40 protein-coding genes (2 of these 40 cut by a window edge) are annotated in these 57,671 nt (G+C 65.5%); 21 read left to right on the top strand and 19 right to left on the bottom strand.

Annotated features, from left to right (window positions below; genetic code table 11):
- Together ACQP2U_RS25710 and ACQP2U_RS25705 are read left to right on the top strand one after the other, a co-directional pair.
- Positions 1 to 1,114, top strand: the 3' portion of a protein-coding gene (locus ACQP2U_RS25710) for a YhgE/Pip domain-containing protein (RefSeq protein WP_433709844.1). 194 nt of this gene lie to the left of the window's left edge; 1,114 of the gene's 1,308 nt are visible here — the last part of the coding sequence; its start codon lies off the left edge, out of view; the stop codon is at positions 1,112 to 1,114.
- A gap of 69 nt (positions 1,115 to 1,183) precedes the next feature.
- Positions 1,184 to 1,987, top strand: coding sequence for an LLM class flavin-dependent oxidoreductase (locus ACQP2U_RS25705; RefSeq protein ID WP_433709843.1), 804 nt, complete (start codon positions 1,184 to 1,186; stop codon positions 1,985 to 1,987).
- On the opposite strand, the gene ACQP2U_RS25700 is transcribed toward ACQP2U_RS25705, so the two are convergent.
- Genes ACQP2U_RS25700 through ACQP2U_RS25690 form a run of 3 tightly spaced genes read right to left on the bottom strand, consistent with a single transcriptional unit; the run spans position 1,988 to position 3,691 of the window.
- Positions 1,988 to 2,827: a helix-turn-helix domain-containing protein gene (locus ACQP2U_RS25700; RefSeq protein WP_397028983.1), complete on the bottom strand. Its 840-nt coding sequence runs from the start codon at positions 2,825 to 2,827 to the stop codon at positions 1,988 to 1,990.
- On the bottom strand, positions 2,824 to 3,369 hold the full coding sequence (locus ACQP2U_RS25695) for a DUF6879 family protein (RefSeq protein ID WP_397028985.1): 546 nt from the start codon (positions 3,367 to 3,369) through the stop codon (positions 2,824 to 2,826). Before ACQP2U_RS25695 ends, ACQP2U_RS25700 begins: the two co-directional genes overlap by 4 nt.
- Positions 3,370 to 3,373: 4 nt before the next feature.
- Positions 3,374 to 3,691, bottom strand: coding sequence for a hypothetical protein (locus tag ACQP2U_RS25690; protein WP_433709842.1), 318 nt, complete (start codon positions 3,689 to 3,691; stop codon positions 3,374 to 3,376).
- 164 nt (positions 3,692 to 3,855) lie between these two features.
- Between ACQP2U_RS25690 and ACQP2U_RS25685 the strand changes: the two genes are divergently transcribed.
- From ACQP2U_RS25685 to ACQP2U_RS25675, 3 genes are all read left to right on the top strand, one after another.
- Entirely contained in the window at positions 3,856 to 4,248 is a 393-nt protein-coding gene (locus tag ACQP2U_RS25685) for a hypothetical protein (protein WP_433709841.1), read from the top strand.
- A gap of 111 nt (positions 4,249 to 4,359) precedes the next feature.
- Positions 4,360 to 4,725, top strand: coding sequence for a nuclear transport factor 2 family protein (locus tag ACQP2U_RS25680; protein ID WP_433709840.1), 366 nt, complete (start codon positions 4,360 to 4,362; stop codon positions 4,723 to 4,725).
- A 447-nt stretch (positions 4,726 to 5,172) separates the two neighbouring features.
- On the top strand, positions 5,173 to 6,075 hold the full coding sequence (locus ACQP2U_RS25675; RefSeq protein WP_433716580.1) for a S1C family serine protease: 903 nt from the start codon (positions 5,173 to 5,175) through the stop codon (positions 6,073 to 6,075).
- A 228-nt stretch (positions 6,076 to 6,303) separates the two neighbouring features.
- Here the strand turns inward: ACQP2U_RS25675 and ACQP2U_RS25670 are convergent, their stop codons facing one another.
- Positions 6,304 to 6,987, bottom strand: a complete 684-nt coding sequence (locus ACQP2U_RS25670; RefSeq protein ID WP_397028992.1) for a TVP38/TMEM64 family protein — start codon at positions 6,985 to 6,987, stop codon at positions 6,304 to 6,306.
- A gap of 174 nt (positions 6,988 to 7,161) precedes the next feature.
- On the opposite strand from ACQP2U_RS25670, the gene ACQP2U_RS25665 reads away from it, so the two are divergent.
- From ACQP2U_RS25665 to meaB, 3 genes are read left to right on the top strand one after another with little or no spacing between them, the layout of a single operon-like run.
- Entirely contained in the window at positions 7,162 to 9,009 is a 1,848-nt protein-coding gene (locus ACQP2U_RS25665) for a methylmalonyl-CoA mutase family protein (RefSeq protein WP_433709839.1), read from the top strand.
- Positions 9,009 to 11,291, top strand: coding sequence for a methylmalonyl-CoA mutase (gene scpA, locus ACQP2U_RS25660; RefSeq protein WP_433709838.1), 2,283 nt, complete (start codon positions 9,009 to 9,011; stop codon positions 11,289 to 11,291). Before ACQP2U_RS25665 ends, scpA begins: the two co-directional genes overlap by 1 nt.
- Positions 11,288 to 12,331: a methylmalonyl Co-A mutase-associated GTPase MeaB gene (meaB, locus tag ACQP2U_RS25655; protein ID WP_433709837.1), complete on the top strand. Its 1,044-nt coding sequence runs from the start codon at positions 11,288 to 11,290 to the stop codon at positions 12,329 to 12,331. Before scpA ends, meaB begins: the two co-directional genes overlap by 4 nt.
- Before the next feature lie 245 nt (positions 12,332 to 12,576).
- On the opposite strand, the gene ACQP2U_RS25650 is transcribed toward meaB, so the two are convergent.
- The 3 genes from ACQP2U_RS25650 to ACQP2U_RS25640 are packed head-to-tail and all read right to left on the bottom strand — an operon-like array spanning position 12,577 to position 15,744.
- A complete protein-coding gene (locus tag ACQP2U_RS25650; RefSeq protein WP_433709836.1) occupies positions 12,577 to 13,464 on the bottom strand; it encodes an amidohydrolase family protein in 888 nt (295 codons plus the stop codon).
- Complete coding sequence (locus ACQP2U_RS25645; protein ID WP_433716579.1) at positions 13,461 to 14,489, bottom strand: nucleoside hydrolase; 1,029 nt, start codon at positions 14,487 to 14,489, stop codon at positions 13,461 to 13,463. Before ACQP2U_RS25645 ends, ACQP2U_RS25650 begins: the two co-directional genes overlap by 4 nt.
- 49 nt (positions 14,490 to 14,538) lie before the next feature.
- Positions 14,539 to 15,744, bottom strand: coding sequence for an FAD-dependent monooxygenase (locus ACQP2U_RS25640; RefSeq protein WP_433709835.1), 1,206 nt, complete (start codon positions 15,742 to 15,744; stop codon positions 14,539 to 14,541).
- 101 nt (positions 15,745 to 15,845) lie between these two features.
- Between ACQP2U_RS25640 and ACQP2U_RS25635 the strand changes: the two genes are divergently transcribed.
- The gene (locus ACQP2U_RS25635; RefSeq protein ID WP_433709834.1) at positions 15,846 to 16,418 is read left to right on the top strand and encodes a TetR family transcriptional regulator; all 573 of its coding nucleotides are present in this window, start codon (positions 15,846 to 15,848) and stop codon (positions 16,416 to 16,418) included.
- A 21-nt stretch (positions 16,419 to 16,439) separates the two neighbouring features.
- Here the strand turns inward: ACQP2U_RS25635 and ACQP2U_RS25630 are convergent, their stop codons facing one another.
- Positions 16,440 to 17,786, bottom strand: a complete 1,347-nt coding sequence (locus tag ACQP2U_RS25630) for a CoA transferase (protein WP_433709833.1) — start codon at positions 17,784 to 17,786, stop codon at positions 16,440 to 16,442.
- A 44-nt stretch (positions 17,787 to 17,830) separates the two neighbouring features.
- Between ACQP2U_RS25630 and ACQP2U_RS25625 the strand changes: the two genes are divergently transcribed.
- On the top strand, positions 17,831 to 18,736 hold the full coding sequence (locus ACQP2U_RS25625) for a dienelactone hydrolase family protein (RefSeq protein ID WP_433709832.1): 906 nt from the start codon (positions 17,831 to 17,833) through the stop codon (positions 18,734 to 18,736).
- Positions 18,737 to 18,746: 10 nt separating this feature from the next.
- A complete protein-coding gene (locus ACQP2U_RS25620; protein ID WP_433709831.1) occupies positions 18,747 to 19,520 on the top strand; it encodes a thioesterase II family protein in 774 nt (257 codons plus the stop codon).
- Here ACQP2U_RS25620 and ACQP2U_RS25615 read toward each other — a convergent pair.
- The 4 genes from ACQP2U_RS25615 to ACQP2U_RS25600 all read right to left on the bottom strand — a co-directional run bounded on the left by ACQP2U_RS25615 (position 19,460) and on the right by ACQP2U_RS25600 (position 23,760).
- On the bottom strand, positions 19,460 to 19,849 hold the full coding sequence (locus ACQP2U_RS25615) for a DUF2784 domain-containing protein (protein ID WP_433709830.1): 390 nt from the start codon (positions 19,847 to 19,849) through the stop codon (positions 19,460 to 19,462). The genes ACQP2U_RS25620 and ACQP2U_RS25615 overlap by 61 nt on opposite strands.
- Before the next feature lie 31 nt (positions 19,850 to 19,880).
- Positions 19,881 to 21,350: an SDR family NAD(P)-dependent oxidoreductase gene (locus tag ACQP2U_RS25610; RefSeq protein WP_433709829.1), complete on the bottom strand. Its 1,470-nt coding sequence runs from the start codon at positions 21,348 to 21,350 to the stop codon at positions 19,881 to 19,883.
- 105 nt (positions 21,351 to 21,455) lie between these two features.
- The gene (locus ACQP2U_RS25605) at positions 21,456 to 22,763 is read right to left on the bottom strand and encodes a hypothetical protein (RefSeq protein WP_433709828.1); all 1,308 of its coding nucleotides are present in this window, start codon (positions 22,761 to 22,763) and stop codon (positions 21,456 to 21,458) included.
- A gap of 61 nt (positions 22,764 to 22,824) precedes the next feature.
- Positions 22,825 to 23,760: an alpha/beta fold hydrolase gene (locus ACQP2U_RS25600; RefSeq protein WP_433709827.1), complete on the bottom strand. Its 936-nt coding sequence runs from the start codon at positions 23,758 to 23,760 to the stop codon at positions 22,825 to 22,827.
- A 176-nt stretch (positions 23,761 to 23,936) separates the two neighbouring features.
- On the opposite strand from ACQP2U_RS25600, the gene ACQP2U_RS25595 reads away from it, so the two are divergent.
- Positions 23,937 to 24,641: a TetR/AcrR family transcriptional regulator gene (locus ACQP2U_RS25595; RefSeq protein ID WP_433709826.1), complete on the top strand. Its 705-nt coding sequence runs from the start codon at positions 23,937 to 23,939 to the stop codon at positions 24,639 to 24,641.
- A 173-nt stretch (positions 24,642 to 24,814) separates the two neighbouring features.
- On the opposite strand, the gene ACQP2U_RS25590 is transcribed toward ACQP2U_RS25595, so the two are convergent.
- Entirely contained in the window at positions 24,815 to 25,141 is a 327-nt protein-coding gene (locus tag ACQP2U_RS25590) for a hypothetical protein (RefSeq protein WP_433709825.1), read from the bottom strand.
- Between the two features lie 578 nt (positions 25,142 to 25,719).
- On the bottom strand, positions 25,720 to 28,278 hold the full coding sequence (locus tag ACQP2U_RS25585) for a helix-turn-helix transcriptional regulator (RefSeq protein WP_433709824.1): 2,559 nt from the start codon (positions 28,276 to 28,278) through the stop codon (positions 25,720 to 25,722).
- 199 nt (positions 28,279 to 28,477) lie between these two features.
- Here ACQP2U_RS25585 and ACQP2U_RS25580 point away from each other — a divergent pair, with 199 nt between their 5' ends.
- Positions 28,478 to 31,402, top strand: a complete 2,925-nt coding sequence (locus ACQP2U_RS25580; protein ID WP_433709823.1) for a helix-turn-helix transcriptional regulator — start codon at positions 28,478 to 28,480, stop codon at positions 31,400 to 31,402.
- A 92-nt stretch (positions 31,403 to 31,494) separates the two neighbouring features.
- On the opposite strand, the gene ACQP2U_RS25575 is transcribed toward ACQP2U_RS25580, so the two are convergent.
- Positions 31,495 to 32,145, bottom strand: a complete 651-nt coding sequence (locus ACQP2U_RS25575) for an FAD-dependent monooxygenase (RefSeq protein WP_433709822.1) — start codon at positions 32,143 to 32,145, stop codon at positions 31,495 to 31,497.
- A 130-nt stretch (positions 32,146 to 32,275) separates the two neighbouring features.
- Between ACQP2U_RS25575 and ACQP2U_RS25570 the strand changes: the two genes are divergently transcribed.
- A complete protein-coding gene (locus ACQP2U_RS25570; RefSeq protein ID WP_433709821.1) occupies positions 32,276 to 32,773 on the top strand; it encodes a pyridoxamine 5'-phosphate oxidase family protein in 498 nt (165 codons plus the stop codon).
- Between the two features lie 460 nt (positions 32,774 to 33,233).
- Here ACQP2U_RS25570 and ACQP2U_RS25565 read toward each other — a convergent pair whose 3' ends face one another.
- The 3 genes from ACQP2U_RS25565 to ACQP2U_RS25555 are packed head-to-tail and all read right to left on the bottom strand — an operon-like array spanning position 33,234 to position 35,130.
- On the bottom strand, positions 33,234 to 34,397 hold the full coding sequence (locus tag ACQP2U_RS25565) for an MAB_1171c family putative transporter (protein WP_433709820.1): 1,164 nt from the start codon (positions 34,395 to 34,397) through the stop codon (positions 33,234 to 33,236).
- A complete protein-coding gene (locus tag ACQP2U_RS25560) occupies positions 34,394 to 34,897 on the bottom strand; it encodes a hypothetical protein (protein WP_433709819.1) in 504 nt (167 codons plus the stop codon). Before ACQP2U_RS25560 ends, ACQP2U_RS25565 begins: the two co-directional genes overlap by 4 nt.
- 14 nt (positions 34,898 to 34,911) lie before the next feature.
- Positions 34,912 to 35,130 (bottom strand): hypothetical protein, encoded by a 219-nt coding sequence (locus ACQP2U_RS25555; protein ID WP_433709818.1) that lies wholly within the window; start codon positions 35,128 to 35,130, stop codon positions 34,912 to 34,914.
- Positions 35,131 to 35,638: 508 nt separating this feature from the next.
- Between ACQP2U_RS25555 and ACQP2U_RS25550 the strand changes: the two genes are divergently transcribed.
- The 4 genes from ACQP2U_RS25550 (at position 35,639) to ACQP2U_RS25535 (ending at position 38,774) form a co-directional block, all read left to right on the top strand.
- Positions 35,639 to 35,881: a hypothetical protein gene (locus ACQP2U_RS25550; protein ID WP_433709817.1), complete on the top strand. Its 243-nt coding sequence runs from the start codon at positions 35,639 to 35,641 to the stop codon at positions 35,879 to 35,881.
- Positions 35,882 to 35,898: 17 nt separating this feature from the next.
- The gene (locus ACQP2U_RS25545; RefSeq protein WP_433709816.1) at positions 35,899 to 36,372 is read left to right on the top strand and encodes a tryptophan 2,3-dioxygenase family protein; all 474 of its coding nucleotides are present in this window, start codon (positions 35,899 to 35,901) and stop codon (positions 36,370 to 36,372) included.
- Between the two features lie 91 nt (positions 36,373 to 36,463).
- Complete coding sequence (locus tag ACQP2U_RS25540; RefSeq protein WP_433709815.1) at positions 36,464 to 37,507, top strand: aminotransferase class V-fold PLP-dependent enzyme; 1,044 nt, start codon at positions 36,464 to 36,466, stop codon at positions 37,505 to 37,507.
- 10 nt (positions 37,508 to 37,517) lie between these two features.
- Positions 37,518 to 38,774 carry a tryptophan 2,3-dioxygenase gene (locus ACQP2U_RS25535; RefSeq protein ID WP_433709814.1) on the top strand — a complete coding sequence of 419 codons (1,257 nt, stop codon included), beginning with the start codon at positions 37,518 to 37,520 and terminating at the stop codon, positions 38,772 to 38,774.
- A 30-nt stretch (positions 38,775 to 38,804) separates the two neighbouring features.
- Here ACQP2U_RS25535 and ACQP2U_RS25530 read toward each other — a convergent pair whose 3' ends face one another.
- On the bottom strand, positions 38,805 to 39,233 hold the full coding sequence (locus ACQP2U_RS25530) for a helix-turn-helix domain-containing protein (protein ID WP_433709813.1): 429 nt from the start codon (positions 39,231 to 39,233) through the stop codon (positions 38,805 to 38,807).
- A 327-nt stretch (positions 39,234 to 39,560) separates the two neighbouring features.
- Between ACQP2U_RS25530 and ACQP2U_RS25525 the strand changes: the two genes are divergently transcribed.
- The 3 genes in view from ACQP2U_RS25525 to ACQP2U_RS25515 are tightly spaced (at most 15 nt apart) and all read left to right on the top strand, a layout consistent with a single transcriptional unit that may run on beyond the window.
- Positions 39,561 to 40,958, top strand: coding sequence for a hypothetical protein (locus ACQP2U_RS25525; protein WP_433709812.1), 1,398 nt, complete (start codon positions 39,561 to 39,563; stop codon positions 40,956 to 40,958).
- Between the two features lie 15 nt (positions 40,959 to 40,973).
- Positions 40,974 to 42,569 carry a hypothetical protein gene (locus ACQP2U_RS25520; protein WP_433709811.1) on the top strand — a complete coding sequence of 532 codons (1,596 nt, stop codon included), beginning with the start codon at positions 40,974 to 40,976 and terminating at the stop codon, positions 42,567 to 42,569.
- Between the two features lie 9 nt (positions 42,570 to 42,578).
- Positions 42,579 to 57,671: the 5' portion of a helix-turn-helix domain-containing protein gene (locus ACQP2U_RS25515; RefSeq protein ID WP_433709810.1), read on the top strand. Its footprint extends 9,963 nt past the window's final position; the window shows 15,093 of its 25,056 coding nt (coding positions 1-15,093); its start codon is at positions 42,579 to 42,581; its stop codon lies off the right edge, out of view.

The raw sequence follows: 57,671 nt of genomic DNA, 5'->3' as shown, positions 1-57,671 counted from the left end.
CAGCAATGTCGGCGATCAGATCACCGACGCACTCGTCGCGAGCGTGCCCGCCGATAAGATCGACCTGCGGGTCGTCGGATTCGGCGAGGCGCAACGGCAACTGCACCAGGGCACGGTATACGGCGCGATCGTCATTCCCAGTGACTTCACCAAGCGGCTGGCCATTCTCGGCGCGGCCGGGGTGGTGCCTGGCAAGGTCGAACAGCCGATCATCACGGTGCATACGAATCCGCGGGCGGGCAGTTTCGCCACGGGGGTCATGCAGCGCGTTGCCGATCAAGCGCTGACTCGCGTCGACGAGACCGTCGGCAAACAACTCACCGACACTGTGCAGACCCAGCTGCAACCTGCCGCGGGCGGCCAAGTGCCACAGCTTGCCGGTGCCAGTCAATTGATGCTCGCCCATCCGATCCAGGTGGTGGTCGCTCCGTATCGGCCGCTGCCCGATGGCACCGGACAGGGTTTGTCCGCGTTCTTCTACACGATCATGGTGCTGCTCGCCGGATTCACCGGTGCGATGATCATCCACTCGATGACTGATTCCGCCCTTGGATTCGCCCCCACCGAGTACGGGCCGTGGTACGTGCACTATCCGACCGCGCCGATCTCCCGCTTTCGCACCCTGCTGTTGAAGTGGGCGATCCTGATCGTCACCGCGCCGATCGTCTCCGCGGTATTCCTCGGTGTCGCAGCGGCATTGGATGTGCCGCTCGATCATCCGCTCGCACTGTTCCTGTATTGCGTGCTCGCGATCATCGCGGTCGGGGTGACCGCGCTGTCGGTGCTGGCCGCGCTCGGCACTGCGGGTCTGCTGGTCAATTTGATCCTGTTCATCGTGCTCGGCCTGCCCTCCTCGGGAGGTAGCGTGCCCATCGAGGCGACGCCGACGTATTTCGAGTGGCTGGCCACCTTCGAACCGATGCACCAGGTCTTTCTCGGGGTGCGCGCCATCCTCTACTTCAATGCCAGCGGTGCCGCCGGGCTCGCGCGCGGCAGTTGGATGGCGGTGCTCGGTCTAGGTATCGGCCTCGTCGTGGGCGCGGTGGTGACTCTGTACTACGACCGAAAGGGCTTGCATCGCAAACCCGCTGAGCAGGCGGCAGCGACGGGGTGAGCGTTGCGGGCATGGGGCTGAGCGATCGAGCCATTGGAACGCTCACGATTTGTTCCTAACGTTGTATTCATGACCTTTGACATCGGTGTGATCCTTCCGACCTCCACCCCCGATCCGGCCCACCCGATCCTCGGCGATGTGCGGGCTGCTGCCCGCCTCGCCGAACGACTCGACCTCGAATCGGTATGGTCCACCGACCATCTCGTGGCGAGCGCGCCCATGCTGGACAGCACCGTGACGCTCGCGACCGCGGCCGCCGCCACCGACCGGATTCGGGTCGGCTACAACGTCATGTTGCTCGCACTGCGCCCGGTGGCTTGGGCAGCCAAGCAGATCAGCACACTGCAGTACGTATCGGGCAATCGGCTGCTGCTGGGGGTCGGCACCGGCAATCCGGCGCACGGCGATATCGGGTGGCGCGCGGCCGGTACGACATTCGGCAACCGCGGTCGGCGCACCGACGAGGCACTGCGGGTGCTGCCCGATCTCGTCACCGGTGCGACGGCCACGGTCAACGGCGTCGATGTGGTGCTGGCTCCCGGATCGGCCATGCCACCGGTCCTGGTGGCGGGCAATGGGACTCGGGCACGACGGCGCGCGGCCGAATACGCCGATGGGTGGATCACCCTGCAGCCCGGCCTGGACCAGCTGGCCGCCGATTTCGACGAATTGCGCTTACTGGCAGCAGAATTCGATCGACCCGTACCGGCGGTGACAGTGGTCGCGCCGGTACTGCCCACCGATCATTCGGCCGCCGTCGAACTGCTCGCCGCGCACCGGGACGCCGGTGTCGAACGTGTCATTCTCGCCCCGACCGGGCCCGAATGGCAGGGCGATTACGAGAATGCCGCGAAACTCCGTGCGGCACTATGATTACAGCTGCGTCAGCCGCAGCTTCAGCGCATCGGTGATGATGGCTCGGGCGGCTTCGCCGTACCGAGCCTGCCGGTGCAGCGCCGCCCAGGTCTTCTCGTAGTACGCGAGTTCCCGCGGCTGGGTGATGGTGAGACCCGCCGAAATGGTCTCGACCTCCGCGATGCGTTTGTCGAGCAAAACGAAACAGGTTGTGGTGTACAGGAAATCGGCTGTCCGCGGAATGATGCCGAGCCCGAGTCTCGGTAGCGGCATCAGATCGATGAGCCGTTCGAGCTGACCGGCCATCACCTCGTTGTCACCGACAGTGGTGTAGAGCGCTTGCTCGGCAAGCAGGATGCTGATCCGATGGGTGCCGTGGTGCAGAATCCGCTGGCGCGCAATCCGTGCCGTCACCGCACGGTCGATATCGTCGATACCGCCGACGAAGTCGATACAGGACTGGAGTACCGCCCTGGCATAGGGTTCGGTCTGCAACAGGCCGGGAACGACCGCGTTCTCGTAATTGCGGATGGTGGTGGCGCGTGCCTCCAACTCGATGCGGCGGCGCTGCTGCTGGGCATGTCCGGTCGCGGCGATACGCCGCCACTCCTGCCAGAGCGCCTCGATATTCGCCAGTGCCGCACGCAGATCCGGCAGCAGCAATTCGGCGCCGCACAGTCGGCACCACTGGACCAGATCGTTATCGCTCGGCGTTTGTTTACCGTGTTCGATGCGCGACACCTTGGCCGAATGCCAGCCCGCTTCGGCGGCGAGCTGCACACCGGTCAGATGTGCGGCCTTGCGCAGTTCACGTAAGCGTGCCCCGAAGGCTTGCCGGGACTGCTCGACACCGGTCATCCACTCCGCCCGCCGGGCATGTAGTCGTGGTGCGGAATTGCTTTGTTCCACAGTGTATCTCGTACAGTCGTGCAGCGTGCGACCAGAACGGGGTCGGTAGTCACCGCCGCACCCGCCAGATCGCCGGTCTTGGTGAAGATCGTAAACGCGACCGTCTCGTCGAGCAGCCACCATTCGTCATCGGTGTATTCCGCCGGATCGGCGAGATGCCTCGGCAGCCAGCGGATATCCTCGCCGTACCGCTGGTTGCGATCGGTGAGCGCGTGCAGGAATCGAACGTAGTCGGTGAGCGGTTCCGAGACCACCCGCACGCGCCGGATCGGCACGCCGCGCCCGGCGACCTCGCTGGTGAGCTTCTCCCAGGCCCGCCACGACGGTGGATAGGACTCCTCCTCGAACGGCGGTAGGCCCGCGAGGACGCGGCGCATCGGTTCGGTCTCGTCGGAGACCTGGGAGTGATCGTCGGACACCTCGAGATGGAAAGCGTCGCCGCGGGTTTCGCGGATGAGATCGTTGGTTTCCTCGATGGTGTAGAAGAGCATTGCATTACCATTCCCACGGGCTCTGTCCGACCGGGACCGCGACCGCGGTTTCGTGCTCGGGAATCCGCATATGTGCCAAGGCATCCGGATCGGTGATCGGCTGTCCGGCGAGGGTGAAGGAACCATGCCCGGAATCGACAAGCGGCGCGCCGATATAGGTACCGGGCTGCAGCCAGCCGAGCAGCATATGCGGTATTTCGACTCGGTTCGCGTCATGGGCCACCCGGTAGCCCTGCACGAGATATAGATGTCGATCCTCATCGATCCACAGCCGGGGCGAGCCGGTGTTGTTGGTGGGTCCGCCGAGCAGTTGTATACGCATCAGAGTGGCCTCGTCTCGCGTGGGCATTGCGCTGGCTGCACACAATCGTCACCGGTCAACGCCATATGGGTCAACAACTTCCGCAAATCCCCGCAAAACCATGGTGGCGCGCCCGGCCGGTTTTCTACTGTTCTGGCTGGGTGCTGGCAGACAGGGTGAGTGACATGAGCGGGTCGGAACCATGGGAGGTTGTCGGGCGGTTGGCAAGCGAAAGGGGGTCACTTGGCAACGGGGCGGCGATCAAACCGTGGGCGATCGGGTTCGTGCGGTGGGATATTTCGGGGTCCATGGTGGATCACGATGTGCGGGCCACCCGCACCTGCGCGGCTCGAAGGGGATATGAGCTGGTCTCGATGAAAGTGGGTCCGCAGGGCGATCCGGTCGCACGGCTGCTCGCGGCCATCGCGCGCTGTGGTGCGCATGCGGTCATCGTGCCGAGCCGAGAGCACATCTGGGCGTCGCGACGTGCGGTCACCGAGATCTGCGATCTGGTCGTAGTCGCAGGGGACACCGTGTGGGAGCGTGGCTATCAGTGGCCGCGCTGGTTCGCACGCTGATCCTTACCTCGCGCGTAATCGACTGCGTGATCGGTAGCGGGCAAGGTTGAGGTATCCGCCGGAGCTTTCCGGTGGAGGACCGGAATACCTTCCAGCAGAGGATGATTCGCTATGTCTCAGTACGAGGATGCGGTTCGGCGTTACTTCGTGGCATGGAATGCCACCGATGACGAGGTGCGCGCGAAGGCGGTGGCCGCGGCTTGGCGCGAGGACGGTTTCTACACCGATCCGATGGCCGATGTCGCCGGGCACGAGCAACTCAGCGCCGCCATCGGGGGCGTGCACCAGCAGTTCCCCGGCTTCGAATTCCGCCAGCTCGGTGCGGTTGACGGACATCACCACACCGCCAGGTTTTCCTGGGAGCTGGTTGCGGCCGACGGGAGCGCGCCGGTCGCCGGGACGGATGTGATCACTCTCGCCGAGGACGGCCGGATCATCGGTGTGCACGGTTTCCTGGATCGCTTGCCGGGGGCGTAGTCGAATCCCTGACCGGGGACCTGCGGGCACGTGGACATGTGCTCGGGGGCAGATCGCGATCGGGTGTGCCTGTTGGAATCGCCAGCGATCGCGCGCATTGGCTCGGCCGGGCGATGGCTGGGCAGGTGCAGCACGACGGTGAGCTGCTGTCGACGCTCTGAGCGATATCAGTACGTCTCAGACAGTTGGGTTCGAGGTCGTGCGCGGAATTGAACAGAACGCGCCGTTTACGCCGGATCGGCGGCTGTTGGTGAACGTCGGATGAATCCGGTTGCGCCTGTGGCGAACACGCTACATCGGGCGGTGCGACGGAGGATGCTGGAAAGGGCGGCCTGGATATCGAATGCGCGCCTGATGAGCAGGATGGTGGTCAGCGTGGACGACGAATCGAGCCCGTTCTCGGGTCCGGAAGACGCCACGCGGCAACACGATCTCGACGAATCGGCGATGGACGCCTATTCACGTTCGGTCATCGCGGTCGCGGCGTCGGTCACCCCGCATGTGGCGAGCGTGCGAACCCGGCGGGGGAGCGGATCTGCGGTGGTCTTTACCGATGACGGCTTCCTGCTGACCAACGCGCATGTGGTGGGCTCGGTGAGCAGCGGTGATGTGGTGTTCGCCGACGGTGTGGAATCGCGCATCGACGTCGTCGGCATCGATCCGCTCTCCGATCTCGCGGTGCTGCGCGCCCGCGACGGTGCGCCGGGTGCGGTGGTACTCGGCGATGCCGACAAGCTCGTGGTCGGCCAATTGGTGGTGGCTGTCGGGAGCCCACTGGGGTTGGCGGGTTCGGTGACCGCGGGTGTGGTGAGCGCGCTGGGTCGAGCTGTCCCAGTCGCTTCCCGCCGGGCCGGTCGGGTGATCGAGGATGTGATCCAAACCGATGCCGCCCTGAATCCGGGCAATTCCGGTGGAGCACTCGCGGATTCATCAGGGCGGGTAGTCGGTATCAATACGGCGGTCGCGGGCGTCGGACTCGGTCTCGCGATTCCGATCAATACCACTACCCGCCGCATTATCACCACCCTGCTGAAAGATGGCCGCGTGCGCCGCGCCTACCTCGGCCTGGTCGGCGTTCCGGCGCCACTACCCGCAGCCGTCGCCGCTCGCACCGGCCAACATGCCGGTGTCCGCATTGTCGAAGTCGTCCGCGGCGGCCCCGCCGATCATGCGGGGCTGCGCCGCGGCGACCTCGTACTCAGCGTCGCCCGCTCGGAAGTGGCCGATGCCCAAGGCATCCAGCGCCAACTCTTCGGCGACGCTATCGGGATCTCGATGCCGGTGACGGTATTGCGCAATGGCGCGATGGTCGATGTCTTCGCCATCCCGATCGAGTTGACCGTGGATTAGCTGGTCAGCGGCCCCACGGTCGGATGACGTCGTCGGCTAGATCTTCGCGGGGGTCTTGATTCCAGTTGTCGTGGTTATTGCCATTCGGCCCTGGTTCGACTGCGTGTACCACCATCGTTCGTCACCTCCCTTCGAGCGGTCATTGCTGTTGCGGGGTAGCCGTCGGCGAGCAACCGCAAACCGGAATCGACGCAAGGCGCGCATATACCGCCCTGGCACGCCGGTGCGTCAGTCGGTCACGGTGACCGGGGCGGTCTCCAGATGCGGTTCGTGGGTTCGCGACCAGCGCGCGTCGATGATCAAACCGACGACGCCGATGGCGATGAGCACTCCGGAGACTACGAGCATGCCGGGGTGGGTACGTCCGGTGAGGGCATCGCCCAGGATGACGGTGCCGATGGTCCCCGGGAGGATGCCGATGATGGTGGCGATCAGATAGGGCCAGAAGCGGATCGAGGAGAGGGCGCAGCAGTAATTGATCACCGAGAACGGGGCGAAGGCGATCAGGCGCAGCGATCCGACCGCGAGCCAGCCGCGGCGTTCGAGGCGTTCATCGATGGAGCGGACCGCGGGATGGGTGAGATGGGCGGCCACTCGATCTCGGTCCAGCGCGCGGACGAGCAGGATCGCCAGCGCGGCGCTGACCGTGGTCGCGGAGGCAGCGAGCGCGATGCCGAGAGCGGGTCCGAATAGGACGCCCGCGCTGACCGTCAGCACGGTCCGTGGGATCGGAGCCACCGTGACCAGCGCGTGCACCACAAAGAACAACAGCGGGAAGATCGGGCCGACCGAGGTGGCCCAGTCCTGCATCTGCTGTGGTGTCGGTAGTGGGACCAGCATGGCGGCGATGAACAGCGCCGCGCCACCGACGAGCAGGGCGAGGATGCGTGGGTCCCGGATGAGCCTGAGCACCGCGCCAGGTTACCCGTTGGTAGCGGCGGCCACGGTCAACCGCCTGCGTTGGTGCCGCTAGCATCGAAGGAAACGGGACGAATGCTCGTTAACCGATGTGCTCGCTGAGCTGGGCGAATGCGACGGTTTCGGGCGCACACGCGATGTGCGTCGAGGAGAAGAGGAACAGCAGCTATGCCGATTGCTTCAGAGCCGGTGCCCGATTACGCCGCATGGCGCAAGGGCGTGGCGGGGGTACTGGCGAAGGCCCGCAGGGTCGATGTCGCCGAACTTCCGGAGGAGCCAGAAAAGCTGCTCGAGGAACAGACCTACGACGGTCTGACCATCGCCCCGCTGTACACCCGCGGGGATGAGCGGCCCGAACTGCCGCTGCCGGGCGAATATCCGTTCGTCCGTGGCCGGGACGCCACTAGGGATGTGCATCGCGGCTGGTATGTCAGTGCTTTCATCGCCGCCTCCGATGGCGCGGCGGCGAATCGCGAGGTCTTGGCCGCGCTGGAGAATGGGATCAGTGCACTGTGGCTCGGCGTGGGCGAGCGCGGAGTGCCGGTGGCCGAACTGCCCGCGGCGCTGTCGGGCCTGCTGTTCGAACTGGCACCGCTGACACTCGCCGCCGGTGATGCGGTTTCCGAGGCGGCGCATCAGGTCTTCGCGCAGCTCGACGATTATCAGGTGGCGGACCGGACCGAAATTCGAGTCGCGCTTGGCGCGGCCCCGCTCACCAGTCGCTTCGCCGGAACCGCCGATATCGAACTGGCGGAGGCCATCGCGCTGGCTGGTCGGGCGGTGCAGCGACCGGAGACCGTGCGCGCTATCACCGTGGATGGCACCGTCTTTCACGATGCGGGCGCCTCGGACGCGCAGGAGCTCGGTGCGGCGGTGGCGGCAGGTCTGGCCTACCTGCGCGCACTCACCGAGGACGGCCAGGACATCGCGGATGCCTTCGAGCAGTTGGAGTTCCGCTTCGCCGCGACCGACGACCAGTTCGCCACCATCGCGAAATTCCGTGCGGCCCGTCAGCTCTGGGCCCGCGTCGCACATGTGTGCGGCGCACCCGCATTCGGTGACGCGCCGCAGCATGCGGTGACCTCCGCGGCGATGATGACCCAACGCGACCCGTGGGTGAATATGCTGCGCACCACCCTCGCGGCCTTCGGCGCGGGAGTCGGTGGGGCGGATATGGTTACGGTGCTGCCCTTCGATTCCGCGCTGCCGCCCGGCGAGCTCGGCGTGTCGAAGTCGTTCGCGGACCGCATGGCTCGTAATACCCAGCTGCTGCTGCTCGAGGAGTCGCATCTGGGTCATGTGCGGGATCCGGGTGCCGGTTCCTGGTATGTCGAGGACCTCACCGCCACGCTCGCCGCAAAGGCGTGGGAGTTCATGCAGGAACTCGAGGCCGCGAGCGGTTATTCGGCCGCGTTGGACTCCGGCCTGCTCGCCGAACGGATCGCCGCGACCCGATCGGCACGGGATGCCGATGTGGCACACCGGAAGACGGCGGTGACCGGTGTCAACGAATTCCCGAATCTGGCCGAACAGCCGCTGTCCGAGGCGGCGCGTCAGCCCGGACGGGTAGTTCGCTACGGCGCCGCCTTCGAGGCGCTGCGCGACCGCTCGGATGCCTACCTCGCGGCCAATGGCGTGCGACCGCGTGCCCTGCTGGTGCCGCTCGGCACGGTGGCCGAACACAATGTTCGAGTCACCTTCATCGCGAACCTGTTGGCTTCGGGCGGTATCGAGTCGATCAACCCCGGTCCACTGGAAGTAGCCGGAATCAGCACGGCGGCAACCGAATCCGGTGCTGGCATCGCCGTATTATGTGGTTCGGACAAGCGGTACGCCGAGCAGGCGGGCCCGGCGGTCGAGCAGTTGCGCGGTGCCGGAATCGAGACGGTGCTGCTGGCCGGTGCGGAAAAGGCCGTTGCCGACCTGAGCGACGTGCAGCGCCCCGACGGTTATCTCGCAGCCCGCATCGATGCGGTGGCCGCACTGTCGGACCTGCTGGAGAAGGTGGGAGCCTGATGACACTGAGTCATATCGACAAGCCCGGCGGCATCGAACACCGGATCGGCAGTTTCGCCGAGGTGCCGCTGTCCGAACGTCCGGCCGAACCCGCCGACGCCGACTCCGCACAGGTCGACGCCTTCGTGCGTGCCGCCGCCGAGGCGAACAATTACACCCCCGAACGGTTGGTGTGGGCGACCCCCGAAGGTATCGAGGTGCCACCGGTATTCACCAAGGCCGATCGCGATGCCATTGCGGCCGAGGGGTATCCACTCGACAGCGTGCCGGGTATCGCGCCGTTCCTGCGTGGTCCGTACCCGACGATGTATGTGAACCAACCGTGGACCATTCGCCAGTACGCGGGCTTCTCCACCGCTGCGGATTCGAACGCCTTCTACCGGCGCAATCTGCAGGCGGGGCAGAAGGGTCTTTCGGTCGCCTTCGACTTGGCCACGCACCGCGGCTACGACTCCGATCACCCACGCGTGCAGGGTGATGTGGGGATGGCCGGTGTCGCCATCGATTCCATCCTCGACATGCGTCAGCTCTTCGACCACATTCCGCTGGATCAGGTCTCGGTGTCGATGACCATGAACGGCGCGGTGCTGCCGATCCTGGCGCTGTATGTGGTCGCGGCCGAGGAACAGGGCGTCGCACCGGAACAGCTGGCCGGAACCATTCAGAACGACATTCTGAAAGAGTTCATGGTCCGCAACACCTACATCTACCCACCGAAGCCCTCGATGCGGATCATCTCCGATATCTTCGCCTACACCAGCGCGAAGATGCCGAAGTTCAACTCGATCTCCATCTCCGGCTACCACATCCAGGAGGCCGGAGCCACGGCCGATCTGGAATTGGCCTACACCCTCGCCGATGGTGTCGAGTACATCCGCGCGGGTATCGCCGCGGGTATGGAGGTCGACAAGTTCGCACCGCGCCTGTCGTTCTTCTGGGCCATCGGCATGAACTTCTTCATGGAGGTCGCCAAACTCCGTGCGGGACGGTTGCTCTGGAGTGAGCTGGTCGCCGAGTTCGAGCCCAAGAGCGCGAAATCGTTATCGCTGCGGACGCATTCGCAGACCTCGGGCTGGTCGCTGACCGCGCAGGACGCCTACAACAATGTGGCACGCACCTGTATCGAGGCGATGGCGGCGACCCAGGGACACACCCAGTCGCTGCACACCAACGCCCTCGACGAGGCGCTGGCCTTGCCGACGGACTTCTCCGCCCGCATTGCCCGCAATACCCAGCTGCTGATCCAGCAGGAGTCCAACACCACGCGGCCGATCGACCCATGGGGCGGTTCATATTACGTGGAATGGCTCACCCACCAGCTCGCCAATCGCGCTCGCGCGCATATCGCCGAGGTGGAGGCACACGGCGGTATGGCCCAGGCGATCGGCGAGGGTATCCCGAAGCTGCGCATCGAGGAGGCCGCCGCACGCACGCAGGCGCGCATCGACACCGGTCAGCAGCCGGTGATCGGCGTGAACAAGTACCTGGTCGAAGAGGATCAGCAGGTCGAGGTCCTCAAGGTCGAGAACTCGCGAGTGCGCGCCGAGCAGATCGAGAAGCTGAACCGGCTTCGCGCCGAACGTGATTCGGGCGTGGTCGAGCGAGCACTCGCCGAATTGACCCGTGCCGCCGCCTCTTCCGACGGCGGCATGGAGAACAACCTGCTCGCATTGGCCATCAACGCCGCCCGCGCCAAGGCCACCGTCGGGGAGATTTCCGACGCACTGGAAAAGGTGTACGGGCGCCACCAGGCCGAGATCCGTACGCTCTCCGGTGTGTACCGCGACGAGGCCGGAAAGGTGACCAATATCAGCAAGGCGATCGAACTCGTCGAGGAATTCGCCGACGCGGAGGGGCGGCGCCCCCGCATTTTGGTCGCCAAAATGGGTCAGGACGGGCATGACCGAGGTCAGAAGGTGATCGCCACGGCCTTCGCCGACCTCGGCTTCGACGTCGATGTGGGCCCGCTGTTCCAGACCCCGGAGGAGGTGGCGCAGCAGGCAGCCGATAACGACGTGCATGTCGTCGGTGTGTCCTCGCTGGCGGCCGGCCACCTCACGCTGGTGCCCGCCCTGCGGCAGGCACTGGCCGATGTCGGGCGACCCGACATCATGGTCATCGTCGGCGGCGTCATCCCGCCCGGTGACTTCGAGGAGCTGTACGCGGCGGGTGCGGCGGCGATCTTCCCGCCCGGCACCGTGATCGCCGATGCCGCGATCGACCTGCTGAAGAAGTTGGCTGGCGAACTCGGTCACGAGATCGGTGGCGGCAGCGGCCAATGACTTCAGCATCGCGCAGCGATCCCACCGCAGGTGGTGGTCGGGCGACGGGGCGTCAGCGCGTCATCGATGTGGACGCACTCGCGCGGGCGGTTCGCTCCCGGGAGCGGGCCGCCTTGGCGCGGGCCATCACACTGGTCGAGTCGACCAGGGCCGACCATCGGGAGCTGGCGCAGCAACTGCTGCTCGAACTGACCCCGCCCACCGATACGGTCACCTCGAATCGGGTCGGCATCACCGGCGTTCCCGGCGTCGGCAAGTCGACGTTCATCGATGCGCTCGGCATGGATCTGATCGGCAAGGGGCATCGGGTCGCGGTGCTGGCCGTCGACCCGTCCTCCACTCGAACCGGCGGCTCCATCCTCGGTGACAAGACCCGCATGGCGCGATTGTCATTGGAGCGCAACGCCTATATCCGGCCATCGCCGACCGCGGGCACCCTCGGTGGTGTCGCCAAGGCGACCCGCGAGACCATCGTGCTGTTGGAGGCCGCGGGCTACGACGTGATCCTGGTGGAGACCGTCGGCGTCGGCCAGTCCGAAGTGACGGTCGCCAATATGGTCGACGTTTTCTGCTTCCTGACCCTGGCGCGCACCGGAGATCAGTTGCAGGGCATCAAAAAAGGTGTCCTGGAACTCGCCGACCTGGTCGCGGTGAACAAAGCCGACGGCAAGCACGAGATAGAGGCCAAGTCCGCGGCCCGCGAACTGGCCGGGGCGCTGCGCCTCATCCATCCGCACGACGCGCTCTGGCGCCCACCGGTGCTCACCATGAGCGGTCTCGAAGGCCATGGCCTGGAGAAGTTCTGGGATACAGTCCTCGCACACCGCCGGGTGCTCACCGAGGCCGGTGAATTCGCCGAAAAGCGTCGCCGCCAACAGGTCGACTGGACCTGGACCATGGTGCACGACCAATTGCTGCGCCGCCTCGCGGAGAACCCGAACGTCAAAGCCATTCGCGCGCAAGTGGAAAAGCAGGTACGCGACGGTACATTGACCGCCGCACTGGCCGCCGAGCAGCTTCTCGACGCCTTCGACAGTTGACGTCACCGGCTAACTCCGTGGGCGAAATTCGGGACCTGTCGCGCGCCTTCGGCTGGACAGTGGCGAGTTCGGCGGCCAGCGCCCCGGCGAAGTCGGCGGCACCTTCGGTGTTATGACCTTGGGCTGGAACAAGATTCGGTACCACTAGCAGACCGAAGGATCGCGGCCGCGCCGGGGTTGCCGAGGTGGGTCGCCGCGGCGCCCGAAAATCGCGCAGCAGATTCACCGTCGCGTCGGTGCGAGCGTTACGCGATTCCGAAGAGCCGCGCCGCATTTCGATAGCAGACCTGCCGGAGCCAGGAATCGCCCAGCTCCAGACGTTCCAGCGCATGGATCGAATGTCCGTAGGAATACGGGATGTTCGGAAAGTCGCTACCGAACAAAATGCGCTCGCTCAAAGAATGCAGCCTGCCGTGTTCTGCGGTGGGAAAGGGCGCGGTGGTCTCGGTGAAATCGGTCCACACCATGGTCGTATCCAGGTGCACGCCCGGGTATTGCTGTGCCAGGTCAAGGAATTCGGAGTACTCGGGTGTGCCCATATGCGCGATGATCAGCTTCAACCGCGGATAGCGTTGCAGCAGAACACCAATCGGCTCTGGTCCGGTGTACCCGCCGGGTACGGGTCCGGAGCCGCAGTGGATCAGCACCGGTATTCCGGCATCCTCGATCATGCCCCACACCGGATTCAGCAGCGGGTCACCGGGATGGAAGTCGCCGACCTGCACATGCACCTTGAACACCCGGGCACCGCGCTCGATCGCCGCCTCCACATAACTGTCGGCGTAATGTTCGGGATAGAACGTCGCTGTGTGTAGACAATCCGGGGTGCGTTCGGCGAAGTCGGCGCTCCATTCGTTGAGCCACGCCGCCATATCCGCTTTGTGCGGATACACCAGCGAGGTGAATGCGCGAACACCGAAGTCGCGCAGAATCTTCAGCCGGACGTGCTCATCGTCGCGATAGGCGATCGGCCACTCCCGACCGACCAGCGGACCGGCCGAATCGAAGTACGCCCATACCTTGGCCATGACCTGCTCGGGCATGAAATGCGTATGGACGTCGATGATCCCTGGCAGTTCGAGCCGGATGCGGAAATCGGCCAGGTAGGTATTGTCATCGCTGTCGCCGATCATCGAGCAGCCTCCTGCGGGTAGATCGACCGGGCGAAGTCGCCGACCCTGGAGATCAGTCGCTCGAAGAACACCTCCGGGTCGGTGCCCACCACGATGTCGGCGTTGGGCTCTCGCCCCCACATGCCCACCCAGTCCGCCACCGTGGTGGCCCGGGTGATGGCGCCGACGAGTTCGACATCGACGGTGGCCGGTCGAATGACGGCGAGTGTCGGATCCAGCGCCACCGCCGCCGCGAACGGATCGTGCATATGTGCGAGATAGCCCTGGTCGTAGAGCTTGTGGAAGTCGAAGTAGAACCGGACCGCATCGGTGAAGTACCGCACGATCGGATTGCTCGTCGCCGACCTGGCTTCCGGCGGATCGCTCTCTGAAACCAGCTCCACGGGCACACTGCCCGCGCGTTCGGCGAGCTGCGCCACATGTTTGGGCCGCATCTCGATGGTCTCGGTGATATCGAGCGCACACACGATCGGCCGCCGATCGGCGGGTGCGGCGGAGAAGGCGTCGAATACCTCCTTGGCCGCCTCCGGATCGACGTGCACATTCCATTCATTGGTGGGGGTGGTGTTGCCGGGGTGATTGAAGGCTCCGCCCATGATCACCAGCCGCCGCAGCAGCAGCGGCAGCCGGGGTTCGAGGCGGAGTGCGAGCGCCAGATTCGTCAGCGGTCCGGTGCAGATTCCGATGATCTCGCCGGGAGCCCCGCGTACCAGATCGACCCACATCTCGGCCGCCGACCGGGCCGAGATCGGCCGGGCGGATTGCGGCAGTTCCGCATAACCGACACCCTGTGGCCCATGGGTGTCCTCGGTGGTGCGCAGCGGGATCGCGAGCGGGTCCGCGGCACCCAGCGCCACCTCGATATCGGGTGCTCGGCACGCATCCAGCCAGGCGAGGTTGTTCGCCGCCACCTGTGGTGCGGGCACATTGCCCGCGGTGGCGGCGATTCCCACGATCTCGGCTTCCGGGGAGGCGAGCAGGTAGAGCAGCGCGAGTGAGTCATCGATCCCGGTATCGACGTCCATGACGATCTTCTGCCGCACGAGTCGAGCGTAGCGAGCGGAACCCGGCGGCTCAGTAGGTGGGCAGCACGTAGTCGTCGGTATTCGACATCATCCGCAGCATTACCGGACGCATTACTCGCGACGTCATGACTTTCATACTCGTGCGGGCGATCCGTGCGCCGAGGCGAGATGTAGGCAACATCATCTTGATGCCGCCACCGGGCAGTTCCTTGGCCTTGTCCAGAAAAGGTTTGACGATCTGCTCGTAGCGGGTCAATGCTGTGGCGAGATCATCTGGTGCGGCGGCGATTTCACCGGCCAGGACGTATGCGCCGACAATGGCCATGGCGGTGCCCATACCGGTCATCGGGGAGCCGCAGAAGCCGGAGTCGCCGAGCAGCGTGACCCGGCCGGTGGATAGCGAAGGCATATCGACACGGGCCAGCATGTCGAAATAGAAGTCCGGGGTCGCGGTCATCGCGGCGAGTACCGCCGGTGTCTGCCATCCCGCCTCGGCCAGCATGTCGTGGATGAGCCGTTGCTGTGCGGCGACGTCGCGGCGCAGCGCCGGATCGGCCTCGGTGCGCAGGGTGATGATCGCCTTCGAGGTGGCCGGGTCGGCATCCGGTCGAATCGCCACCGCGGCGCTGGGCACCGAATGCATCTTGAACCAGCCCGGCTCGGTTCCGGCCGGGGTCGGGATGGTGAAGAACGACATGTAGCCACCGAGATAGGTGACGAACTGCTCCTCCGGTCCGAATGCCAGCTGCCGGGTCGCCGAGTGCACACCATCGGCACCGACGACCAGATCGAAACGCTCGGTGCGCCCGGATGCGAAGTCGACTTCGACACCGGTGTCGTCCTGGCGCAGAGCGGTGACCCATTCGCCGTAGCGGTAATCGAGTTCGGACACCGTGCTGGCGAGTTCGGTGAGCAGTACCTGATTCAAATCGCCTCGGGTGATTTCGATTTCGGCCACCGGACCCTTGCCATCGAACATCTCCGCGGGCATCCGGGCGAACTCTCGGCCGTTCTCGTCGACGTAGGCCATGCCGCGCTCGTCGAGTTGGTACTTGCGAATGCCCGGCATGAGTCCCATCCGCTCAGCGATTTCGCGGCTCGGGCCGCGCAGGTCGACGGCCTGTCCGCCGGGGCGCGACTCGGGGGCGCGCTCGACGATGGTGGTTCGGATGCCTGCCCGCAGCAATTGCAGTGCGAGCGCGTTGCCCGCGATGCCGCCGCCGCTGATCAGGATGTGCAGGGAGTTGGTACTCATAACCGGGCCAATCTCTCGAACGAACGTGTGAGACATATGTCTAACACGTTGCTGGCACAGATGTCTAGTACAAATGTCTTAGTAGTGTGTAAGCTGAGGTCATGGGAAACCGAGAAGACCTATTGGCGGGAGCACGTAAGGCCATCATCGAACGTGGCGTGGCGAAGACGACCGCGCGCGATATCGCGGCGGCCGCGGGTGTGAGCTTGGCCGCGATCGGCTACCACTTCGGTTCGAAGGATCGGCTGATCACCGAGGCGCTCGCGGAGGCGCTCGGCAACGATATCGGCGACCGGATGGAGGCGCTGGTCCGCGCGGGCAGCGGGCAGCCACCGCTCGAGGCGTTCACACGGATGTGGAACGCGATGCCGCAGGTCTTCGAGGACAACCGCGACGGCATGCTGGCCAGTCTGGAGAATCTGGTCCGCGTCGCGCGGACGCCGGAATCGCGGACGTATATGGACGAAAGTCTCAACGGTGCGTACGAGGACATCGCTCGAGCGCTGCAGGAATCCCGTCCGGATCTGGATCCGGACACCGCCAGGGCGATCGCCGAACTGTACTTCGTGCTGACCCAGGGCCTCGGGATCCTGTGGACGATCTCCCACGGCCGGAACCTGCCCGACGGTGCGCGACTGGCCAAGGCAATCGCGGCCCTGGCCGGTGAGTCCTGAGAGCGCCGACCAGCGCGAGTCCTACCGTGTGTGCAGGGGCCACACCGGCCGGTCCGCGCCGTACCGCGGTGCGGGCCACGCGTAATCCGGATATTCGGCGAGCACCGGCGCGGCGGTGGTGACATTGCCGTGGGTGACCGCCGCCATCGGACTCGGCGCCGCGGCCTGCGGATGACGCGGGGCGCGACCGGGCGCGCCGAGGAGCCAGGATGCGGTGCGCGCCAATGCGACTCGGACATCGCGCCCGATGCCGTCATGTGCGCGAGCGACCAGTGCGTCGATCACACCGGCCGCGAGCAGATAGCCGGAGGCGTGGTCCAATGCCTGCGCGGGCAGCGTCCCCGGTACCGCGGGTGCGCCTTCGACGATCGAAATTCCGGCGGCGGCCTGCACGATGCTGTCGAAACCGCGGCGCCGACCCCACGGGCCGGATTCGCCCCACGCCGATATCCGGCCGTGCACGAGGCCGGGGCGACGGGCGGCGGTGAGTCCGGCGTTTTCCAGCGCGCCCGGTCGATATCCGGTGATCAGCACATCGGCGGCGGCGAGCAGCTCGTTGATCAGCGGCAGGTGCCGGTATAGATCGAGCAGTGTGGAGCGCTTGCCCTGGCAGGTGTCGTGGTATTGCCATGGGATTTCGGATAGGTGCGGCGGATCGATCCGCATTACCTCGGCGCCGAGCAGTGCCAACGTTCTGGTCGCGACGGGTCCGGCGATCACGCGCGTGAGATCCAGTACCCGGACCCCGCGCAACGGCTGCAATGGCGATGCACCGATCGGCAGGCCGAGCTCGCCCCGGTCGATCCGGGTATCGATCGCCACCAGCGGGCCCGATGCGGCGGCCTGGCCCTGCGGACTCTGCGCCCACTCCTGCTCGGACCGCACCTGCACCGCGATGGCGCCGTGCGCTGCCGCATTTTCCTCGATATCGCTGGCCCGGCTCATCGCCATCTGCGCGACCGCAAGATCGACGGGGGCGTCGTCCGGCAGTCCGAGCGAGGCGAGCAATCGCGCGCGATGATGCGGATAGTTGGCGTGGGTGCGGACCCAGCCGTCGAAGGTGGGAAAGAAGCCGGACAGATCGGCGAATATCTTGGCCGGCGCACCGCCGACGCGCAGCAGGCGTTCACTGGAGAACGCGGCGGTGATCCGGACCGGATCGAGCCGGTGCAGCACCGGATTGAGATGGTGTGTGTCGCGGATGCGGTTCGCTGCCGCCGTCACCGCGGCCACCGATCCGGCGGCCAGCGCCCAAACCGGCAGCGTCGCGGCCAAACAGCTGCCCGGATCGTCGGCGGGGATGGTGCCGGAGGCCGGTACACCGATTCCGGCCTCATAGTCGCGGACCAGCTGTTCGTGCGCAATCACGAGATCGAGAGTAGTTGTTGTGCCGCAGTAGTAGGGTCGTGGCCATGACGCCGCTGCAGCGTTATATCGCCGAGGAGATAGCCACCGACCATGCCGACGGATTGCTCGGTCGCCGGGAAGCGCTGCGCCGACTAGGAATGCTCGGCGTCGGCGCTACCGCCGCGGCCGCATTGCTCGCCGCCTGCTCCAGTAGCGGCGACCAGGCGAATTCCGCGTCGACGGGTTCGAACCCCGGGGCGTCCTCGGCCCCGCCGGGTACCAGCGGCGCGGTCCCGGCCATTTCGATCACCTTTCCCGGACCGAGCGGTGGCCAGCTACAAGCCGCTTGGGCGGCCGCGCCACAGCCGCGTGGCAGCGTGCTCGTCATCCACGAGAACAAGGGACTCACCGAGCATATCCGTTCGGTGACAGGACGTTTCGCGGGTGCCGGATACTCCGCGCTTGCCGTCGACCTGCTGTCCGAATTCGGCGGTACCGCAGCCTTCACCGATCCGGCGGCGGCCACCGCCGAACTCGGCAAGATCGCGCCGGAGCAGTTCATCGGCGATCTGCAGGCCGGAATCGCCGAGCTGGAACGGCGGGTGCCGGAAAAGAAGGTCGGCGCCACCGGCTTCTGCTTCGGCGGCGGTCTGGTGTGGCTGCTGCTGGCCTCGGGTACGCCGAAACTCGCTGCGGCGACACCGTTTTACGGCCCCTTCCCGGAGAACGGAGAGCTGTCCGGCTCGAAAGCCGCGGTACTCGGGATCTACGCAGCCAAGGACGAGCGGGTGATCGCCTCACGCCCCACCGCGGAGGCGGCTCTGGACCGGGCAGGTCTCGTCCACGAGATCTACGTCGCACCGAATGCGGACCACGCCTTCTTCAACGACACCGGACCTCGCTACAACCCGACCGCCGCCGCTGAAGCGTGGCAGCGAGTCCTGGAGTGGTACGGCACATATCTCGGGTGAACGTCCGACGGTGAAGGAGATCGACGTGGGCACCGCCATTGCCGCGACGGATTGGCTGCGGGTGTTGCGCGCACATCCCGCGCCGAGCCATCAACTGCTGTGTTTCCCGCCAGGTGGGGGCGCGGTCACGGCCTATCGGGCACTGGCCGAACGGTTCGACAATGGCATTGCCGTTGCGGCCGTCCAGTATCCGGGTCGGCAGGATCGCCTCGGTGAGCCCGCGATCGGTGATATGGACACCCTTGTCGATCAGGTCGTGGACGCGGTGCTGAATCAGGGCCCGCTGGAACAACTTTCGCTATTCGGTCACAGCATGGGCGCGACTGTGGCCTTCGAAACCGCACGCCGACTGGAACGCAAGGGGCAACCGCTCACCGCACTGTTCGTATCCGGCCGCCCGGCACCGACTTTCGTCGAGTCGGGCCGCCTGCATCTCGGCTCCGATGACGGTCTGATCGGTGACCTGGAGCGTCTGGCAACCGATCCCGCCTCCGTCCAGATCCTGCGCGACGAACCGAGTCTGGCCGAACTGGTGCTGCCCGCGGTACGCAGCGACTACCAGGCCATCGAGACCTACCACTACCGAGAGGGCGTCCCGCTGTCGTGCGCGGTGTCGGCACTGGTCAGCACCGAGGATCCGACAATGACGCCTGAACAGGCCGAGCAATGGCGAGAGCACACCACCGGTTCCTTCGACTGCACGGTCTTTCCCGGCGGTCATTTCTATCTGGACGACAAGGTCTCCGAGGTCGCCGACCTCATTGCCCGCACCCTCCACGCATAGCCCACCCACGACACCACCACGCACACCGCGACCAGCGCGCGCACCAACCCGAGCGCACTTTCCGGGTAGATCACGCCGGTCAGATAATGATCGATGAACCCACTCGGTGGCAGCCCGGCCACCCCAGCCCGATGTCGCGCCCAATTCTCCGAATATGTAAGCGGACAATCGAATCCGAACAGCACCGTGCTGAATCCCCACCCGAACGCGATCAGATGCAGCCAGATGGTGCGTGGCCACCGCCACGCCAAGAACCCGCCGACCACCACATACGCCACGAATACGAAATGCACCGCCGCGGTGGCATCAGCGAGCAGCCGATACACCATACGCCCAGCCTAACCCTGGGCCCTGCGCCGATTACCAGGGCGCGGGTTGGTAATCCTTGAGGAAGCAGCCGTAGAGGTCGGTGCCGGTTTCGCCTTGGACGATGGGGTCGTAGACGCGGGCGGCGCCGTCCACCAGATCCAGGGGCGCATGGAAGCCCTCTTCGGCGAGGCGGAGCTTGGTGTAGTGCGGGCGTTCGTCGGTGATCCAACCGGTGTCGACGGCGGTCATGAGGATGGCGTCTTGTTCGAACATTTCGCGGGCGCTGGTGCGGGTCAACATATTCAGCGCGGCCTTCGCCATATTCGTGTGGGGATGGCCCGCACCCTTGTACGCGCGGGAGAACTGGCCCTCCATGGCAGAGACGTTCACGACGTACTTGCGGCGAGCCCCGGCGGCGGCCATCGCCGGGCGCAGCCGCGAAACCAGAATGAACGGCGCCACCGAATTGCACAGTTGGACCTCGAGCAGTTCGGTCGGATCCACCTCGGTGACCGTCTGCACCCAACTATTGGTGTGCGCCAGATCCGGCACCAGACCACCGGCATCGATGGCGATACCGCGCGAAATACGTTCCGGCGTGGCCGATCCCGCGACCAAAGCCAGTTCCGCAACATCGGCCGAGGACAGCGTTGGCGTGAGGGATGCGGTGAGTGCGGTGGGATGCGGCTGCATGGTCTTGCCGAAGGTCACCACATCCGGTCGCGCACCCGCGGGTAGCGGATCGGATTCGGCCTCGACCAGCGCGCTGTATGCGCCGGGGGAGCGCCGCACGGTCTGGGCGGCATTGTTGATCAGGATATCCAGCGGTCCCTGCGCCGCGACATCATCGGCGAGCGCGACGACCTGGGCGGGATCCCGCAGATCGATACCGACGATACGCAGTCGGTGCAGCCAGTCGGCGCTGTCGTCCATGGCGGCGAAGCGGCGGATCGCATCGTTCGGGAAGCGGGTGGTGATGGTGGTGTGCGCACCGTCGCGCAGTAGTCGCAGCGCGATGTACATGCCGATCTTGGCGCGACCGCCGGTGAGCAGGGCCCGCCGTCCGGTGAGATCGGTACGGGCGTCCCGTTTTGCGTGGCTGCTGGCCGCGCAGTCCGGACACAGCTGGTGGTAGAACGCGTCGACCCGGGTATAGCGCTGTTTGCAGATATAGCAGGGCCGCGGCCGGATCAGCGTGCCCGCGCTCGCGCCCGCCGCATTCGAAGTCAGCGGGATGCCCGCGGTTTCGTCATCGATCCGATTCGGTGACCCGGTCGCGGTCGCCGCGACCACCGCCCGGTCCGCCTCGGCGACCGCATCCCTGGCCTCGGTTCGCTTGCGCTGCTTCAACTTCTTGAACATATGGCCGACGGCACGCTGCACCGCGACTGACGCCGGATCGTCCTTATCCAACTGTCCGGCCTGCTCCAGCACCCGCAGGCAGATCGCCAGCTCATCGGAGTCGATGGCGGTGCCGCTCGGCGCTGGTGCGGTAGATGTCGACGCGGTGTTCTCGACCATCGGAATGCGGGTTTATCCTTCGTGAACTGGGAGGTTGACCCAGTCATTGTCGCATTCGAAGGCGGACCGGTCGGCGCGGGCGGTCCCGCACCGACCGGATGCCACCTATTTGCGCAGCTTGCTCATGGTCGAGGTGGCCGTCTTTTTCAGCAGATCGGTGACCTCGGACGCGCTGAGGATCTTGCCCGGGGACTTCGACGAACTGGACGAATACTGCGACCAGCTGATGTGGTAGGTGGTCCAGCCGTCGCGCATGGCGAGTGAGACATCGGCCGTCGGATCGTCGGACTTGTGCTCGCCGGTGATCACATACGCCTCGTCGCCCAGCCCGGTGATCTTGTCGACCTTCGCGCCCTTGCCGTATTCGCTCTGGGTCCAGGTCTCATACGACGCGGTGAATTCCGGTCCCGGATTGGTCTGCTTGTGCACCTGCGCGCTGGTGTAGATGGCGGCGTAGTCGTACTTCTCCGTCGAGCCCGACGGAGTGAAGCGAACATCGCAACCCATCGAATCGACCGCGGCGTGCTTGGAGCCCTCGTGCTTCGGATAAGTCTTGCCCGAAGAATCGGTCTTCGACAGCGTGAAGCCCGCGCTGGTGTAGGGCGAGGTGTCGGTGAGGTCGCACAGATTGGCGACATACTTGTAGCCGCGCAGATCGGCATCTTTGCTGATATCGGCCTTGCCCGCATCGAACGCGCCGATCGCGAACATCGCGCCCGCCCATACCGCGGAGGTGACGACGACCGCGCCGAGCGCCCAAAGCCAGCCTTTGCCACCGGATTTGGGCGGCTGTTGATATCCGGGTGCGGGTTGCTGGTATCCGGGCTGTTGGAAACCCGGTGCACCCTGCGGGAATCCGGACGCGGGCTGCTCGAATCCGGGTTGCTGGAACCCGGCTTGCGGGTATCCGGATGCGGCTTGTGGTGATCCGGCTTGCGGGTATCCGGGCGCCGCCTGCGACGTTCCCGGCTGCGGATATCCAGGCGAGGACTGGTGATAAGCCGGTTGCTGATATCCGGATCCCGACGGGTGGCCGGGGGGCGTGACTTGCGGGGCCCCACTCTGCTGGAATCCGGGCGCGCCCTGCGGTGTCCCCGGCTGCGGATATCCGGGTGAGGACTGTTGGTATCCCGGTTGCGGATATCCGGTCCCCGATCCGGCGGGCGCGGTCCCCGGCTGATCGAATGGCTGCCGCACCATCGTCGGATCAGCGGGTTGCTGCTCCGCTGGGCTCTGCGGTCCGGCATCGCCTTGCGGTCCCACGACCGGAACCGCCGGCTGCGACGGCAGCTGATAACCCGGTTGCCCGACCATTGTCGGGTCCGATTGTGAATACTGCGGTCCCTGCTGCGGCTGTTGCTGCGCCCACCATGCGTCGTTGGGCTGATTCTGTTGTTCCCCCGGTCCGGTCATGCGCGCAAAGTACCACCCCGTTCGATTTCCCGACCACCCAGCGTTGGCGGGACCTACGCGATCACTGCTGGATGCTGGCGTTCGCGGCGCGGAGATCCTCGACGAAGTTCGCGATGGCCTCGGCCACGAGCAGCGGCTCGGTCACCGGCAACCAGTGATCGGCCGGAATCGGGCAGCGCCACAACCGATCCACCCACCGTGCGCTGCCGTAGTAAAGGAATGGCGGTACCAGCACATCGGTGGTGTCCACTACCAGCTGCACCGGCACCGCGGTGGTGCGCTCACGCGGCCACAGCAGATGATGCGCGAGATTGGCTACGGCGATCCGTGTACCCGCGGTCAGATCCGCGCGCCAGGTCGAGGCGATCGGCGCATACGCACGGGCCACGCCGCCGAGCCGTTCTATCAACCAGGTGCGTACCCGCGGCGGATATGCGATCCGTCGCGCCGCCGTCTGGGCTGTTCCGACCCCGTGTCGCCAGAATTTCCGGTCGGCGATCAGTTCCAGCGCTCGGCGCGGTTGGCCCGCCAATTCGCGCAGCGTCATGCCGACATGATCGAGATTCGGACCCGCGACGGCGGTGAACGAGGCGATCCGGGTATTGGCACGAGGATCGCAGACCGCCTCCCACACCTGCACCGCACCCCAGCCGTGTCCGCAGACGTGCACCGGCCGCTTCGGGCTGACCGCATCGATCAGCGCGAAGAAATCATCGGCCAATTGCTCGAGGCGATAATCCTGCGGCACAGCGGGTTTCGCCGATGCACCGTGTCCGCGCACGTCATAGGCGATGACTCGGAAGCCGTCGGCCAGCAACGTCGCCACCGCGGACCAGACCAGATGGGTATCGGACAGGCCGTGCACCAAGATGAGCGGTTCGGCCCCGCGCTCGCCCCATTCGAAGACGGCCAGTTCACCATTCGCCCCGGGCACCGTCGACCGCCGGTGTGGACGTTGGACGCCGGTCGGGTCGGGGGAGTCGAGCTGTTCGGTCATCTGCTTGCCTCGATCGATGCTCTGGGCTGTACCGCCGGTACATGATCCGATACTGACAGTACGCATTGCCCGAATCAATGGGACGAAACCGCCACGGACTATGAGGTAGGTCACCCACAATTCGGTGTAATCGGCGCTCAACTGGGCGTACCGCCGGTACGTGTATGCTCCCGACCATGGCCAGTTCGGACAGATCTGCCAGATCAGCGCCGCGGACGCTCACCCGCGAGGAGATCGTCGACGCCGCCATTCGGGTGATCGACCGGGACGGTCCGCGCCCGAGCATGGAAGACATCGCCCGCGAGGCCGGAATCACCAAACCGCGCCTGTATCGCCAGTTCGCCGACAAGGCGGATCTCTACACCGAAATCGGCGACCGGATGGCTGGATCGGTCGCGGCCGGTGCGGGCAATGATCTGACGCTGATGCTGCAACCGCCCCGGGTCGCGCTGCGCCGCGTGCTCACCGGTTATGCCGACAGTATTCTCCAGCATCCCAATGTTTTTCGCTTTCTCGGCCAGGCGTCCGTCACCCAGCAGGCGGACGGTTCGGCAGCGCAATTCGACCTCGGCCGCGCAGCCGCGACCCGCGTCGCCAGGCAGGCGCGTGAGATCGCCGAATCCATCCCGATCGAGACCACCAGCATCGACTATCTGGCCCGCGCGGTCGTCGGCGTCGTCGTGGCGATCACCGACCTGTGGCTGGGTGACGCGGATTCGCGCCGCCTCGACCACACCGCCGAATTCGTCGAGCAGGCAATCGAATTCGTCTGGGGTCTGATCGATGGGTTCCTGCGCCGACAAGGCATCTCGGCCGATCCGGATATCCCGATCTTCACCTCGCTCGCGGCCGCCAACCAGGCCCAGCGGCCGACCGGCTAGTCCGCATTATGCCGGGATGTAGTTCGACCGCTCTTGACCTGATGAGTGGCGATCAGCGTTGGTGCCAGCTGCGATCGACCAGAGTCGATGATCGGACGCGGGGCGCGGCGGCTGCTGTCGACCCTGCAAGGCAGCTCATGGGTAGGACTTCCGCTACCTCGCCGCGGACGCGTTCACAAATCGACTTCGTGCACTGCGGCGCCGGCTCGCACTTCGAGGACCGCCAGCAGAACCATCCGGCTCACCGACATATCCGACATGTGTCCGCGCAGCGTTATCACTGCGTGTGCCTCCGCTCGCCGGCATTCCTGGACGAGATCGACGAATGCCGGGGGCAGTGTCGCGTTCTGCGGTGGGGGCTCGCAGAACACGGCGCCCAGCTCGTAGCCGAGTGACCTGGCAGTGTCGCGCAGTCTGGCTTCGCTCGAATTCCGGTCGCGGTCACGGAGCAGATCGTCGCGCAAGTATCCGTATGCAAGAGGTAGTAGCGCAGTTGTCATGGGATGATTCGGTTTCCGGTCGGTCGGCCACGAGAGTCACACTTCGGTCAGCCGGATGGATTTGTCATCGCAGGGCGGGATACGCGCCTGTTCGCCGTCGACTCGGTAATGAAGTCGAGCTCGGCCGTTCGCAAGATCGTGTGGTTGAAGGTCTTACGACGGCGTCACCGGACCTTCGTCTTCTGCACGGCAACCAGCATGGCGGTAGGTACAGGCCCCCGCATCGGTAATGGACGTGGGCTATACCTATGGAAAGGCATCAGCGGGGCTCGTGAACGCAAGCACCACTGGGTGTGGGCGGGCGGCTGAACTCGAAGAATGCGGATATGTCGGGGGAGCCGGGTCATTCAGAACGCCGTCCGTCCGCCAACTCGACGGCATCGACGTCGAACACACCTTCACCGACATGGCCTCCGGGAACGACACCACACGCCATTAGCCGGACGAGCTGATCGCGTACGTCCGTGACGGGTTCATCGTCCTCGCCGATATGTTGATGGGGCGAGTTCGCTGACCACCAGTATCGGGGTAGCTCGGACCGAGATCAGATCCGCCGGTCTTTCAGACAGTCGCCGCTGTCAGCGCGGCCGTCGGGCGGTTTCGCCTCGGACCTGGTCGGTAAATCTACTGGGGATGTGCTCGGATATGTCCGCACGTGAAGTAATGGCCAGTTTATTGAAAATCGCGGCGATTTGGGCGTCGACAGTTCGGGACGACTTTCCACGGCGGAAGGCAATATCGTTGTTGGTCCACCCGGCCGCGGCCAGGATCGCGACCTGTTGTTCGGTCCGAGTCAATTCGTACCAGTGCGATGTGGCGGCCGTGTCCGCCGGAGTATCGATAGTCAGTGTGCCCAGTGCCAGCCGTTGCACTTCGCTTCGTTCCGGACGCAGAAGCATTCCTCGGGCTTCGGCCGCAGCGTAGGCGTCGGGCCCCAGTACCCGGCGGGCGACAGCGATAGCTTTTTCGGATTCGTCGAGGAGAGGCCCCGACGCCTTGAAGTCGATGCCGAGCTTGGCTCGTAGGGTTGTGGCGCCGCCGGCCAAGTGGGCGATTTCGGTGGCCAGGGCAATCAGTTTCTTGCGGTCGGGTCTTCCGGCGACCATCGAGTCGGTGATGATCTGCGCCAATGACCAGGTCCGGTACTGCACCAACCACACCGCGGCCCATTTCTCGTTGGTGGCGAGGTGATATGCCAGCGAGGATCGTTCGAGGGCCAGTGCTTCGGTGGGGTTGCCGTGTCGGGTCAAGGCTGTTGACCTGGTGAGTTCAGCGCAAGCAATTTCCCATGGAATTCCGGAGATGGTCGCGCGATCGAGGTAACGCCGCGTGATCTCGTGGGCTTGCTGCGCGGTTCCCAGCATGCCCGCGGCCAGAGCAGTGAAAAGCTCGTTCATCGAGGCCGCGCCGCGGTCGCCGTAGGCCTCGAATTTAGCCTGGGCTCGGCTCAGGACGGTAATGGCGCGGGCGTCACGGCGCGCGAATATCAGCTCGGCCCCCCAAGCGAATTCGACTGGAGCGGGCAGCCCGATGTCGGTCTCGGCGGTGTCTCGCCAGTTCCGCCTGATGTCTGGGTCGGGTATGCAGGCGGAAACGCAGTCATCGAGCAGCTGTTCGGCATCCTCATGGGTGCCTTGGAGCGTGGCGAGCCATGCGACGGTGGCCATGGCCCCGATCTGGAGTTCGATGGGTTGCGGGGTTGCTGACCGGGTGGCCTCGAGGCAGCGCAGAGTCCATTGGCGTATTTCTCGTACCGAGCCGCTCGTGAAGCACACCTGCAGGGTGATCAGCCCGAGACAGATCTCCAGACCGTCTCCGGCTCGGCCCGGGGTGGTGATGCTGGTTTCGATCGCGGTGAGGGTGTTGGCCCAGACCGTCCGGGCCCAGTCCACTAGGGCTTGCCCTTCGGGATCGAACCAGTTGGCTGCGGCGTAGGCGATCCTGTCGTGGTAGTAGCGGCAGTGCCGCAGGGCCAAGCGGGTGGGTTCGTCCACCGCGGCGGTGGAGCGCTGGCGCAGTCGCTGCTGGGCGAATACCCGCAGGCTCTCCACTAGTGAATACCGCACCGCGGTCGCCGTCCTGTGCGTCGTGACCAATGATTGATCGACAAGCCGCTCGAGCAGGCCCTCGATTTCCGGCCGGGTCAGGGTCACTTGGGTATCGCTGGATTCGTCGTCGCAGCAGATTGTCTCGATGGCGTCCAGTTCGGCACCCACATCCGGTGCAGCCTCTGCGGTGTCGTCGGGATTGGTGTCGTAGCCGGCGGCGAACACCGACAGGCGGTCGAAGAGCAGACGTTCCTTGTCGCTGCACAGCTCGTAGGACCAGGAGATGACGTCGACGACTCCTCGATGGCGCGGGTCGACGCCCACGCGGGGGCCATGCGACCAACTCAGTCGAGTGTCATCAGCGTGGCCGGTGAGCCCGTGCAGAATGGCGGCCATCGGTTGGCGAAGCAGGCGTGCGGCCGCCAACTGGATGTAGAGGGGATGGTGATGGACGTGGCGGCAGATCTCGGCGGCGGTGGTGGTCTGGTCTTTACCGGTGACGGGATGTTCGGTGAGTTCGGCGCGTTGCCGAAATAGGGCAAGGGCCTCGCGCTGCGATAGCGGCGGAACGGTGACCAGGTGTTCGTCGATCCAGCCGATGGGTTCTCGGCTGGTGGCCACGATGCTCAGCCCCGGTACCGCCTCGATGAGGTCGGCGATCAGGGGCCCGACACCGGAGAGTACGTGCTCGCAGTTGTCGAGCACCAGCACAGAGTGCGGGGCACGTCCGGCGGTGTCGGTCGGGGTGAGGGTGTCGACCAAGGCGTCCCACGCCGATCGCCCGGAGAAATCCGCCTTGATCACCGCATGGGCGACTTCTTCCGCGACCGCGGTCGAATCCGAATCCGGAGTCAATCGAGCCAATCGCACCCAGTACGCTCGTGTTTTCCTGGCTTCGGTGCTACCGCAACGGCGCAACGCTTCGACGGCCAGACGAGTCTTCCCGATGCCACCCGGACCGGTGAGGGTGATCAACCGGGCCGGGCCCAGCAGTAGGGTGCTGATCTTCTCCAGCTCGCGGTCTCGACCGATAAAGCTGTAGGTAACAGCGGGTAGGCTGCCTACACCTTCCCGGCGCCTGACATCCATATCACACGATTATAGGCCCCGCACCCTGGGCTGAATCCCCGTCGTCAGCGCCACCTGTCGGCGCGAAATCGCCGCCGCTTATCGCTGCGAGTCAGTGCTCCGCAGTCGACAAGACACCGATGGTGAAGCTGGCTAGGATGCAGCCCGGAGTTTTCGCTAATACCCCGCGAAACCCGGCTGTCAGTGCCTGGGAGGTGACATGTCAGGGGTCTCGGCGGGTGGAGTGGCCCGGCCGCTGGTCGGCCGGGTCGAGGAGATGCGCGAACTGGCCCGGGTCCTCACTGCCGCGCGGAAAGGACGAACATCCGCGATCGCCGTGACCGGAGAGCCGGGTATCGGCAAGACTCGCCTCCTCCAGGAAATCCGCCAAGAAGCACTCGCCCAGGGTTTCCAGGTGCTGGAGGGCCGAGGCACCGAACTGGAGCGAGAATTTCCCTACGCCGTCGTGATCGACGCATTCGACGAACCGCTCGGCTCACTGTCCCGAACGAGCCTGAAGGCGCTCGGCGAGGAATGCCTGTCGGAACTGAGTCGAATTCTCCCATCCCTGCACCGATGGAGCGGGTCACCGACCCGATCCACCCAAATAGACCGGCACCGCTGTCACCGCAGTGTCCGGATGGCGCTGCAACGGCTCGCGGCTCAGCGTCCACTGTTGTTGGTACTCGACGACATCCACTGGGTCGACCACGCCTCGCTCGAGGTGATCGCACACCTGCTGCGAAACCCCGTGCCGCGATGTGCGTTGATGCTGGCACACCGTTCCCGACAGCTTTCCTCTGCCCACGCGGCAGCGCTGGCTCGAGCCGTGTACGACAACACCATGTCATCACTCGAACTCGGGCCATTGTCGATTGCCGAAGCCGCCGAACTGCTGTCGGACAGTGTCGACACGGCCGACCTGTCCGACTTTTATCGCGAGTGTGGTGGAAATCCATTCTATTTACAGGAAGTTTCGCGTGCGCGAATTCGCCTCGGCGGGCCCCGGACCGGCATCAGTGATTCGTACGGTATTCCCACGATCGTTCATGATGTTCTGGAACAGGAAATACAGGCCCTGTCCCCGCGTGCACGCAACCTGCTGCAGGCCGCGGCGGTAGCGGGCGAGCCATTCGATCTCGAGCTGGCGAGCGATATCGCCGAACTGGTCGAAACCGAAATGCTCCAGACAACGGACGAGCTGGTCGCGAGCGGGTTGATCTACGAAACGGAAACCCCCGGGCGATTGGCCTTCCGCCACCCCTTGATTCGACGTGCGGTCTACGAACGAAGCGGATATGGCTGGCGCAGAAATGCGCACAAGCGGGCAGCGAAGGCGCTCGCGAACCGCGACACCGCCCTGTCGATCCGAGCGCACCACCTCGAACACTGCGGCGAGGCAGGAGACGAAGAGGCCATCACGGTACTCGTCGACGCTGGGAAAGCTGCCTCGCAGCGAGCTCCCGTCGCTGCGGCCCGGTGGTTCCAGGCAGCCTTGCGTCTGCTGCCGAACGAGGAATCCGTCGATCGCCGACTCGCCCTGTCGATGTCGCTGGCCGAGGTGTTGAATGCCTGCGGTCGGCTTCGGGAGAGCCGAGAAGTGCTGAGCCGGACTCTGGAACTGACCGCGCCCGTCGATCCCGGTGAACGCGCCCGCATGATGGCCATGCTCGCCGTGATCGAACAGGGGCTCGGCAACGCCGTCGAGGGGCGGCATCTGTTGACGACAGCGCTCACTCTCGTCCCACCCGACAGTGTGGCGGCCGCCGCGCTCGAACTGGGACTCGCCAAAACCGACCTGCTGATGCGGGACTGGTCCGAGGCTGTGGCCGTCTCGGCGAAGGTGCGGCAATCAGCGCGCAAGCGAGGCGACCGACACCTGGACTTCCTGGGTACCGCGGCAAGCGCGTTCCTGAAGACGACGCAGCTCGGCGACACCCTGCGGGAAGCGGGCTCCGACCTCGACGAAGCCGTGCGCACCCTCGACACCCTCACCGACGCCGAAATACCACTCGCGTTGATCGACGGACTGGCCGATGTGGTGATTGCCGCGATTTCCCTGGAGCGGTTCACGATGACCGTCGAGTACACGACTCGGGGAATCCGGCTCTGCCGCCGAACCGGCCATGGCAGACGTCTGGTCGACTTCCTGCATTTGCAGGGATTGGCTCTGCTGATGCAGGGGCAGCTCGAGCGCGGGCTCACGATAGCCGACGAGGCCGTTGAGGTAGCGCTGATGCTGGATAACCCACCGATGGTGGCGATGGCCGAATCGACACGCTGCTGGATCTTGTCCCTGCTTGGCCACACGGATCAAGCGTTCACCGCCGGTGCGTGCGCGGTCCGCATCACCGAAGAACTGCCCAGAGGCCGCTACTCCTACTACCCACCGCTGATATACGGCATGGTCCTGATCCAGGCCGGTCGGTATCGACGTGGCCGTCGGCTGATCCTGGGCGCCGGGGGCCAATTCGAGATCTACCCGTCATTGATCCCGCAATTCCATCCGTATCTCGTCGAGGCCGAACTGGCACTCGGACGGATCGACGCCGCGGAGCACGCGAGTCGTCAGATCGAGCTCATCGCCGACGCATCGCCGTTTCTGCCTATGCGAATCGGCCACACCCGCAGTACCCGCGCCCGCGTGCTGCTCGCGCGAGGCGAGATCCGTGCTGCCGCACACCATGCCGAGCAAGCGGTCGCCGAGTACCAACGCAGCGGATGCTCGCTCGAAGTCGCCCGGGCGCGTCTGTTGCTCGGTCATGCCCTCGCCGAACTGGGCGGGAAGCCGGCCGCCAGACGCGAATTCGACAGCGCGCTCATGATCTTCGAGAGCCAGAACGCTGCGCGTCTGGCCGAACAGGCGCGCCTGGCGCTGCGCCGAGTGGGCGAGCGACACGCGTCCGGTCGCCGAAGCCGATCCCGTGCGACCAACGTCGGATTCGGCGATCTCACCGAGCGGCAGACCGAGATCGTCAACCGCATCGTCCTGGGCAGAACCAACCGCCAGATCTCCGAAGACCTCTACGTCAGCGAAAAGACCATCGAAGCCCACCTCACCCGCCTGTTCGCCAAGCTGGGCGTCTCCTCCCGAGCCGAACTCGCCGCCCTGGTCGCAGGTCAGCAAGACCACCGCCAAACCTGACCGGCCAGTGGGCCAGACAGCGGATCTCACCAGGTCGAATGACTCGACGGCATCGACGCCACGCGGCGGCGATGATGCGAAGTGATCACTCGTCATCCGTCGCCACCGTGCCGGGAGGTGTGGAACGCGGACAGGTAGGCGGCGCGGTCATGGTAGGAGCGAGCGAGAGCGTCGCCGTACTCCACCAAGTCGTTGTGTACCGAGCGGCGGACCTGGTACTGCTGCTGGAGCAGCGGCTCCAGGTTGCCGCGGCCATCGTAGGCCCGGGCAAGGATCTGCGCCAACACGGTCGCGTCTTCCAGGGTGTAGCTCATTCCCTGGCCGGTCATCGGATGGGGAGAGAACACCACGCTGCCCAGGAGAATGACGTTGTCGCGGTGGTAGGGCTTGCTGGTGAAAACCGCCACTGGTGCGGGCGTGAACCGGTCCTCGTCCAACAGCGCGATGGCGTCGTCGCTCTGGGTGACGAAGGTACTGAGCCGCCCTTTCAGATCGATGCCGTGTTCGTCGAACACCGGCCTCTCCAGTTCCCGGGGAACTCCGACGAACACCCTGGCCCGCTCGGCACTGACTGGGTAGAAGTAGGCGAACCAGCCGCGGGAATCGAAGTAGAGCCGGTTGCGTGCGGCGATACTGTCCGTCATCGGAATCGTGCTCATCCGCAGGACGTGGTGATAGCGGTTGTCGTCGTGTTCAGAGCCGACGAACTCACGCAGCCCTGCGCCGGATCCACTGGAGTCCACCAGCACCCGAGTCCGCAACTCGGGGGCTGGACCGATGAATTTCGGGTGGCTCCCTCGTCGTTTCTACGGAACCGACAGCACCAGCGTCGGGTCCAGCGCCCGCCGCTACTACAACTGAGGAGCTCGAACCATGGACCAGCACGCCATCGATGAGGTACTGAACCGCCCACTCAGTCAGGAACTGCTGGCCCGTGACCTGGCCAGGCTGGCCTTCATCGGGCTGGACGGCACCCCGCGGTCGATCCCGATCGGAATTGTCTGGAACGGCTCGGAAATCGTCATGTGCACCGCGACGAACGCGCGGAAACTCCCGGCGTTGCGCCGCAATCCCGCGGTCGCGCTGACGATCGACACCGAGTCGCACCCGCCGAAGGTTCTGCTCATCCGCGGCCGGGCGGAGCTGGATGTAGTCGATGGCCTCCCGGACGAGTACCTCCAGTGGAACGGCACTTACGAGATGACGCCCGAGCAACGGGCCGAGTGGGAGGAAGGCGTGAAGTCGCTCTACGACGGCATGGTCCGGATCGTGGTGAAGCCGACCTGGGCCAAGCTGATCGACTTCGAGACAACCCTGCCCACCGCCATCGAGGAGCTCATGCAACAACAGAAGAAGCGCCAGCGCGCCTGAACACGCACACGCGCCGCCGAATCCGGCGGCCGGCCCCGGACAACATCGCCATCGTCGTCGACGACCTCGCGGCTGCTACGGCGTTCTTCGTCGCACTCGGACTGGAGCTGGAAGGCGAGGCGACAGTCGAGGGCAGCGCGGTGGATCGCCCCGTCGGGCTCGAGGGAGTCCGATCCGACATCGCGATGATGCGCACCCCGGACGGCCACGGGCGCGACGCGGCAGCCAAGGGTTTAGTGCGAGCGTTCGGCCCGGTTTCGACGTCGACGATGCTCGGGCTATCGAAGCCGGCAGCCAGGCGTTGGGCTGCCGCCCTATCCGCAGATTCGGACAGGCCGGTAACAACGTCTCGACCGGCTCCGCCAGCGGTCCGTTCTGTGTCGTGGATGTGGCCGAATCAAGAAGTGCTTCAATACGATTCGACGCGAAGGTGGGTTGGTCGCGGTCGCTGTCGTGGCAGTTAGACCTCAGCGTTGTGACGTACGATCTCGGAAGATCGCAGGGCCAGGCTGACACGTCCGAGCCATCTGGCTTCGTCGAGCAGCGTGTCAGCGCCACCATGTTCAGCGGACAGGGTCATCGTCGTGTTGTGCCGAGGCGGTATGCCTGCCCGCTTCGCCTGGATCGCGGCGGCGATGACGGCCGCCTCGATCATCGGGCCACGCTCATTGTCCGGCAAGCCGAGCGCGTCGGACCGCTCGGCGGCGCGTTGCCGCGCCCGTGGATCGGCATACCCGCGCAACGCCAGTTGCGCGTCCCGAATGTCGACGATTCGCCGACAGAGCCGAAATTCAGCGTCCCGCATAGGATTCCATTCGCGACCGGCGGGCAGGGGCACAGCGCTCGTCGTGCCGGTGGCCGATGTCAGGTGCCGGCTCAGCGCACTGAGTTGTCGGTCAGCTCGGTGACATCGGTAAGCGTGCAGCAGCGCCTCCAGAAACTCACCTCCCGAGGGCAGTGCCAAACCGGTGATCACGGTGAGTAGGCCGGTCACGGTGAGTAGCCCGTCGACGGTGGCGTATATCGGCCGGGGTGGGTGGCCGAGATCGGCGGCGACGAGCACATAGCCGAGGAAGACCAGGCGCGCGATCACGGCGACGCCGCCCAATGCGATGACCCGGAATCCGATGCGTAGCCACGGCTTCGCGGTGAGCGCGGCATAGCGGAACCCGAACACGACCGCCGCCACGGCGCTGACACCGACGTAGCAGATGAACAGATACCGATACCGGGCATCGTTCGCGGACGACGGCGGGAATGCGGCGAACAGCGCGACGATCGCGACGACGACAATAGCGAATCCCGCGTAGCACAGCGGTGACCTGCGGCGCGCGATCTCGATCGGGGTCGTGAGGTACACGAACCATATCTGGCTCGCGCACACCGCGAGCATAGCCGCGACGTCACTGAGCAGGATGCCCAGTGTCTGGATATGGGTGTGCTGGTCGATGGCATCGGATTCGAGCCAGATCATCATGGTTGCCAGGATCGCGCCCACGAAAAGGGCACTCGCACGGTGCATCCCGTTGTCCGAGTCCCGCATGATGTCGCGAGCCTTGATGGCCAGCACGGCGCCGCAAGCGAATGCCGTGAGCAAGATCAGGAGTATCGGGTCGGGGGTCACAGTGAATTATCCAAGCGGCGGACTATGTCGGCGATCGCCGGATCGGCAGCGACGGTGACCGGTTGGCTCGACCGGTGCGCACGCCGCAGCAGCAGCGTGGCCGTCATCTCCGCCTCGGTCTCCTGCTCGGTCGATCCGCAGGATCTGGCGAGAACCTGTCCTTGGATCTCCTGGGCGATGTGCACGAACATGCAGTACCGTCGATCATCGCCGATCGGCTGACCGGTGTGACCGAAGAGCAGATGCGCGAATTCGTGGAAGATGATCTGCTGGCGGTGAATCGGACTGGCGGACTCCTCGTAGATGACCGAATGCCCGTGCTCGTCGGTGATCAGCAATCCGAGTGGACTGGCGGGCGGCAAGGCCATCGGGATCAGTTCGATCCGTCTGCCCACATGTCTCGCCAGACCCTCGCGCACCTCGTCGATACCGAAACGAACCGGTAGCCCGAGTACATCGATGCGCCTTTCGCAGTGCTTGCGCAAATCTGTAGTCCACATGGCAGTCTCCACGTCTACCGGGCGCTGGACGGACCGCCGGGCAGTCGCTTCCAGCGCTCGAAACAGTTGATCACGTCGGAATACCAGACATACGAGCCCGACAGCGTCACTCCCCGGTTGCGCACGATTGCGGTGGCGATCTCCTCGTTGCCGAACTCGCGACCGTCGGGCCTGCGCACGACGTCGAACAGATGGGTCGATCTCGACGCCAACGTTGAGGCTGCCTCGTCCACCGATGCCCTCCGTCAACTGGAATGGTTGCAATCCATTATCCCTTGACGACCGTTGACAGGACGTGCCAGCCGTGGCAATAATCAGCCTCATCAACTGGTATGAAGAAAATTTAGGTCCATTAGTCACACATGTTGACATGCTGGCAGACCCGTTATGTCGTGGCGAGAAGACCGGCAGTGGGCAGGAGCCGCTGGAGGCCGATCGTCGGCGGGTCCTCGCGAGGAGGCCACGACCCTGGCCGTCCACCGAATACAACACAGTCCCGGCACCGCGGCCGGTGGGGCCGACTGCAGTGCGGTATCGCCGGTGACGGTCGACGTACGTGCGGTTGGCATCACGCGCGGACGGGAGTTCCGAAGGAGATCATGTGGGTCAACCGTTATGGGTCGATATGGCTACCCAGATTTCCGGTGACAACAAGCTAGGCTCGATCGGCTGGAAAACAACAGCTGGAATTCAGCCTTGTCGGCGACGCATCGAGACAGTGTTTCGCATCGAGGTGTTGCGATGAAGGATTACTCCCAGCAGATATTGAGTGGCGAGGGCGATAATGACTATGCCCGTTACATGCGTACCGATCGACTGCTAGATTTGCAGCGCCGCCCCGACGAGAGCGTGCACCGTGACGAGTTACTTTTCCAAATCGTCCATCAGTCGACCGAGTTGTGGCTCAAGCTGGCCTGCGCCGAGTTATGCAAGGCGGCCGAGGATATCGATAATGCCGATCGAACAGCGCAATCGCATTGTTGACCCGAGCATCGCTGGCAATGGGGATTATCACCGACCAGTTGGAGATGATGCGCCATCTGTCCCCGTGGGACTTCCAAATTATCCGTACCATTCTCGGCCACGGTTCGGGATCGGATTCGCCGGGCTGGCTTTCGGTGCGGCGGGATAGTCGGACTATCGGGAAATCTTTCACCACGTTCGTGCAGAATCGGTGCATCGACCTTGTCGAAGTGTATCGGAACGAACAGCATTCCGAGATACATCGCCTGGCCGAGGCGCTGATTGAATGGGACGAGCGGGTATCTTTGTGGCGGGTCCGGCACTTCAAGATCACCGCACGGTTGATCGGACATCAAGCGACCGGCACACAGGGCACGCCGGTCGCAATGCTGACCAAACTGATCTCGCACAGGTTCTTTCCCGAACTGTGGGAAATCAGAAGTCTCCTTACCGAGACCGGGCCGATGGCGCAGCCGAATGCCGAACCTACCCGGGAAGTCGGAGATGAGTAGTCGGCCGATGTCTCCTGAGACATTCCGATCTCACTTTCCGATGTTGCAACGCACAGTACATCTGGCTACGTGCAGCCTTGGGGCTCGTTCCGTGGAACTCGACCGCGCCGTGGCTCGGATGCTGGCGGAGATGACTCGTGGCGGCGCAGCTTGGGAGGCATTCGAGAACCAGATCAGTGTGGCGCGAAATCGGTTTGCGGCACTGATCGGCGCGCGGGTCGACCAAGTGGCGGTAGTTCCCAACGCATCGATCGGCGCCTTCCAAGTCGCCGCTACGCGGAGCTGGCGAACTCGCCCTCGTATCGTCACCACAACAGTCGAATTTCCGTCTATTGCCCATGTCTGGCGGGCCCAGAGGCAGTGCGGCGCCGAGGTTGTCGACGCCGGTCATACCGAAGATAGTTTCACAGCACTCATCGACCGAACAACCCGCTTGGTTTCGGTGCCTTTGATCAGTTATCAGCACGCGATCCGGCTGCCGGTCGTCGAAGTCACCCACGCCGCGCATGCGGCCGGCGCCGAAGTCTTCGTTGATGCCTATCAGGCGGTTGGTGTGGATCCCGTGGACGTCGGAAGCCTCGGCTGCGATTTCCTTGTTGCGGGTACGTCGAAGTATTTACTCGGCTTGCCCGGCCTCGCTTTCCTCTACGCCCGTGCGCCCGAATATGTCGACCACATGCCGACTTTGACAGGCTGGTTCGGGCGAGTCGACCCGCATGCTTTCAACCCCGTGCAATTGGATTACCCGGCATCGGCGACTCGATTCGAAACCGGTACACCGGCCGTGCCTGCATGCTATGCGGCCGTAGCAGGACTGCAACTTATCGGTGAGCTGGATCTCACACTTGTTCGCGATCACGTGCGACACCTGGGCGAACTGGCTCGCGCGCAATTGAGGGCACAAGGTGAGCATGTACGCGCCGTCCCGCTCGAGCATCGTGGCGCGCATATCGGAATTATCGACGCCGACCCCGCCGAACTCGGTCGGCAACTGGCCGGATATGACATCGCGGTCAGCCCACGTCACGACGTGGCACGGGTTTCTTTTCACTACTACAGCAATGTCGAGGACATCATCGCCCTATGCGCAGCGCTGCACGACATCCGACGTACGTCTGAATATTTGCATAGATAGAAAGGCTCTGATGTCCACCGCTGAACTCATGTCGTGGCTACGTGCGCCGGCCGCCGAACAATTTCCCTACGATGCAGTCCTTCGCCGGTATCACAGTGTCGGCAAGCACTTCGTGCCCACCGATACGTTGGAACTGCTCGACCAGGCCCGCGCGATACTGCCGCGGCTCGGTGGTCCTTGGCCACCGGTGCGAGTCCTATCCGCATTTCTGGACAGTGCGCTGGATAAACTGGACAACCGATATGATTATCCGACTTACCTGGCCCTGCGGCTGCTCGAGCTGCCCGTCATCGATGACCCGATAGAGCTGGCGCTTTTCGCGCAGTCTCGGTGTGATCGGCGCACAGTGCAACTTCTCGCGGATGTTCTAGCCTTCGAACTAGCCGCGATGCAGGGGCGGACCACGGTGCTGCCGACAATGCGTCCGCCACGCGATATGGTCGACAAGCGGATTCGGCATGGATTGCGTGCGATCCAGCCAGCGTTAGCGCGATTGGCACTGGACCGCGGATTGACCGATGACAGGGCAGTCAACCGGGCGCAGCAAGTCAGCGCACTCGTGCACGCCGATATGTCCTTCGCGGAGCGGCGTGTGGTGGAGCTGAGCATCCTTCCCGTCTACACCATGCACGACGAGTACCTGTTTATTCGGGTGCTGCAGACCTTCGAAACAACCTTCACCCTGCTGGCCATGCATCTGCGCGGTGCCGTGGCGGCACTGGCGGCCGGCGAAGTGAGCCGAGCGGTCTACTTCATCAGCAACTCGACGACTGCATTGCGCGAGGCGGCACCGCTGTTCTCGATGCTTGCCACGATGCAGGTCGAGTCCTTCAGGACGTTTCGTCAGTTTACCGAGGGCGCCAGCGCGATCCAGTCGCGAAGCTACAAGCTCGTCGAGTCGCTGTGTCGGCGCCCGGACGCCGAGCGTGTCGACTCACCCGCGTACCACTCGGTGCCTGAGGTGCGCGGCCGGGTTCTCGCCGGTCAGGAATGCACGCTCGACGATGCCTACGCCGGTGCGAGGCGCTCGGGCGACATCGCCGGATCCGAACTGGAGCGGTTAGCAGAGGTGATGGCAAGCTTCTCGGCCGCTCTGCTCCGCTGGCGCACTACTCATTATCGACTCGCAGTGCGCATGCTCGGCGGTGCCAGTGGCACTGGATATACCGAGGGCACCCCATACTTGGCGGCCTCGCGCACGACTCCGGTTTTCACTACCGTCGAGCCCGTCAGCAACGTGGCTCCCGACAACCCGATTGTGGTCTGACACCCTGGCTGGGTCGGAGTTCTTCGCGTGTTATTGGTCGTCGGGTGAGCCTGCGGGCAGTCGCTCCAATCGGCGAAAACGGTTGATCACGTCGGTGACCGCTGCCAAACTTTCGGCAGAAAGGCCCGCTGCCCGCAGCGCCACATCACGCACACCTGCGTCCCGCATGGCAGTCAGCAGACCGAGTTCGGCGTCGACTTCGCGACTGGTCTCGTCGTCGAAGAAGTACGCAGGGGGAACACCGAAGAATCGAGCCAGCGCGCTCAAGTGCCGAAAGGTCGGATTGTCTCGCTGACCGGTACGCAGGTACCAGACATACGAGCCCGACAACTTCACCCCCTGGTGGCGCGCGATTGCGGTGGCGACCTCCTCGTTGCTGAACTCGCGACCGTCGGGCCTGCGCACGACGTCGAACAGATGGGTCAATCTCGACGCCAACGTTGAGGCTGTTTCGTCCACCGATCGCCTTCCCGTCAACTGAAATGGTTACGAGCCATTATCGCTTGACGACCGTTGACAGACAACGCCGGGCATGTTGCAATCACGATTATCAACTGATGTGAAGATAATGGGTGCCTCGTCGTCACTCATGTTGACACGACTGGCGCCACGCGCGGGCAGAGGTTCCGAAGGGAGATCAGGTGGGTCCACCGTTGTGGGTCGATCCCGATGAGTTGCGCACGTTGACACCGGAGTCGCACCAGCTCGCCGAGGAGATGGCGCAGTTGAACGCTGACCTCGCCCACGAAGCGGAGTGCCGGGCGAGCAGAACCCGTGGAGGGTGCGGTGACCAGTTCCGGAGGTGAGGATCTCGCGGTGTTGGCTGATCGGATCGCGGACGAGCTGCGCCGGCTTGTCCTGCCCGGGTGGCAACGGCTGGAGGCGTGGTTCGCGATGACCGTGGTCGCCGAATCGGCGCTATTGAGGGTCGACGATGGCAGCCGGTCGATCCGGTACCAGGTGTCGGATGCGGTGTGGGACATGGTGCGTCGGCATCGGCGGCTGTCTGCGGGTTCGGAAGGTGGGCCGTGGTGGCGGTTGCTGGTGCGCATCGACGCGGACGGTGTCGAGGTCGTCGCGGATCAAGGTGCGCAGGAGCCATTCCCTGGCGAGCAGTTGTTTACTCCGGATGCCTATCTGGCTGACCTGGAACGGTATCCGCGCGGTCGGTTGCCAGTGTGGTTGGCGGCTTACATCGGGCGCGGTGAACGCCAGTCGAGGCCGCCCCAGGCTGCCGTGGAGGGGATGCGGGCGGACCGGCGCGCCGGTGTTCGGGCGGTGGCCGTAGCTGGCGAGTTACCGGAGCTGGCGGTGTTGTGGGCCCGGTGGGCGGTGCTGGCCGCGGTCTTCGTGGCGGTCGGATCGAGGCGGGGCCCGCGGATCGGACCATCGGTGGGCATCTTCGAAAGTGCGGGACGCAGCGGCTCGACCTTGGCTCTGCTGCCGGGTGACCGGGCGGTGCTGTCGGGTGGGGTGTGGGATGCGCCTGTCTTGGAGGCCGCGTACAACGGGAGCGGCGCGATGCCGAAATTGTTTGCGGGAGCACCGGACTGGGTGGCGGACCCGGTGCTCAATCCGCGTGCGGTAACCGGATTGCTGTCGTTTTGTTACTGGTGGGAGGACGGTCGATGGTACGGGGGCGAATCGGCTCCGATACCGGAGTGCGCGCCGGCGCTGCCTGCGGCGTGGACGGTCTCGACGGTTGCGGGAGTTATCGGCAGCCTGCTGGGTGAGCGGTCGGGTGCAAGTCCGGAAGCCGCTGAACCGTTGGTTTTGGCGGCGCAGGCGGGCGCGGTGACTCGCGAGGCGTTGGTGCAGGTCGTCGGCGATGGCGAGGGAGTCGACATCGCCGGTGGACTCTTCCAGTTGATGCTCGCGGATCTGGTTGCCGATCGCGTTGCTGGGATCCGCGAAGCGGATGCGCTCGATCTGGTACGGGATCACGTTCGCCAGCGCGGTTACGACACCGCCGGTTACTCGCTGTCGAGGTTGCGGGCCGATCGGATCAGCGTGGGCTGGTTGGTGCGTTCGCCGGTGCCGGACGGTGAAATGGCTTTGGACCGTGCGGTTTTCTATGTCGCTGATGATGGCGTGGTGGAGCGCTCCACCTCTTCGGTGCCGCTGTCGGTGTTCGTCGCCGATTTCGAGCGACGGTTCCGAATGCGCAGCAGCGGCCGAGTCTGACCGACGGGGTGGGACATGAACGATGAAGTTCGGTTGGATCCGGACAGTCTGCGACATCGTGGAGCGAGGCTGGCCGAACTCGGTGACCGGGTGGGGCAGACCTATGCGGGCTTGCGCGATTGCGTGGCGCAGTCCGAAGGCAGCTGGGGCGACGACGATATCGGCCTCGCATTCGCCAAGGAGTTCACACCGCACGCCGATCAGTTGCTGGCCGATGTGCGGGCAATGGAGCAGAGCCTGCACGGCACGGCCGCCGGAATCATCGACGCCGCACGCCAATTCGAGGCGCAAGACGCCTATCTTGCCGACCGGGTAGGCGCCACAGCTGGGGACGTGGACCCGAACACCATGGAGCCGGCGCCGCAGCGGTGGGACGGCCCCGGCGGCATGCCTGCACTGGCTGGCACACACTCACCTGTGACATCCGACCCCGCGGCGACATCTCCGGCAGCGGCAGGTCAGCCGTATTCCACGGACCGGGCGCAGCCCACCGAACGATCCGCGCCCGGTGGTCCGCGGTCGCCGGACGCTTCCTCGGGGCGGTCCACGCCGCAGGATGGTCCGCGGCGCCCGAATCCTGCGGATCGGACAGGCCAGGGGTCGGATCGGGCAGGCCGAGAGGACAGTGCCAAATCCGGCGACCGTGTCGGCGACTCCGGTCGGCGGCCCTCGTCCGTGTTGCCCCCGTCCTCCCCAGTGTTGCCCCCGTCTTCCCGGGCGTTGCCCCCGGCCGCCACGCGGAAGGCAGCCCGGTTCCCGGGCACGGCGTCCGGACCGCGGCCTTCGGCCGATGTGGGGCGGCGAGACACTCCGTGGACCGGGCAACAGCCCCGGACACCCGGCTCGTCCGCGGGTGCCCAGCCGAGTCCCTCGAGCCCCCGGTACGGTTCCCCGCCGCGATCGACCAAGCCCACCGACGAACAGCAGCGCGGGCGTGATCGGCGCGATTCCGGCGGGCGACCGGTTTCCGATCCCATGATCGGATGGCTGGCGCGGACGTTGGCCGATCACCACGACGTGCGTGTGGCCGGATTCGATACGCCCGGCCTGCAGGTGTCGGCGGTGCGGGAGTTCGTTGCCGCGGTGGACCGGGTGCTTACCGACTACCCGGTGATCGCCCTGGATGTCGTCGCGGTGGCGGAACTCGGCGCCGAATCGGGCATGGTGCGGTGGAGTTCCGAACCGCACGACTCCCGGGGCGCGGCTGCCTCGATCACTCTCGACCAGCGGACCGCGCAGCAGCCGATGGAGGGTACCGAAACCGCGGAAACCGGTGCCGAGCTGGGTATCTACGAGGCCACGTTAGGTGAGTTCGGCCGGGCGCTCGATGGCATCGGTGGCGGTCTCGCGCGCAGGCAGGCGCAGCGCGTCCTGCTCGCGGAGTATCTGCGTCGGGAGCCGGGACGACACCGCACACTCGCCGAGGTGGTGCACGGTTACCAGCACTGGCGTGCCGAGTTGACCGGGGATGCCACGGCCCCAGGCGGATTCGACGTGAGTCGAGCCTTCGGCGCCGCGTTCGCCGAGGTAGTGCAGCGCGGTAGCGATGCGGGCGTTCAAGCGAAAATACTGCATGCGGTGCTGGTCGACGCGGCCTCTCGGCCGGGGTAGGCGGTGCCGGTGGACGGTTCGTTGCCGCTGAACCCGGTCGTGGAGCTGCGCAACTCGTTCGAGGATTTGCCCGATCTGGTGCGGCGTCCGATCGAGATGGTGGTGTTCGGGGGAGAGTTGCCGCGTGCCGATATTTCCGGGATGCGCCGGATCGCCGCGGAGTTCCGGGCGAAGGCAGCCGCGCTGGACGATCATTCGAAGGATGCGAAAGAGCTACTGGCACAAGAGAATTCGGTGGGCGTGCTCGGCGAACGACTGCGCGCGACATTGGGTTTGCACCAGGCCGGGGCGGCCAGGCTCAGTGACGACGCGCTGGCGCTGGCCGATCAGGTGCAGGCCGCAGCCAACGATGCGGAGAAGACGCTGTGTGTGATGTTCGTCTTCGGGATCGAGCTGGCGTGGCGGATCTTCAGTGTGCTGTCCGGTGCGGCCGCGGCTGGTCCTGCCGGAGAAGTGGCGGCGGTGCCGGTGGTGGAGTCGATGCTGGTCGAGGGGCGCGGCAGTGTCGCGGTGATGCGTGCGGGCCTGGAGCGGGCGTTCAGGGCGGGTGCGATGAAGACGGCCGCCCGGCTGTCGGCGCTGGGGCCGCTCCGGTTGCCTGTCACGTTGGGTAAGGCCGCGGCGCTGCCGGTAGGTGTCGAGGCGGGCGTGCAGGCGCTGCAGGTCGGGTCAGGTGATCGAACCCTCGCCGTGATCGGACCGGACGGCGAGAATCCGACGGGCATCGATCTGACATCGATCAAAGTAGCGGCCTTGTCGGGCGCGGGTGGTGCGTTGGGCGGCATGATCGCGGGCCGGGTCGCGCCGAAGGTGTTTCCTCGGATCGAGAGCAGCCGATTGGCGCTCGGGTTGGTGCATGGCACCGCGGGCGCGGTAACGGGTTTGGGTGCGGCGGCATTGGTGACCGGTTGGCCGGACCATTTCGACCACGTGCTAGCGCCGTTGCTCAACGGCGGTTTCGCTGGGATGGTGCACGCGCACGCCGCCGCTCACCCGGGATCGAGTGCGCCGGCGGTCACCGACGGCGGAGGGGCTTTCACCCGGCCCGACCTGCCCGCGGCCACGCGCAGCACCGCGTCGCCGACACATGCTCTCCCGCCGGTCGAAGTGTCCGCGGAATCGAAGCAGGCGTGGGCGGCTGCCAAGGCGGCGTGGGCAGCCGCTCCGGACACGGTGGCTGCCGGGGACACACGGGCGGAGATGTCCGCGGACGGAGCGCACGGGAACACCGCGCCGGTCAAGTCCGGCGAATCGCGGTCGCCCGCGGCATCGGGCTCGATGCCACACAATGACGCGACTGGCCGTGCACGGGTCGGACTCGACTCCGCGGCGCCGGCGGTGCGTTCGGAGACGGGTGCGCCGGTGGCGGGCCCGCAGCGGGGCGAAGCGGTTTCCCGTACGAATGCGACAGCGCCGCGACCGGTCGAGGCCGGTGGGGAAACGTCGGCGTCGCCGAAGGTTTCGACGAGCACCCCGGCCCGTCAGATCGGCACTGGGGCCGAAACACCGGCCGCCGGTCAACACCGATCACCAGGGAATCACGAGCACGGCAACAACGGGAAGGCGAGTGCTGCGGGAGCTGAAACCCGCCACGAGACCTCCGTTGATGCCCGCCCGGCCACTGGTACCGGCGAGGGGCCCGAAACGGCGGCCGCCGGTGAACACCGATCATCAGGGAATCACGAGCACGGCAACAACGGGAAGGCGAGTGCTGCGGGAGCTGAAACCCGCCACGAGACCTCCGTTGATGCTCGCCCGGCCACTGGTACCGGCGAGGGGCCCGAAACGGCGGCCGGTGAACACCGATTGCCGGGGACAGAAGAGCACGCTCCCGCAGGAAAGGAGGAGCACACTCCCCACGCTCCCGTGGCCGAGCGGAGCGTCGTGGCGGGTGCAACGGGCGACGAAGTGCCCTCCGGCCCAGCTGCGGATTCGGTCGACAATGCTGGTTCGCGGTCGCCGAGCGCTCGTGATCAGGCGGTCGAGTTGTTGGCCGACTTCCACGCCGGTTCCGGTGACCACGTTCCGGAGCAGCTGCGACTGTGCAACCTTCCGGACGAAGTATTGAAGGCCGGATTGTTCGACAACGACGCACAGAAGTCGATGATCGCGACGGCGGAGATCATTCGGCGCGGCACGATCAGCGACGCGGTGCCAGGCGGGATGCTATTGCGGGTCGAGCAGGCGGAGGGAGTGCACGCGCTGGCCAAACGTCCGGTCGAGATGAAGCCGGGCGAGGGCAAGTCACTGATGTTCATGGCGGCGGCGATGCAGCGGGCAGTGCGTCACGGTGACTGTCTTCTGGTGACGACGACCGACGGGCTCGCCCACCGGGAATTCACCAGATACCAGCACCTATTGAGCGATTTCGGGATCGACGTGTTCCGCGCCGACCAGCAGAACGGTTTCGGGCCGGTCACCAACGGTCGGCCCGCGGTCGTGGTGGCCACCGGCGAAACCGTCGGGCATCTGTGCAACGCCGGTCACCGGCCGCCGCGCCATGCGTTGATCGATGAGATGGACGGGATCATCGACCGTGGTGAGAGGCTGTTTCTCCGGTCGGAAGGGGTGGAGCAGGCCGCGCCAGAGGCGACGGCACGCGAGGTGTTCGCCGCACACGATTTCCTCGCCGACGCGCTGGCGAAAGGGACGTTGTCGCATGAGGATTTCGGTCTCACCCGAATCACCGAAGAAGTCGGTCAATATTCCGACGGAACTCCTGAGGTCGAGTTCTGGTACGACGGTCGGGCGGAACTGACGCCGGTGGGAAGGGAGAAGGTCGAGGCGCTACCAGGCGGGAAACCGTGGCTGGAAGGGTTGGGGTCCTCGCGGCTCGAGATGGCCGCTGCCGCTGAGTTCACCTGCCGCAAGAGCACCCACTACGTGATGGATGCGGGCAAGATCGTCATCATCGATCAGGGCGAACACGGTCTGCAACGCAACCCGAAGACCTCGAGCGAATCACGGTGGAGTGCCGAGCAGGGCAAGGCGAGCCTGGCTCAGGCCGTCGAGGCCAAGGAGATCCGGGCGGCCGAAGCCATCAGGATGAGCGCCGAGCAGCACCAGATCGTGGTGCGCGCCGACGCCGACTCGGCCCAGAAGATCAACGCCGTCGAAATCTATCGCACGGGCGGTCGAGCGGAGGACCGGTTCTTCGATGAGGTCACCGGCGCCTCCGGCACACTCGCGGACCTCAACCCCGTACTCGAAAAGATCTACGGACTGGAGCAGGCGCACCAGGTCGACCGGTCTCGGGAGCAGCGGTTGATGGAGGGTGCCCCCGAGGTGGTGGCGAACACCCGCGTCAAGCTGAGCGCTATCGCCGAAGGCGCGCACAGAGTGTGGCAGGGGGGCCGGGGCAGGTCCCAGGAAATCTTGTGTCATCGCAACGACCTGGTCGACAGGCAGGTGCAGGCGCTGGTGCGCCAGGGTGTGCCGAGAGAGGCGATCGAGGCGGTCGACGCCGACCGGATCGCCGGGTGGGGCGCCGACTGGGAAGCCAAGTTGCAGAAGATCTTCGATGCCGCCGGTGAGCAGGGCAAGATCCTGGTGATCAACCGGCAGGGACAGCGTGGTGTCGATATCGCGGTCTCGGAGGCGGTGCAGGCCAAGGGCGGCATGTTCGTGTGGATGACCGAAGTCCCCGAGCAGTCCTACATCCATGAGCAGGCCAAGAACCGCACCGCCCGCAATGGGGACCGTGGGTCCGCGCAGGCGCTGATGTCGCCGCAGGATGCGCTGATCCGCAAGGCTATGCATTTGCACGGCGTACGCGCGGCGGCGGTCCGCTACGAACAAGTCGCCGAAGCCCACCGCGCTGACCCCACCCCCGAAAACCACAACAACCTGGTCGAGGCAGGCGACAATCTCCGCTCGCTGGTGCCCGGGCTGCAAGAGCGTGCTCTGCGCCACGCCACCGCCGACTTCATCCGCCACCACGCGTACCTCACCGATAACCCGGCCGCCGTTCTCGCCACCGCCGAGGCGAGCTACTTCCCAGACCGCACGGACCTCGAGCAGCCGGACCAGGCTGCGCGCCTGGCCGGGCTGCTGGGGATTCCGGCGGCGACCGTTGCCGACGCCGCTGCTGCGTTCGACCACGACGGCGCAGGCGATCCGCTGGGCCGGTTGCTGGTCCAGGCCGGTCTGCCGTCCGCCGCGGTGGAGGCATTGCGCCAACAGGTCGAGGCAACCGAACCTGCTACGGCTGCGCGGTACCCGCAGCTCACCGATGAGCAGGCACTGGACCTGCTGATTCCGCAGCGGGACCGGCTGGCCGCCGAACTCGGCTGGGACACCGCGGACATCGACGGCGCCGAAGGCATGCGCGTGATCGACCCCGCGCTGACCGAAGCCGGCGCCAACCTGGCGAAAGCGCTGGGTTACCCCGTCTCCGACATCACTCCCGCCGTAGCCCGCGACATCCTGGGCGACGCAGTCGAGCACCACCGGTCCACCGAGGCCATCCACCAACCGGTCGCCCCTGCCGCCGCTTCCCCGCCAATGCACTCCGAATCGGTGAATCGAGTAGCCGAGCGCCCGGCGACACCGGGCGACTCGGAGGCCGCTGCCGTCGTCGACGACCCAGCGACCGGGGACCCGGTAGCCGATAGCCCCGTGGGGGAGGAGGTTATCGCCGCAGCATCGCACTATCTGGCCACCGCGGCCCTGCTCGACCTGGTAGTGCGGATCCACCGCCGCAGCCCCAACAGCTGCGTCAACAATGCGGTGACCGGCATGCGGGTGTTGACCGCACGCCGCTTCGAGCCGCTGTCCAACGTACTGGCCGGCCACGGCCGTGACGTTGTCGAGGAGGTGTTCGGCGCCCCACTCGAGAATGCCGGATCACTGGAGAAGGTGGCCGAATCGCTGAAAGCCCGGCCGGGAGGCATCGCAGTCCTGGTCTACAAATGGAAGGACACCCAGGACCAAGGCAGCACCGCTGCCGACAACCACATGGTGCTGTTGGTCAACGACAGCAAGCCGGGTGAGCGTCCGAAACTGGTCGTCGTCGACCTGGCTGCCTCCCGAGACGGCGGAAACAACACCGACTACGACCCGAAAGACCTCCGGAGCCGCCGCACGCTGCTGAATAAGGCCGTCCCGTTCGATGACTGGCGAGACGAACAGCAAAAGTTCATCGACAGACTGTCCCCGGACCAACGCAGATTCGAGACCATCGACTTCGACGCCGACGGTCACCTTGTCGCCAGGTCGCACCGCACCACCACCACCACCACCGAAACCCTGCCCCCGTCTCAGGACGTCGAGGTCAGTGCAGAGCTGGTGCGGGAAATCAACTCGATACAGCCGGGCCGGCCGGTAAATGACTACGGCACACCTGATCTGCCGTCGCGGACCAACGCGCACACGCCCCACAAGTCGGACATTTCCCCGTCGGCCGAACCCGCCCGCATCGGCAGCCGCCCGCTCGGTACCGGTGGTACACGGGCACCGGATGATCAGGCCGGCAGCCGCCCACACGAAAGCACCGCTGGGTCCATCGGCAGCAGGCCTATGGCGGATGCGCCGGGAGACCGCCAGGGGTCGTGGCGCGAGTTCGCAGTGGCGATCCCGCAGCTGCTCACCGCCGATCCGAGGCAGTGGGCAGCGCAAGGCAATAGCCCCGATTTCCGCTGGTTGGCATCCCAGCTCGGTCCGCTTGCCAGGCACTTCTCGACGGTCGGCGAGCTCGCGCTCCGCCTTGTCGGCGACGAGCCGTTCGCCGAACTCCTGCCCTTGTGGCGTCGGTTGGTCGAACTCGGCGCCGAGTTCGAGAACGAGGGCTTCGGAATCTGGCATGCGCGCACTATCTACCAGCTGATGGAATGGCTGGTCGACTACGCGCCGGTCGACGAGTATCGGAATTCCTACGAGGTTGCCGACAGCGTCAACGACAGAGGGGTCTACGTCGGCATATCCAACAAGGTCAACCGCGCCGGAATCATGCGCTACACCATCGTGGCCGCCGAAGGCACGCCGCGTGGCGGGGTGATGTTCGACGACGGGTGGGACGAGGTCGGCGACATCGTCCACGGAATCGAGGGTTTCTGGGTCCAGAACAACAAGATGATCGCCGACAATCTCGCCACGTTCAATGCGGGCATCCGGGAAAAACTGTCACCCGAGGACGCGGCGCGCGCCACGTTCACCGGAAAGATGGCGGGCCGGAGAGGATTTACCGAGGTCCTCATCGACCACACGGTCGGCGACCCCGGCTACTACGAGCAAGTCGTGGTGACGTTCGTACGACCGAGCCGCCTGTGGGAGATGCGCTGCCGCCTCGGGGCACGCCTCATGGGGATCAGCCTTCCGGAGATGTTGGATCGAGCGGGCTGGTCGTCCGAGATCGCTTACCTGCGCGATGAGGCTGCCCTGGAAAGCGCGGAGATAGACCGCCAAATGTCCGATCCGGGCACCACCCAGAATCCCGCTGACTGGTCGAGCAGGCGCGGGCAGGTCGAGATACAGATCGCCAAGATCGAGCGGTTGGCCACGTGGGTCCCGCAATGGTGGGCCGAACAGGATGCACGCGACCACTCCGCCATCGCCGCGGTCGCCACCGACGTGGTGCGCCGCAATCCCGGCGCCCGACAGGTGACACCGAACACCGTCCTGTTGCCCGGACACACTGTCGTCGTGATCGCCGAGGACGGCTGGCACGACGACGCGGTGACCGACATGTTGCTGCACAACCTCGAGCTGCGCAGCGAGCTCCGCAGCACCGGATACGCTATCCATCAACTGAAACCCATTGTCGAACAGGATGATTCAGGCAACTCCCGGGTTCGATCGGAGAACCTGGGAACCGTCCACGTCCACGCGAAGCGCCGAATTCCCGACGATCAGGACCTGGCGCGACGTCGCAGGGACGAGCAGGTCCGCAGCCGGTTCAGATCGGTGATCACCGACGGGGCAGACCGTGACATCTCGTCCGCGGCATATCTCCGCACGGATTGGCCACAACGGGCGGCACTCGCGCGACAACGGCAGGACCTGACCTCACAGCTGCCGGGAATCCCAGCGCGGTGGCGCAACCGGGCGTGCCGCGCCCGGCTCGACCACGAGGTGGCGCGGCTGCGCGACAGCTGGGAGAACGTGGACGCGGACCGACGGCGGCGACTGGCCTACCTCGAGACCGTCGGCGCTGTACTGACCCGTACCGACGAGCGCGCCGGCCTGATGTCAGGGCAACCCGAGGTGTACCTGTGGGCATTCGACCCGGACAACGGATACCTGGTGCTCACCGTGGGAGACCCGGATCTGGTGCCGGACGTCGACGACATCACCGATCGGCACATTGTCGATTCGGGCACCGCCGATCTGCTGGGCGCCGACGTTGCTCGGGTTGTCGACGACTTCACCTCGGACCGGCGATTCGGATCGGGGCACCGTCGGGCCGTCGTGATCTTCGTGTCCGGTGAAACCGACTCCGACGCCGAGCATCGAAGGCTGACAGACCTGGCCGACATCACCGCCACGCGGGCGTTCTACCACGACAAGGTGGTCGATTCCGCCGCGGATGGGAGTGCTCTGGTCCGTCTTCTGGAAGGCGAACGCCGCGACATCGTGTCCGAAATGCTGTGGTTGGTTAAATATCTGATACCGGACCATCCGGTGCACCTCGTCGAGGCAACGGCGGGTCCTGATTTCCCTGTCGGTGCGCCCGGCGAAGAATTCGCGGCCAGGGTGGGCGCCGACTGGTCGGCGGTGTTCGATAGGCCCGAAGACGTGGCGACGCATCTGGCACGTAGACCGGGTGCGTTCGCCCTGCTGGCCGTCGAGAACCCGGCACGGGACTACGGCGGCGGCGTGGATCTGGTGCTGGTCCGTAAGAATGGCGACGACCGTCTTGTGCAGATCGATCTGAACCAGGTCAATCCACACAGCGTCGAGCCGGGTGCCGCAGCACGAGCCGCTCTCACCCGCGACTGGCCACCGTTCGACCCGTCCCGCTGGATGGGCAAGTGGGACACCGGATTCGGGATCGTCCTAGGACCTGACGGCCCGGAGCGGCCGCTGGTCGACGGCGAATCGGCAGGTGTGCGCGGCGAGGACTTCCCAGCCGGCCTGATCGGAGCGCGGCCGACCGAAGGCGGATCGGGATCGGCGTACGAGCGTTACCGGCAGCGCACCAGGCAGCACCACGATGTCGCGGGGAACTGGCTGAGTGCCCGGTTCGGGGAGCCATTGTCGACGGCGCTGCGGCCGGGTTCGCCGGTGCTGCCCTCGTGGGCGAACCGCCAGATCGTCGATCGGTACCGGCTGGCGGAGTTGCTGGGGCTACGTCCCGACGAGCTTGCCGTCGACTCGCAGCCGCGGCAGGTGTGGGCACAGCTCAATGAGCGCCGCGTGCTGCGAAATCCGAAGGGCGACGGCAGCGCCGAACACGGCCTGTACGCCGATGATCGGATGGGATGGACCAGCGTCGACGGCGCCGACCGCCAGGCACCCGGGGTGGTGCTCGCCGCCGCGGAACGGTTCGCGGTGAGCCTGCGGGTCCTCGAGAGCGCCGACCGCGTCGCGTTGCTGGCCTGGCGTCTCGGTTGTTTCGACGAGCTGGCTGTGCGGCTCAGCGCCGATGAGCAGCGCCGTGCCATCGCGCGACACGATGAACCGATTGACGACGCGGCCAGGATTCGGCGGGCGTTGGCGAACCGCCTGGAGTCGCTGACCGCCGAGCTGGAAGTCCATGAGAATGCACTGGACGCGATTGACACCGCCGATCTCCAGAAAACCTGCGACTTTCAGGGGCTGGTGTGGTTCGACGTCCGTCCCGGCTCGACCGGCCGAACCCGGCTGGACAACCTGCTCGATACGGCGACGGCGGAACTTCGTGCCGCCATCGGCCGCGACCCAGCGCAGCTGACCAACCACGAGTTGGAGGAGTACCAGTATTTCTCTGACGATGGGAACATCACGAGATGGGCGCGGGCGTTCCACGACCTCACCGAGATCGCCCGCGTCACCGACCAGGCACACCACCACGAGACCAGCCTCGCTGCCCGCACCCAACAGTTGGACGACGAACTGGCCCGAGTCTTCGGCGCTCCCCCTGACACTCTGCTCACGGGCGGTCCCTCAGGCGAGGACATCATCGAGCTTCTCGATCACCATTTCCCCGGCGTCCGGTCACCGACCGCCGACGTGCTGGCCCGGCATGTCGATGCCACGGGAGTCGAGCGGTTCCTGGTGGTCAAGGAGGCGTTCCGCGCCGGTCAGCGGAACCCGTGGAGGCTGCCGTCCGCACTCGAGGCGGTGGCGTTGGACATGCCTGTCGCGGGTCCGTCGAAGATCACCGAAGCCGGTCTGGTGGTGGTCGATGCGTCCGAGCAGACCGTTGCGGGTGTCAGCGCGAAGTACATCACCGCTGCCCGCTGGCTGACCCGTGGTGAACTCGAGTACGGCGATGCCGAGCGCATGATGCACGGGTGGTTCCGGGAAAACCTCTCGTCCGCGCTGGATGCGTTCGATCCGGCTGTCCCGCCGACGGATACCGCGGGGGAACTCGCGCGGCTCGGATCCCGCCTGTCGCTGAGCACGGACGCTATCGAACTCCTTGTCAACAGGCTGGCCGGACGGCCGGAGAGCGAGCACCCACAAATAGTCCACTTCTTTCGCGCGTTCGCGGACGAATTCGAGCGCACTAGGATGTTCGCCGAACTCAACGCCGACCTGGACGGCGGCGATATCCTCGACCTATACGTCCACAGACAGCAGACTCAGATCAGCCTCGCCGCCGATCTCGATATCCTGGACGTGATTTCGACTCCCATGGCGCACAGCATCCTGCTCGGAATGGTGGACTCCATTCACTGGGATGGCGACACAATCGTCGCCGGAGTCGAATTCTTGGCGAGACCCGAGATTGGCGACGCTTTGCGGAAGATCGACACGAACAACTCTGGTTTCGCACCCTATTTCAAGCGAAGGATGTCGAGAGCGATCGCGGCCGATCTCGACTCCGTCGGACGGGAGTTGCGCCGAGTCGCGGAAATTCCGGCCGGTGCTGTGGATATGCGTCTGCTCGAGATGTTCAACGGGTATGTGTCTAGGAATCCGCCGGGAACCGATCGAGCCTGGGATGTGCTCGCCTCTCTCGATGATCTCTCCCCAGGCGCGGTCCGTCGGCAGTTCGCGGACGTGTTTCTGCTGACCCGTCAAATCGCACATATCCCGGATGATGTGCGGGCGGAGGTGGCGTTCACCGCGCAACGGTTGCGCGAGGTTGAGGACCTCTACATCCGAGGTCCGAGCGGTCCCGAATTCGCCTGTTATGTGGACCGGGTCGGTGAGCTGCCGGTCGGTCAGCGGCCACCCACGATTCGCGCGGCGATGGAGTTCGTCCGCGAGGTGACACCGGAGTTCGCCCGTTGCCTTCGCACTGTGCTGACAGACGGTGCGGACAGTGCCGAGCGAAGCGTACTCGGCTTGCGCGGTTCGGGCGAGGCGGTCCTCGGTGAATTGAAGGATATTGCGCGTTCCTTCCTCACCGAGGTAAAAGGTGCTGATATATCGGCCGAGAGTCTGGCGAAGGTGCAGTCTTCGGAGTTCCTCGCCCGGTTGCTGATCGACGTCGCCCATTATCAGTCGTCCCAGTGGGGGCCACACGACATAACGTCGCTGCGTAAAATGCTCCGCTACCACGAGCAGGCGACGGCAGAAGGCGGCATCACACCGATTCCCGGCGAATACCGGCCCAGCGGTGTGGTCGAAGTCGCGAAGCTGCGGACTCGCGACAGTGAGTCGGGTCCGCAATGGACCGAGGATCTGCTGACACGTTTCGCCCGACTGGCGAAGAATCTGCAAGACGCGCGCTCGGCCTTGACGGACACGCGGCGGCCGATCACCCATCTGCTCGATAAGCTCGGACGCGACATTGCCGAACATATCGGCACATTGGAGAACTCCATCGCTTCGGGCAGGCTCGCCGACGGCTCACCCATGAATGAGGTGGCGGGTCGGAATATAGTGACCCGTGCACATGAGTTGAAAGAGCTCGTCGCGACCAAAGGTGAGGCCGCGAACCAATTTCCGGTGCTACGTTCACTCAAGGATTTCGAAAATAATTTTCAGCGGTTGGCTCGTGTCGGCGAGTTACACGATGACCTGCGCGTAATCTGTTTTGCCTGGGCGATGCAGCGGTATCCGGAATGGGCCGATCGGTTGCACCATATCGGGGCAGGCGAACCGACGCTGGAGGACATCACTCTTGTCCGGGAATTTGTGGAGCACATCACCAATCAAGAGGTATTCGCACATTATTTCTCTCATCGGCAGGGTGCCCGCACGTTTCGGCGGATGACGAGTGTCGCGGCGCTGGACGAAGCGATAGCACGCACCCAGGGCGTCGGAGTCTCGAGCGATACCACCCGGCTGCGGTTCGTTCCCGCGCGGGGGCCGCTGCTGGAACTTTCCGGGCATATCGCCAGTGCCTGTTGGGCAGGTAGCTATCGTTCGGTCGCCGAGGCGATGCCGAATATGACGGCGGTCATCATGGTCCGCAATCCCGACGACCCGGCGCGCACCGCACTGGCGGGAGCGGCCTTGCTCATCGAGACCACCAGCGAATCCGGTGAGCCCCTTCTCCTCATCCGCGGTCTCAATCCGCAGGAGACGTACATCAACCACGTCTCCGTCACCGACTTCTACCGTAAATTCACCGACTGGGCGCACGGCATCGCCGCGGCCCGAGGACGTCGCCTCGCGATCGTCATAGACGACCACTGCGGTGGCGCGGCAACGAATCGCCCTGTGCTGTACCGGCACCTGGCCGAAACGCTGGCCACACTGACTCCGATCCGGGTCGATCCGTCGAACACAACATTCAACGGCTACGACGTCTCCGAATGCACGTACCTCGTCGGGTCGACCAGTACGGCGGACGAGCAGCGACACCACGAGCCCGATGATCGGATCGGCAGCCGGCCCTCGGAGAATCCGGACAGGCCGATGCACGAGCGGGGCCTACCGGGGGACGTAGTGGCCGACTGGAGCACCGATGACCTGCTGGACCCGGCGTCTCGGCCCTTGCCCGTGGCGGTGATCGGGCGCGAGATCGACGAGGTGACCGAGATCCTCGGCTCGCGGGTGCCGCCGGAGCAGTTCGCCGATCCGGATATCCGACGCGGGGTACGACTGGCGGCCGAGGGACTGTTCATCCACCGGATGCTGTATGGGGGTCCGGACACCGGTCGCTCCGATGACATTCACGACGACGCCCGCCGCGACGACGCCACTGTCGAGCTGCGGGAGCCCGGCGCGGCGAACCGGCACGGCGACAGGATGCCGATCGCCCAGGGCCTGCGCCACATCCTGGACAACGGCCTGCTGCAGGGCGCCGACCTCGACGAGATCATGGCGGCGATGGTCGCAGGCGTCTGGAGCACTCTCGCCGACCGCGGCGGGCGGCACGGCGGCAATCCGCGGCGCCAGGACACGGTGAGTTCGGCGGAACTGCTGCACGCCCGCGCCATGGCGCACGGTTGTGCCGCGAGCGCTGCACGGGTGTTCGGATTCGCGGTGAGCGGCATCGGGTTCGATGGGCGGACCGGGACCCAGACCATGGCGTCGCCCGCGGCCGTGGATGAGTTGCGGCAGCGCTGGGAGGAGATCACTGTCGGCGAGTTCGGGACGGCGATGCGCGTTGCCGGGTGGGTGGCCGCCGCGGACCTGCAGACGTTGTCGGAGCCCGACGCGGTCGTTCAATGGGTCGTGTCCGACTGGCGCAATGATTTCGCCGAGCGCCAAGCCCTCACCGACCGCCTGCGTGACCGCGCCGGCTTCGCCCACCCCGACAGCGGATACCGGCCGCCGGAGGGATGGCTGCTGGCGAACCGGGACCTGCGCCGCGACCACGCCGTGAAGGCACGGGAGATCGCCGACCGGTTGGCGATCGACCCGAGATATTCGCCGCTGGATGCCTATCGTGACGCTCGGCTGCACGCGGCCGAGATGCGGGAGGAGTACAGCGGTTTTCGCTGGCAGTTGGTCGTCGGGCCGGGCGCGGACGTATCGGATCCCGGCACCCTCGCTGACACCGTCGCCGCACGGCTGCCAGAATCGGGCCCCGCGCGGGCGCGCGAGGACATCACCGATTCGGTGGCGCGTCTCGTGGAACTCGTCCTGCCCCGGGCCGGGGACGACGCCGTGTTCGTCATGACCTCGTCCCAGGATGCCGACGGTCGGCGTCGATTGGTCGCCCAGTTGGACTACACCCGACCGGACGCCACCGATCCCGATCCCGGTGTGACGGCTGAAGAATTGCGCCGCGAGCTATCCGACGTGGACGGCCGCATCGACGTCGACACCCCCGATCCTTTGCCGGACGGCCAGATCCGGCATCGGGTTCGGCTCGACCTCACCAGGCAGCGAATCTTGGTGTGCTGCACCAATTGGGGGCGGGGCGGGACCGGAATGTCCACGGTGAACCGGGCGCTGTGTCAGGGGCTGGCGGAGGCCGGGCATGAGGTGATCGTTTGGGTGGACGAGAACGCGGCGGGTTCCCGAATTCCCGGTGTGAAGATCTACGGTGGCCGCGGCTCCATCTCCGGGACGGGTGGGCCCAAGCTGTACGACGGGGACATGGACGACTTGCCGCAGTCGGTGGATCTGGTAATCGTGCATGCCGAGGACCGCGGCGTCCGTGCGGCGCTGGCGGCCGAGATCCGGTATCCCGCTGCGAAACTCGTGAGTGTCCACCACCTCACTCCGATGATGTGGTCCACCCTCGGACACAGTCCGGAACGCGGTCGCGCCAAGGTCGCGGCCCGCATCTACTTGGCGCGGCGCGCTCATCTGGTGACTGGTCTGGGTCCGGTGCTGGCCACTGATGCGCTGTCGGCGGCTGTCATGGCGGGGCATGGTTCGGTGCACGAACTACAGCCGGGTCTGGAGATAGCCGAGCAGCCACCGGAGCCCGCACCCGGTGACCCGGCGTGGATTCTGCTGTTCGGCCGTGTGGATGACGAGCTGAAGGGTGCTGCGGAGACCGCCGAGGTGGTGAAGCGGCTGCGCGCGCAGGGGCGTGACGTGCGGCTGGTGGTGCGGGGCTACCCGAAACGCGGCGTCGAAGCGGCCCACGCCACGTTGGCTCGGCTGGTTGGTGACCCGGATGCGGTCGAGGTGCGGCCATATACAACGAGCCGTGTGAAGCTGCGCGACGATATCCGCGCGGCGACCATTGTGGTGATGCCGTCGCGTGCTGAGGGATTCGGCGGGGTCGCTGCCGAGGCGATAGAGCAAGGTGTGCCGGTCGCGGTCCCGTCGTCCAGCGGAGTGGGCCGTTTCCTTGCCGAACTGGCGGACTACGGCGACCTGGCGCAACGATTCAACCTGGTCGAACAGTCCCTCGGTGCCCAGGTGCCGATCGACAATTGGGTGGCCGGACTCGGCTCGGTACTCGACGACCTGCCGGGCGCGTGGGCGGCGGCCCGCGGGTTGCAGGGACTGATGCGGCCGTACACCCGCGAAAACAGCGCAAGGATGCTCGTGCACGCCGCACGCAACACCGACCCGCACGTTCGCCCGGCGACGCCACCGTCCCGGACCCGGGTGTCGCTCGAGGCCGGACATGTGGTGGCGCGCGGGGAGGAGGAAGACTATCTGCGGATACTCGCTGTGGCCGCTGCGATGGAATCCGATGCCGCGGTGCGCGAGGCCGTCATCAGCGGCGCCCGCATCGAGTTCGAACCGTCGCTGGACCCCCTGACGACCGGCACGGAATCCGACGATGACAGTGGCGCGGTCGCGCGATCCCGCGCCGAGGATGGCCAGCGATTCGACAACCGATCGGCATTGGGCCGTAACGGAGGTCCGGATGGACTGATCGGTAGCAGGCCAGGTGCGGAGCCTGGTCCTCAGTTGGATGTTGCGCGGGGGGAGTGGATCAAGGCGTTGCGGCTCGAGCGGGGTTTGACGCGGAAGCAGCTCACGCAAGCGGCGGGCCTGGCGAACAGCGCATTGCCCGCAATCGAGAGCGGGCAGCGGAAGCCGAGGATCGGCTCCTTTCAACGGATCTGCCGAGCACTCGGGCTCGACGATGACGCGCTGAACGCCGCTGTCCGACAGTTCTATTCGGATGTCCCGCTGGATACCGGTGCA

It is taken from the genome of Nocardia sp. CA-084685 (assembly GCF_050955785.1).
In the GTDB taxonomy this organism is placed as follows: domain Bacteria; phylum Actinomycetota; class Actinomycetes; order Mycobacteriales; family Mycobacteriaceae; genus Nocardia.
Note: the sequence above shows the minus strand (reverse complement) of the source record. Positions and strands in the feature narration are given on the sequence as shown.

What these genes read in the sequence shown, in the direction of transcription:
- ACQP2U_RS25705 (WP_433709843.1), top strand. Translation starts at nt 1,184, where the DNA reads ATGACCTTTGACATCGGTGTGATCCTTCCGACCTCCACCCCCGATCCG.
- ACQP2U_RS25700 (WP_397028983.1), bottom strand. Translation starts at nt 2,827, where the DNA reads ATGACCGGTGTCGAGCAGTCCCGGCAAGCCTTCGGGGCACGCTTACGT.
- ACQP2U_RS25695 (WP_397028985.1), bottom strand. Translation starts at nt 3,369, where the DNA reads ATGCTCTTCTACACCATCGAGGAAACCAACGATCTCATCCGCGAAACC.
- ACQP2U_RS25690 (WP_433709842.1), bottom strand. Translation starts at nt 3,691, where the DNA reads ATGCGTATACAACTGCTCGGCGGACCCACCAACAACACCGGCTCGCCC.
- ACQP2U_RS25685 (WP_433709841.1), top strand. Translation starts at nt 3,856, where the DNA reads ATGAGCGGGTCGGAACCATGGGAGGTTGTCGGGCGGTTGGCAAGCGAA.
- ACQP2U_RS25680 (WP_433709840.1), top strand. Translation starts at nt 4,360, where the DNA reads ATGTCTCAGTACGAGGATGCGGTTCGGCGTTACTTCGTGGCATGGAAT.
- ACQP2U_RS25675 (WP_433716580.1), top strand. Translation starts at nt 5,173, where the DNA reads ATGGACGCCTATTCACGTTCGGTCATCGCGGTCGCGGCGTCGGTCACC.
- ACQP2U_RS25665 (WP_433709839.1), top strand. Translation starts at nt 7,162, where the DNA reads ATGCCGATTGCTTCAGAGCCGGTGCCCGATTACGCCGCATGGCGCAAG.
- scpA (WP_433709838.1), top strand. Translation starts at nt 9,009, where the DNA reads ATGACACTGAGTCATATCGACAAGCCCGGCGGCATCGAACACCGGATC.
- meaB (WP_433709837.1), top strand. Translation starts at nt 11,288, where the DNA reads ATGACTTCAGCATCGCGCAGCGATCCCACCGCAGGTGGTGGTCGGGCG.
- ACQP2U_RS25650 (WP_433709836.1), bottom strand. Translation starts at nt 13,464, where the DNA reads ATGATCGGCGACAGCGATGACAATACCTACCTGGCCGATTTCCGCATC.
- ACQP2U_RS25645 (WP_433716579.1), bottom strand. Translation starts at nt 14,489, where the DNA reads ATGGACGTCGATACCGGGATCGATGACTCACTCGCGCTGCTCTACCTG.
- ACQP2U_RS25640 (WP_433709835.1), bottom strand. Translation starts at nt 15,744, where the DNA reads ATGAGTACCAACTCCCTGCACATCCTGATCAGCGGCGGCGGCATCGCG.
- ACQP2U_RS25635 (WP_433709834.1), top strand. Translation starts at nt 15,846, where the DNA reads ATGGGAAACCGAGAAGACCTATTGGCGGGAGCACGTAAGGCCATCATC.
- ACQP2U_RS25625 (WP_433709832.1), top strand. Translation starts at nt 17,831, where the DNA reads ATGACGCCGCTGCAGCGTTATATCGCCGAGGAGATAGCCACCGACCAT.
- ACQP2U_RS25615 (WP_433709830.1), bottom strand. Translation starts at nt 19,849, where the DNA reads ATGGTGTATCGGCTGCTCGCTGATGCCACCGCGGCGGTGCATTTCGTA.
- ACQP2U_RS25610 (WP_433709829.1), bottom strand. Translation starts at nt 21,350, where the DNA reads ATGGTCGAGAACACCGCGTCGACATCTACCGCACCAGCGCCGAGCGGC.
- ACQP2U_RS25605 (WP_433709828.1), bottom strand. Translation starts at nt 22,763, where the DNA reads ATGACCGGACCGGGGGAACAACAGAATCAGCCCAACGACGCATGGTGG.
- ACQP2U_RS25600 (WP_433709827.1), bottom strand. Translation starts at nt 23,760, where the DNA reads ATGACCGAACAGCTCGACTCCCCCGACCCGACCGGCGTCCAACGTCCA.
- ACQP2U_RS25595 (WP_433709826.1), top strand. Translation starts at nt 23,937, where the DNA reads ATGGCCAGTTCGGACAGATCTGCCAGATCAGCGCCGCGGACGCTCACC.
- ACQP2U_RS25590 (WP_433709825.1), bottom strand. Translation starts at nt 25,141, where the DNA reads ATGACAACTGCGCTACTACCTCTTGCATACGGATACTTGCGCGACGAT.
- ACQP2U_RS25585 (WP_433709824.1), bottom strand. Translation starts at nt 28,278, where the DNA reads ATGGATGTCAGGCGCCGGGAAGGTGTAGGCAGCCTACCCGCTGTTACC.
- ACQP2U_RS25580 (WP_433709823.1), top strand. Translation starts at nt 28,478, where the DNA reads ATGTCAGGGGTCTCGGCGGGTGGAGTGGCCCGGCCGCTGGTCGGCCGG.
- ACQP2U_RS25570 (WP_433709821.1), top strand. Translation starts at nt 32,276, where the DNA reads ATGGACCAGCACGCCATCGATGAGGTACTGAACCGCCCACTCAGTCAG.
- ACQP2U_RS25560 (WP_433709819.1), bottom strand. Translation starts at nt 34,897, where the DNA reads ATGTGGACTACAGATTTGCGCAAGCACTGCGAAAGGCGCATCGATGTA.
- ACQP2U_RS25550 (WP_433709817.1), top strand. Translation starts at nt 35,639, where the DNA reads ATGAAGGATTACTCCCAGCAGATATTGAGTGGCGAGGGCGATAATGAC.
- ACQP2U_RS25545 (WP_433709816.1), top strand. Translation starts at nt 35,899, where the DNA reads ATGGGGATTATCACCGACCAGTTGGAGATGATGCGCCATCTGTCCCCG.
- ACQP2U_RS25535 (WP_433709814.1), top strand. Translation starts at nt 37,518, where the DNA reads ATGTCCACCGCTGAACTCATGTCGTGGCTACGTGCGCCGGCCGCCGAA.
- ACQP2U_RS25520 (WP_433709811.1), top strand. Translation starts at nt 40,974, where the DNA reads ATGAACGATGAAGTTCGGTTGGATCCGGACAGTCTGCGACATCGTGGA.